Origin of the sequence: Sphingomonas sp. Ant H11 (genome assembly GCF_000797515.1) — a bacterium.
Taxonomy (GTDB): Bacteria; Pseudomonadota; Alphaproteobacteria; order Sphingomonadales; family Sphingomonadaceae; genus Sphingomonas.
In genome coordinates, this window is record NZ_JSBN01000003.1 from 1 (window position 1) to 57,671 (window position 57,671).

At 64.1% G+C, this 57,671-nt stretch carries 44 protein-coding genes, 2 tRNA genes and 17 pseudogenes (1 of these 63 running past the window's edge); 34 read left to right on the forward strand and 29 right to left on the reverse strand.

The window, feature by feature from the left end; translation table 11 throughout:
* Positions 1-55: 55 nt before the first annotated feature.
* On the reverse strand, positions 56-1,513 hold the full coding sequence (gene guaB / locus NW75_RS01145) for an IMP dehydrogenase (protein WP_033963199.1): 1,458 nt from the start codon (positions 1,511-1,513) through the stop codon (positions 56-58).
* A 350-nt stretch (positions 1,514-1,863) separates the two neighbouring features.
* On the opposite strand from guaB, the gene NW75_RS01150 reads away from it, so the two are divergent.
* Positions 1,864-2,847, forward strand: coding sequence for a zinc-dependent alcohol dehydrogenase family protein (locus NW75_RS01150; protein ID WP_033963201.1), 984 nt, complete (start codon positions 1,864-1,866; stop codon positions 2,845-2,847).
* A gap of 26 nt (positions 2,848-2,873) precedes the next feature.
* On the opposite strand, the gene NW75_RS01155 is transcribed toward NW75_RS01150, so the two are convergent.
* Both NW75_RS01155 and NW75_RS01160 read right to left on the reverse strand, forming a co-directional pair.
* Positions 2,874-2,949 (reverse strand) — tRNA-Ala (locus tag NW75_RS01155).
* Between the two features lie 126 nt (positions 2,950-3,075).
* Positions 3,076-3,392, reverse strand: a pseudogene (locus NW75_RS01160) (TIGR02300 family protein).
* A 108-nt stretch (positions 3,393-3,500) separates the two neighbouring features.
* Between NW75_RS01160 and aroA the strand changes: the two are divergent.
* From aroA to NW75_RS01175, 3 genes and pseudogenes are all read left to right on the forward strand, one after another.
* A pseudogene (aroA, locus tag NW75_RS01165) lies at positions 3,501-4,849 on the forward strand (3-phosphoshikimate 1-carboxyvinyltransferase).
* The gene (locus tag NW75_RS01170) at positions 4,846-5,094 is read left to right on the forward strand and encodes a CBU_0592 family membrane protein (RefSeq protein WP_171010435.1); all 249 of its coding nucleotides are present in this window, start codon (positions 4,846-4,848) and stop codon (positions 5,092-5,094) included. The pseudogene aroA and the gene NW75_RS01170 overlap by 4 nt, the downstream one beginning before the upstream one ends.
* The gene (locus tag NW75_RS01175; RefSeq protein ID WP_033963202.1) at positions 5,091-5,735 is read left to right on the forward strand and encodes a (d)CMP kinase; all 645 of its coding nucleotides are present in this window, start codon (positions 5,091-5,093) and stop codon (positions 5,733-5,735) included. The genes NW75_RS01170 and NW75_RS01175 overlap by 4 nt, the downstream gene beginning before the upstream one ends.
* A gap of 10 nt (positions 5,736-5,745) precedes the next feature.
* Here NW75_RS01175 and bla read toward each other — a convergent pair whose 3' ends face one another.
* On the reverse strand, positions 5,746-6,669 hold the full coding sequence (gene bla / locus NW75_RS01180) for a subclass B3 metallo-beta-lactamase (protein WP_033963203.1): 924 nt from the start codon (positions 6,667-6,669) through the stop codon (positions 5,746-5,748).
* Positions 6,670-6,965: 296 nt separating this feature from the next.
* On the opposite strand from bla, the gene rpsA reads away from it, so the two are divergent.
* The 3 genes from rpsA (at position 6,966) to NW75_RS01195 (ending at position 9,261) form a co-directional block, all read left to right on the forward strand.
* Positions 6,966-8,693, forward strand: a complete 1,728-nt coding sequence (gene rpsA / locus NW75_RS01185; protein ID WP_010402708.1) for a 30S ribosomal protein S1 — start codon at positions 6,966-6,968, stop codon at positions 8,691-8,693.
* A 158-nt stretch (positions 8,694-8,851) separates the two neighbouring features.
* Entirely contained in the window at positions 8,852-9,130 is a 279-nt protein-coding gene (locus NW75_RS01190) for an integration host factor subunit beta (RefSeq protein ID WP_033963205.1), read from the forward strand.
* A gap of 45 nt (positions 9,131-9,175) precedes the next feature.
* A tRNA-Leu gene (locus tag NW75_RS01195) sits at positions 9,176-9,261 on the forward strand.
* Between the two features lie 144 nt (positions 9,262-9,405).
* Here NW75_RS01195 and NW75_RS01200 read toward each other — a convergent pair.
* From NW75_RS01200 to araD1, 3 genes and pseudogenes are all read right to left on the reverse strand, one after another.
* Positions 9,406-10,706: pseudogene (locus NW75_RS01200) on the reverse strand (sugar MFS transporter).
* A gap of 118 nt (positions 10,707-10,824) precedes the next feature.
* Entirely contained in the window at positions 10,825-11,751 is a 927-nt protein-coding gene (locus NW75_RS01205) for a Gfo/Idh/MocA family protein (RefSeq protein ID WP_033963206.1), read from the reverse strand.
* Entirely contained in the window at positions 11,748-12,728 is a 981-nt protein-coding gene (gene araD1, locus NW75_RS01210; protein WP_033963207.1) for an AraD1 family protein, read from the reverse strand. The genes NW75_RS01205 and araD1 overlap by 4 nt, the downstream gene beginning before the upstream one ends.
* A 117-nt stretch (positions 12,729-12,845) precedes the next feature.
* Here araD1 and NW75_RS01215 point away from each other — a divergent pair.
* Positions 12,846-13,996: pseudogene (locus tag NW75_RS01215) on the forward strand (aldose epimerase family protein).
* Positions 13,997-14,036: 40 nt separating this feature from the next.
* Here the strand turns inward: NW75_RS01215 and NW75_RS01220 are convergent.
* Positions 14,037-14,669: a 2-dehydro-3-deoxy-6-phosphogalactonate aldolase gene (locus NW75_RS01220; protein ID WP_033963208.1), complete on the reverse strand. Its 633-nt coding sequence runs from the start codon at positions 14,667-14,669 to the stop codon at positions 14,037-14,039.
* Positions 14,666-15,550, reverse strand: a complete 885-nt coding sequence (locus NW75_RS01225; RefSeq protein ID WP_052191979.1) for a 2-dehydro-3-deoxygalactonokinase — start codon at positions 15,548-15,550, stop codon at positions 14,666-14,668. Before NW75_RS01225 ends, NW75_RS01220 begins: the two co-directional genes overlap by 4 nt.
* 236 nt (positions 15,551-15,786) lie before the next feature.
* Between NW75_RS01225 and NW75_RS01230 the strand changes: the two are divergent.
* The 3 genes and pseudogenes from NW75_RS01230 to fdhD all read left to right on the forward strand — a co-directional run bounded on the left by NW75_RS01230 (position 15,787) and on the right by fdhD (position 20,258).
* Positions 15,787-18,073 (forward strand): annotated as a pseudogene (locus NW75_RS01230) (FdhF/YdeP family oxidoreductase).
* A gap of 54 nt (positions 18,074-18,127) precedes the next feature.
* Positions 18,128-18,937, forward strand: a complete 810-nt coding sequence (locus NW75_RS01235; RefSeq protein ID WP_033963213.1) for a formate/nitrite transporter family protein — start codon at positions 18,128-18,130, stop codon at positions 18,935-18,937.
* A gap of 7 nt (positions 18,938-18,944) precedes the next feature.
* A complete protein-coding gene (gene fdhD / locus NW75_RS27615; protein WP_310066452.1) occupies positions 18,945-20,258 on the forward strand; it encodes a formate dehydrogenase accessory sulfurtransferase FdhD in 1,314 nt (437 codons plus the stop codon).
* Positions 20,259-20,334: 76 nt separating this feature from the next.
* Here fdhD and NW75_RS25605 read toward each other — a convergent pair whose 3' ends face one another.
* Positions 20,335-20,595, reverse strand: coding sequence for a hypothetical protein (locus tag NW75_RS25605; protein ID WP_231564863.1), 261 nt, complete (start codon positions 20,593-20,595; stop codon positions 20,335-20,337).
* On the opposite strand from NW75_RS25605, the pseudogene NW75_RS27620 reads away from it, so the two are divergent.
* The 4 genes and pseudogenes from NW75_RS27620 to NW75_RS01255 all read left to right on the forward strand — a co-directional run.
* A pseudogene (locus NW75_RS27620) lies at positions 20,584-20,655 on the forward strand (hypothetical protein); the annotation flags it as partial. The gene NW75_RS25605 and the pseudogene NW75_RS27620 sit on opposite strands and share 12 nt — an antisense overlap.
* Positions 20,656-20,752: 97 nt before the next feature.
* Positions 20,753-21,214: pseudogene (locus NW75_RS25610) on the forward strand (ABC transporter substrate-binding protein); the annotation flags it as partial.
* A gap of 130 nt (positions 21,215-21,344) precedes the next feature.
* Positions 21,345-21,806, forward strand: coding sequence for a hypothetical protein (locus NW75_RS25615; protein ID WP_231564869.1), 462 nt, complete (start codon positions 21,345-21,347; stop codon positions 21,804-21,806).
* A gap of 27 nt (positions 21,807-21,833) precedes the next feature.
* Complete coding sequence (locus NW75_RS01255; protein WP_033963280.1) at positions 21,834-22,244, forward strand: DUF4112 domain-containing protein; 411 nt, start codon at positions 21,834-21,836, stop codon at positions 22,242-22,244.
* Between the two features lie 22 nt (positions 22,245-22,266).
* On the opposite strand, the pseudogene NW75_RS01260 reads toward NW75_RS01255, so the two are convergent.
* The 8 genes and pseudogenes from NW75_RS01260 to NW75_RS01295 all read right to left on the reverse strand — a co-directional run bounded on the left by NW75_RS01260 (position 22,267) and on the right by NW75_RS01295 (position 29,248).
* A pseudogene (locus NW75_RS01260) lies at positions 22,267-22,979 on the reverse strand (ribonuclease T2 family protein).
* 11 nt (positions 22,980-22,990) lie between these two features.
* On the reverse strand, positions 22,991-23,836 hold the full coding sequence (gene nadC, locus NW75_RS01265) for a carboxylating nicotinate-nucleotide diphosphorylase (protein WP_033963221.1): 846 nt from the start codon (positions 23,834-23,836) through the stop codon (positions 22,991-22,993).
* Positions 23,833-24,833: pseudogene (gene nadA / locus NW75_RS01270) on the reverse strand (quinolinate synthase NadA). The gene nadC and the pseudogene nadA overlap by 4 nt, the downstream one beginning before the upstream one ends.
* 51 nt (positions 24,834-24,884) lie before the next feature.
* Positions 24,885-25,586: a hypothetical protein gene (locus NW75_RS01275; RefSeq protein WP_052191989.1), complete on the reverse strand. Its 702-nt coding sequence runs from the start codon at positions 25,584-25,586 to the stop codon at positions 24,885-24,887.
* A 146-nt stretch (positions 25,587-25,732) separates the two neighbouring features.
* A complete protein-coding gene (locus NW75_RS01280) occupies positions 25,733-26,416 on the reverse strand; it encodes a DUF4230 domain-containing protein (protein WP_052191980.1) in 684 nt (227 codons plus the stop codon).
* Positions 26,413-27,269, reverse strand: a pseudogene (locus NW75_RS01285) (MBL fold metallo-hydrolase). Before NW75_RS01285 ends, NW75_RS01280 begins: the two are co-directional and overlap by 4 nt.
* 849 nt (positions 27,270-28,118) lie before the next feature.
* Positions 28,119-28,883: pseudogene (locus NW75_RS25620) on the reverse strand (M56 family metallopeptidase); the annotation flags it as partial.
* Positions 28,880-29,248 (reverse strand): BlaI/MecI/CopY family transcriptional regulator, encoded by a 369-nt coding sequence (locus NW75_RS01295; protein WP_033963229.1) that lies wholly within the window; start codon positions 29,246-29,248, stop codon positions 28,880-28,882. The gene NW75_RS01295 and the pseudogene NW75_RS25620, both read right to left, overlap by 4 nt.
* Positions 29,249-29,363: 115 nt before the next feature.
* Between NW75_RS01295 and NW75_RS01300 the strand changes: the two are divergent.
* The 8 genes and pseudogenes from NW75_RS01300 to NW75_RS01335 all read left to right on the forward strand — a co-directional run bounded on the left by NW75_RS01300 (position 29,364) and on the right by NW75_RS01335 (position 36,766).
* Positions 29,364-30,277, forward strand: a pseudogene (locus NW75_RS01300) (SMP-30/gluconolactonase/LRE family protein).
* 24 nt (positions 30,278-30,301) lie between these two features.
* Positions 30,302-30,994 (forward strand): VIT1/CCC1 transporter family protein, encoded by a 693-nt coding sequence (locus NW75_RS01305; protein WP_033963230.1) that lies wholly within the window; start codon positions 30,302-30,304, stop codon positions 30,992-30,994.
* Between the two features lie 83 nt (positions 30,995-31,077).
* Positions 31,078-31,779, forward strand: coding sequence for a CoA transferase subunit A (locus NW75_RS01310; RefSeq protein WP_033963235.1), 702 nt, complete (start codon positions 31,078-31,080; stop codon positions 31,777-31,779).
* A 267-nt stretch (positions 31,780-32,046) separates the two neighbouring features.
* Positions 32,047-32,757, forward strand: coding sequence for an HAD family acid phosphatase (locus NW75_RS01315; RefSeq protein ID WP_052191983.1), 711 nt, complete (start codon positions 32,047-32,049; stop codon positions 32,755-32,757).
* Positions 32,757-33,392, forward strand: coding sequence for a CoA transferase subunit B (locus tag NW75_RS01320; RefSeq protein WP_033963239.1), 636 nt, complete (start codon positions 32,757-32,759; stop codon positions 33,390-33,392). Before NW75_RS01315 ends, NW75_RS01320 begins: the two co-directional genes overlap by 1 nt.
* 98 nt (positions 33,393-33,490) lie before the next feature.
* On the forward strand, positions 33,491-34,945 hold the full coding sequence (gene leuC / locus NW75_RS01325; RefSeq protein WP_033963240.1) for a 3-isopropylmalate dehydratase large subunit: 1,455 nt from the start codon (positions 33,491-33,493) through the stop codon (positions 34,943-34,945).
* Positions 34,946-35,171: 226 nt separating this feature from the next.
* Positions 35,172-35,802: pseudogene (gene leuD / locus NW75_RS01330) on the forward strand (3-isopropylmalate dehydratase small subunit).
* Positions 35,765-36,766: an NADPH:quinone oxidoreductase family protein gene (locus tag NW75_RS01335; RefSeq protein WP_171010436.1), complete on the forward strand. Its 1,002-nt coding sequence runs from the start codon at positions 35,765-35,767 to the stop codon at positions 36,764-36,766. Before leuD ends, NW75_RS01335 begins: the two are co-directional and overlap by 38 nt.
* A gap of 416 nt (positions 36,767-37,182) precedes the next feature.
* Here the strand turns inward: NW75_RS01335 and NW75_RS01340 are convergent, their stop codons facing one another.
* Entirely contained in the window at positions 37,183-38,628 is a 1,446-nt protein-coding gene (locus NW75_RS01340; RefSeq protein WP_052191985.1) for an Nramp family divalent metal transporter, read from the reverse strand.
* Between the two features lie 193 nt (positions 38,629-38,821).
* Between NW75_RS01340 and NW75_RS01345 the strand changes: the two genes are divergently transcribed.
* The 4 genes and pseudogenes from NW75_RS01345 (at position 38,822) to NW75_RS01360 (ending at position 41,643) form a co-directional block, all read left to right on the forward strand.
* Complete coding sequence (locus NW75_RS01345) at positions 38,822-39,145, forward strand: DUF1476 domain-containing protein (RefSeq protein ID WP_033963241.1); 324 nt, start codon at positions 38,822-38,824, stop codon at positions 39,143-39,145.
* Positions 39,145-39,384: a BolA/IbaG family iron-sulfur metabolism protein gene (locus NW75_RS01350; protein WP_033963242.1), complete on the forward strand. Its 240-nt coding sequence runs from the start codon at positions 39,145-39,147 to the stop codon at positions 39,382-39,384. Before NW75_RS01345 ends, NW75_RS01350 begins: the two co-directional genes overlap by 1 nt.
* A 4-nt stretch (positions 39,385-39,388) precedes the next feature.
* Positions 39,389-39,724 carry a Grx4 family monothiol glutaredoxin gene (gene grxD, locus NW75_RS01355; protein ID WP_010402645.1) on the forward strand — a complete coding sequence of 112 codons (336 nt, stop codon included), beginning with the start codon at positions 39,389-39,391 and terminating at the stop codon, positions 39,722-39,724.
* Positions 39,725-39,977: 253 nt separating this feature from the next.
* Positions 39,978-41,643: pseudogene (locus NW75_RS01360) on the forward strand (thiamine pyrophosphate-binding protein).
* Between the two features lie 33 nt (positions 41,644-41,676).
* Here the strand turns inward: NW75_RS01360 and NW75_RS01365 are convergent.
* The gene (locus NW75_RS01365) at positions 41,677-41,847 is read right to left on the reverse strand and encodes a CsbD family protein (protein ID WP_033963244.1); all 171 of its coding nucleotides are present in this window, start codon (positions 41,845-41,847) and stop codon (positions 41,677-41,679) included.
* Between the two features lie 106 nt (positions 41,848-41,953).
* Here NW75_RS01365 and NW75_RS01370 point away from each other — a divergent pair, with 106 nt between their 5' ends.
* The gene (locus NW75_RS01370; protein WP_231564864.1) at positions 41,954-42,505 is read left to right on the forward strand and encodes a class I SAM-dependent methyltransferase; all 552 of its coding nucleotides are present in this window, start codon (positions 41,954-41,956) and stop codon (positions 42,503-42,505) included.
* Here the strand turns inward: NW75_RS01370 and NW75_RS01375 are convergent.
* Positions 42,502-43,158, reverse strand: a complete 657-nt coding sequence (locus NW75_RS01375) for an alpha/beta hydrolase (protein ID WP_081988572.1) — start codon at positions 43,156-43,158, stop codon at positions 42,502-42,504. The two genes, NW75_RS01370 and NW75_RS01375, sit on opposite strands and share 4 nt — an antisense overlap.
* Before the next feature lie 146 nt (positions 43,159-43,304).
* Complete coding sequence (thiS, locus tag NW75_RS01380) at positions 43,305-44,312, reverse strand: sulfur carrier protein ThiS (protein WP_081988573.1); 1,008 nt, start codon at positions 44,310-44,312, stop codon at positions 43,305-43,307.
* Positions 44,313-44,481: 169 nt separating this feature from the next.
* Between thiS and aroQ the strand changes: the two genes are divergently transcribed.
* From aroQ to bfr, 6 genes and pseudogenes are all read left to right on the forward strand, one after another.
* Positions 44,482-44,916 carry a type II 3-dehydroquinate dehydratase gene (gene aroQ / locus NW75_RS01385; protein ID WP_033963245.1) on the forward strand — a complete coding sequence of 145 codons (435 nt, stop codon included), beginning with the start codon at positions 44,482-44,484 and terminating at the stop codon, positions 44,914-44,916.
* A 35-nt stretch (positions 44,917-44,951) separates the two neighbouring features.
* Positions 44,952-45,430, forward strand: a pseudogene (accB, locus tag NW75_RS01390) (acetyl-CoA carboxylase biotin carboxyl carrier protein).
* A gap of 132 nt (positions 45,431-45,562) precedes the next feature.
* Positions 45,563-46,915, forward strand: coding sequence for an acetyl-CoA carboxylase biotin carboxylase subunit (gene accC / locus NW75_RS01395; RefSeq protein ID WP_033963247.1), 1,353 nt, complete (start codon positions 45,563-45,565; stop codon positions 46,913-46,915).
* A gap of 135 nt (positions 46,916-47,050) precedes the next feature.
* Positions 47,051-49,290, forward strand: a pseudogene (gene purL, locus NW75_RS01400) (phosphoribosylformylglycinamidine synthase subunit PurL).
* Between the two features lie 82 nt (positions 49,291-49,372).
* Positions 49,373-49,543: a (2Fe-2S)-binding protein gene (locus NW75_RS23365; protein WP_081988574.1), complete on the forward strand. Its 171-nt coding sequence runs from the start codon at positions 49,373-49,375 to the stop codon at positions 49,541-49,543.
* A 32-nt stretch (positions 49,544-49,575) separates the two neighbouring features.
* Positions 49,576-50,061, forward strand: coding sequence for a bacterioferritin (gene bfr, locus NW75_RS01405; protein ID WP_010402625.1), 486 nt, complete (start codon positions 49,576-49,578; stop codon positions 50,059-50,061).
* A 39-nt stretch (positions 50,062-50,100) separates the two neighbouring features.
* Here bfr and NW75_RS01410 read toward each other — a convergent pair whose 3' ends face one another.
* The 7 genes and pseudogenes from NW75_RS01410 to nuoL all read right to left on the reverse strand — a co-directional run.
* A complete protein-coding gene (locus tag NW75_RS01410; protein WP_010402623.1) occupies positions 50,101-50,379 on the reverse strand; it encodes a DUF1467 family protein in 279 nt (92 codons plus the stop codon).
* Between the two features lie 5 nt (positions 50,380-50,384).
* Positions 50,385-51,961, reverse strand: a pseudogene (locus NW75_RS01415) (ribonuclease J).
* Between the two features lie 201 nt (positions 51,962-52,162).
* Entirely contained in the window at positions 52,163-52,945 is a 783-nt protein-coding gene (locus NW75_RS01420) for a type III pantothenate kinase (RefSeq protein ID WP_033963250.1), read from the reverse strand.
* A 14-nt stretch (positions 52,946-52,959) separates the two neighbouring features.
* Positions 52,960-53,670 (reverse strand): biotin--[acetyl-CoA-carboxylase] ligase, encoded by a 711-nt coding sequence (locus tag NW75_RS01425; RefSeq protein ID WP_033963289.1) that lies wholly within the window; start codon positions 53,668-53,670, stop codon positions 52,960-52,962.
* Between the two features lie 8 nt (positions 53,671-53,678).
* Complete coding sequence (gene nuoN / locus NW75_RS01430; protein ID WP_033963251.1) at positions 53,679-55,118, reverse strand: NADH-quinone oxidoreductase subunit NuoN; 1,440 nt, start codon at positions 55,116-55,118, stop codon at positions 53,679-53,681.
* Positions 55,115-56,644 carry an NADH-quinone oxidoreductase subunit M gene (locus NW75_RS01435; protein WP_033963253.1) on the reverse strand — a complete coding sequence of 510 codons (1,530 nt, stop codon included), beginning with the start codon at positions 56,642-56,644 and terminating at the stop codon, positions 55,115-55,117. Before NW75_RS01435 ends, nuoN begins: the two co-directional genes overlap by 4 nt.
* Positions 56,641-57,671, reverse strand: the end of a protein-coding gene (nuoL, locus tag NW75_RS01440) for an NADH-quinone oxidoreductase subunit L (RefSeq protein ID WP_033963254.1). It continues 1,054 nt past the right edge of the window; only the last 1,031 of its 2,085 coding nucleotides appear in the window; its start codon lies beyond the right edge, outside the window; it ends in the stop codon at positions 56,641-56,643. Before nuoL ends, NW75_RS01435 begins: the two co-directional genes overlap by 4 nt.

A 57,671-nucleotide genomic window follows, 5' to 3' on the forward strand; every position in this document is an offset into this window, starting at 1 on the left:
CAGCATTGCCCCTCTCCCCAGCCCTCTCCCCGCAAGCGGGGAGAGGGAGATGCAGTTAGCGCGTCGGGTAATTCGGTGCTTCGCGCGTAATATCGACGTCGTGGACGTGGCTTTCCTTCAACCCCGCACCCGTAATCTGCACGAAGCGCGCGCGCTCCTGCAGGTCCTTGAGCGTGGCCGAGCCGGTATAGCCCATCGCCGCGCGAATCCCGCCGACGAGCTGATGGATCACGTCCTTGGCCGGGCCCTTGAACGCCACCTGGCCCTCAATGCCCTCGGGCACCAGCTTCATCTGGTCCTTGATGTCGCCCTGGAAATAGCGATCAGCCGATCCGCGACCCATCGCGCCGACCGAACCCATGCCGCGATACGATTTGTACGCGCGCCCCTGATACAGGAAGGTCTCTCCCGGCGCTTCCTCGGTGCCCGCCAGCAGCGACCCGATCATGCACGCCGAAGCACCCGCCGCCAGCGCCTTGGCGAGGTCGCCCGAGGTCCGCAGGCCCCCGTCGGCGATCACCGGCACGCCCGCCTTCAGGCCGATTTCGGCGCAATCCATCACTGCCGTCAATTGCGGCACGCCGACGCCTGCGACCACGCGCGTGGTGCAGATCGAGCCCGGCCCGATGCCGACCTTGATGCCATCCGCGCCCGCATCGATCAGCGCGCGCGTTGCCTCGGCGGTGGCGACGTTGCCCGCAATCACCTGCACCGAATTGCTGAGCTTCTTCACCCGCTCGACCGCGCGCGCAACGTCGCGATTATGGCCATGCGCGGTGTCGATCACCACCAGATCGAGTTCGGCATCGACCAGCGCCTCGGTGCGGGCAAACCCCTTGTCGCCCACCGTCGTTGCGGCGGCGACGCGCAAGCGCCCGGCAGCATCCTTGGTAGCGTTGGGATAGGTGACAGCTTTCTCGATATCCTTGACGGTGATCAGGCCAACGCAGCGATATTGCTCGTCCACCACCAACAGCTTCTCGATCCGGCGCTGATGGAGCAGACGGCGCGCCTCTTCCTTGCCGACGCCGGTCGAGACGGTCGCGAGATTCTCGTGGGTCATCAGCTCCGACACCGGCTGATGCGGGTTTTCGGCAAAGCGCACGTCGCGATTGGTAAGGATGCCGACGAGTTTGCCATCGGCCTCGACCACCGGGATACCGCTGATGCGGTTGCGCACCATCAAAGCCTGCGCCTCGGCGAGCGTCGCACCGGGCGCGATCGTGATCGGGTTGACGACCATGCCGCTTTCGAAGCGCTTGACCGCTCGCACTGCGGCGACTTGTTCGTCAATCTCGAGATTGCGATGCAGCACACCGATGCCGCCCAATTGCGCCATCACAATCGCCATGTCCGCCTCGGTCACGGTGTCCATTGCAGACGACAGGATCGGGATATCGAGCGCGATACCCTTGGTCACGTGCGTCGCGGTGTTGGTCTGGCTCGGTACGATGTCGGATTCCGCCGGCACCAGCAGGACATCGTCGAAGGTTAAGCCGAGTCGAATGTCCATGGGATGCCGTGTCCTGCGCGTAGTGGGGAGCGAGTCGTGGCGGTCCATGTAAACGCCGACCCGCCGATACGCTAGGGGTGTGGAAGAACGTCTTGCGACTGACCTGGCCTGCGTACCCCATCCCGGTCGAGCGGCGGCCGCGTATCGCTGACCGGCACCGGCGCCGTCCCGCGCAGCCAACGGCACCGGGCTGAATGATCGCCGAACGGCCCTTACAGGTGGAAACCTGCGTAATATCCGAACCTCCCGACGGTCGCGTAGCCCGCTATCATCGGAGTTCCCTGCTCAACGATCGTGAACCTGCGTCTGTCAGGGCAGAACCAAGGCACCCGTGCGAGGAGTTTCGGACCATGAAGGCGATGGTATTGAACCGCGCGGGAACGCCGCTTGAGTGGACCGAGCTGCCCGATCGTGCACCCGGCCCCGGCGAAGTCGGGGTGAAGGTGCTTGCCTGCGGGGTTTGCCGCACCGACTTGCACGTTGTCGATGGCGAATTGCCCGACCCGAAATCGCCGATCATTCCCGGTCATGAGATCGTCGGTCGCGTCGACGCGATCGGTGCGGGCGTCGCAGACTTAGAAATAGGGGATCGGGTCGGCATCCCCTGGCTCGGCCACACTTGCGGCGTGTGCCTATATTGCCGGGAGCAGCGGGAAAATCTGTGCGATGCGCCACAATTCACGGGGTATACCCGGGATGGTGGGTTTGCGACCTCGGTGATCGCCGACGCACGCTTTGCTTTCCCGCTTGGAGAATCCGGTAGCGACGTGTCGCTGGCACCGCTTCTTTGCGCCGGGTTGATCGGCTGGCGGTCGCTTAAGATCGCGGGCGACGGCAAGCGGTTGGGAATTTACGGTTTTGGTGCGGCAGGCCATATCGTCGCGCAAGTCGCAAAATGGCAGGGACGTGCGGTCTTCGCCTTCACGCGACCGGGCGACACACGAACGCAGGACTTTGCGCGAAGCCTGGGCGTGATTTGGGCGGGCGGGTCCGACGAAAGTCCGCCCGAACAGCTGGACGCCGCGATCATCTACGCGACGGCAGGTGATCTCGTTCCGATGGCGCTAAAGGCGGTCCGCAAGGGCGGGCGCGTGGTGTGCGCCGGGATTCATATGAGCGATATCCCGAGCTTCCCCTACGAAGCTCTCTGGGAAGAACGCCAACTCGTGTCGGTCGCCAATCTCACGCGGCAGGATGGAATCGATTTCCTCGGCCTTGTCCCCAAAATCGGGATCGCCGTAAAGACCACGGTCTACTCGCTCCAAAACGCCAATACGGCGTTGGACGATTTGCGGCATGGCCGGTTCGATGGTGCCGCGGTTTTGGTCCCGTGACACATCATCCGGATTTACAGGAAAAATGGTGGAGCCGAGGGGGATCGAACCCCTGACCTCTGCAATGCCATTGCAGCGCTCTCCCAGCTGAGCTACGGCCCCATCGCGTTTTCGAAGGTCCGTAAAACCGGACCTTCAGCGGGAAGGCGTCGCCCCTACCGAGGCGGCGCGCCCTTGGCAAGCGGCCAATGTGCCGCTTGCCAAAAAATCATCGATTACGCCTGGAAATCAATGATCGTCGTCACTGGTCGGCGCTTCCACGCCGAGATCGTCATCACCGCCGAGATCGACCTCGTCGTCGGGCGAGGGCTCCTCGTCTTCACCGGTGTCCAGATCCTCGTCGTCACCGGCGAGATCGTCGTCCTTCTTGATCAGCTCCGGCTTGGCCTGCTCGAACGGCAGCGGCTGCTTCGACTTCAGGATCGGCTCGGGCTCCAATGTGCGCCGCAGTTGATGCACGTGACGGGATCGTCCTTGCCCAGGTCATAAAAACGGGTGGCGCATTTCGGGCACGTACGCTTCGTGCCCCATTCCGGCTGGATCATATGCCGAGTTGACCTTCTTCAAGATGATAATGAGATCTTGCGACCGCGACGCCGCAAAGTGGGGCGCGCCTTGCCATAGCGCAAGCGCACTGTCAAAGCGCGGGGCCGATGGCACATCCTACTCCCGCTCCGCTTGAAGTCCAACCCTCTGGTCCGCTCACCGGTCGCGTTCGCGTTCCGGGCGACAAGTCGATCAGTCACCGCTCGCTGATGTTTTCGGCGCTCGCGGTCGGCACCAGCCGGGTGACCGGCTTGCTGGAAGGCGAGGACGTCCTCGCCACCGCCGCCGCCTTGCGCGCAATGGGCGCGAGCATCGTCCGGGGTGATGACGGCGTGTGGACGATCGACGGCGTCGGCGTCGGCGGCTTGCTGCAACCGGCGAACGCGCTCGACATGGGCAATTCCGGAACCTCGACGCGGCTGCTGATGGGGCTGGTCGCCAGCCATCCAATCATCGCCACCTTTATTGGCGATGCCTCCTTGTCCAAGCGTCCGATGGGCCGCGTGATCACGCCGCTGTCGCAAATGGGCGCGGAGTTCACGTCGAGCCCCGGCGGACGGCTGCCGCTGATGCTGCGCGGGATCTGCCCCGCCATTCCAATCACCTACACCCTGCCCGTCGCCTCGGCGCAAGTGAAGTCGGCGGTGTTGCTGGCCGGGCTCAACACGCCGGGGATCACCCGCGTGATCGAACCGGTGGCGACCCGCGACCATAGCGAGCGGATGCTGCGCGGCTTCGGCGCGAAGGTGACGGTCGAGCCATCACCGCAAGGTCGGATTATCGCGATCACGGGGGAGGCTGAACTGCTTCCTCAGGAGATCGTCGTGCCCGGCGACCCCTCCTCCGCCGCCTTCCTGGTCGTCGCGGCGACGATCGTGCCAGGGTCGGACATCGTCGTCGAAAATGTCGGCCTCAACCCCACCCGCGCGGGCCTCTTCACGGCGCTCCGCATGATGGGTGCCAGCATCGAGGAACTCGACCGGCGCGAGGTTGGTGGCGAACCCGTCGCCGATTTGCGCGTGCGCCATGCCGCACTCACCGGCATCGAAATCCCGCCCGATCTCGCCCCGAGCATGATCGATGAATATCCTGTGCTGTTCGTCGCCGCCGCCTTCGCTTCCGGGCGGACGATCGCGCGCGGGGCCGACGAACTCCGCGTCAAGGAATCGGACCGCATCGCCGCAATGGCCGCAGCGCTCGGCGTGATCGCGCGCGCGTCGAAGAGGTCGAGGATGGCATGATCATCGACGGCAGCGGCGGCGATCCCCTCCCCGGCGGGGGCACGGTGGCGACCTTGCTTGATCACCGTATCGCGATGAGCATGGCGGTGGCAGCGCTCCATTGCCGCAAAACCAACGCCGGTGCCGCGCTGACGCTCGACGATGCCAGCCCGGTCGCGACCAGTTACCCCGCGTTCTTCTCGCAGATCCGGCAATTGCAGGGCGACGCCCGGTGATCGATTCGCATGCGGCCGATATCATCGGCTTTGTCGGTGCCCTGACCATTCTCGCCGGGTTCGCGTATCAAACGCTGCGAAATGCCGCGCCCAACCTTCTGTCGAATGGTCTGAACTTTCTCGGCGCATCGCTGCTGGCGATATCGTTGATGGTCAACTACAACCTCCCCGCGCTCGCCCTCGAATTGGCCTGGGCGGTGATCGCGCTCCTTGGATTGGTTCGCATTTTGAGTTTTCGCCGATGATTATTGCTGTCGATGGACCCGCCGCGTCCGGCAAGGGCACGATCGCGCGCGCGCTCGCCCAGCATTATGGCCTGCCGCATCTCGACACCGGGCTGCTCTATCGTGCGGTCGCGGCGAATGTAGAGCGGTTGGAACTGGACGGTTCGATCGAGGCCGACGCTGTCGCCGCGTGCGATTTTGACGATGCCCTGCTCGACGATCCGATCCTGCGCACCGACGCGATCGGTTCGCTCGCCTCGATCGTGTCGGCGCATCCGCTGGTGCGCGCGGCATTGTTTCACCGGCAAAAGCGTTCCGCCTATCAACCCGGCGGCGCAGTGCTCGACGGGCGCGACATCGGCACGGTGATCGCCCCCGATGCCGACGCCAAGCTCTTCATCCGCGCGACGCCCAATATCCGCGCCAAGCGCCGCCATGCCGAGCTGCGCGCGCACGGTTCGACGATCAGCCTCGACAAGGTGCTGGCCGACATTCGCGCGCGCGACCTGCGCGATTCGACACGGTCCAACGCCCCGCTGGTTCCCGCCAACGACGCGGCCTTGCTCGACACCAGCTTCCTCTCGATCGAAGCCAGCGTGCAGCGCGCGATCGCGATCGTTGACGCCAGGCTTCAGGCGAAATCTGCTCAGGCTGAAGGATAGTCCCTCGCGCTCACTGCGGGTCGGCGGGCTTCGCTTCCCTGGCCAGCCGGGCGTCGAGGATGCTCGTGTAGCTGGCACTCAGTTTTCGGCAGGCGGCGGGATCTATGAACGGATTGGGCGTCGGGTGTCGCTCGAACTGCGCAAACGTCACATCCCCGCCGGAATTGTCCGGATGCGCGGTGAACAGAATATCGCACGGCAATGCGCCGACCCGGGCAATCGTCTGCCGGAACGTGGCGACGATGGCGCGGTGCGCCGGATCCGAGAAACGGTAGCCGTCCACCGATACCGGGTTGATGCTGGAGGCGAACACTATGTTCAGGCAGCGCCCAGCCTCGCAGGACCGCCACCGCCAACTCGTGCTTCCGGCGGCATGGCCGGGCGTGGCCACTGCGGTGACGTCGACTTTCCCCAGCCGGACTGCCTCGCCATCCTTCACCACTCGCAACGGGCCGGTAACGGCAGGAAGATTGGGTAATTGCCCGAATTGCGGGTCATCGGCATCGCTATGCCCCTGCCGAAGCGTTTTGGCGGCCGGCGCGCTGGCTATTATTGTCGCGCCGCTATCACGCGCAAGCGCGGCCAGCCCGCCGGCATGGTCATAATGCGGCTCGGTGCTGAGGATGAATTTCACGTCGCGCAGCTTGAAACCGAGCGTGCGAATATTGGCTTCGACCGCCGCGACCGATTGCGGGAGCGCCGCATCGATCAGGATCAGCCCCGCCCCGGTATCGATCAGCGCGACGTTCATCTTGCGGAAGCCGACCAGATAGGTGTTGCCGTAGATGCGCGTGGGTGGTTGTAGTGCCAGCCAGCGCGCGGCGTAGTCGGCGGCGATCGGCCGGGTCAGCGGATCGTCGACGGCCTGCGCCACGGCGCTGCCGCCGATCATCAATAACGTGCCTATTGCAATCGCCGATCGATAATGCCGCATATCGCTCCCCTGTCTCTCCCGCATTGGTATAGCCAACGGCACCGTGCCTCAACGCCCCCCTACGGCTTGCCCGCAGTGGCATCTCACGCTATAGAGCGGTCGTCCGGTGAGCGGTGTTCACGGAGGCTGGCGCGACAGGCATGTCCTCTCGCGCCTTTTCGCATTCGCGCGACTTGGCCCTCCCTGCCCCCAATCCAACGGATGTCGGGCTGCGCATACGGCCACCCCGACACCATTGGCCAAGACCGCCGGAGACAACCGGCTGGCCGGAACATGATTTAGGAATACAAGACTTTATGGCCACTCAGGCAAACCCAACCCGCGACGATTTCGCCGCCCTTCTCGAAATGACGCTCGGCGGTGCCGACAGCTTCGAAGGCCGCGTCGTCAAGGGCACCGTCACCGCGATTGAAAACGACCTCGCCGTCATCGACGTCGGCCTGAAGTCGGAAGGCCGCGTTCCGCTGCGCGAATTCGCGATGCCGGGCCAGAAAGCCGATCTCAAGGTCGGTGACGAAGTCGAAGTGTTCGTCGACCGCGTCGAGAACGTGCACGGCGAAGCGATGCTGTCGCGCGACCGCGCCCGTCGCGAAGCCGCCTGGGACACGCTCGAAACCGAATTCGCCAAGACCGCCCGCGTCGAGGGCGTCATCTTCGGCCGCGTCAAGGGCGGCTTCACGGTCGACCTCAACGGTGCCGTGGCCTTCCTGCCGGGTTCGCAGGTCGACATCCGCCCCGTGCGCGACGTCACCCCGCTGATGGACATCCCGCAGCCGTTCCAGATCCTCAAGATGGACCGCAAACGCGGCAACATCGTCGTGTCGCGTCGCGCGATCCTCGAAGAAACCCGCGCCGAGCAGCGTTCGGGCCTGATCCTCAGCCTCGCTGAAGGCCAGATCATCGACGGCGTCGTCAAGAACATCACCGATTACGGTGCGTTCGTTGACTTGGGCGGCATTGACGGCCTGCTGCACGTCACCGACCTCAGCTACAAGCGCGTCGGCCATCCGTCGGAAGTCCTGAACATCGGCGATACCGTCCGCGTTCAGATCATCCGCATCAACAAGGACACGCAGCGCATCTCGCTCGGCATGAAGCAGCTCGAGAGCGATCCGTGGGAAGGCGCTGCCGCCAAGTATCCGGTCGGCGCGAAGCTGTCGGGCCGCGTCACGAACATCACCGAATATGGTGCGTTCGTCGAACTCGAGCCGGGCATCGAAGGCCTGGTCCACGTGTCCGAAATGTCCTGGACCAAGAAGAACGTCCATCCGGGCAAGATCGTTTCGACCTCGCAGGAAGTCGATGTCGTGGTCATCGAGGTCGACCCCGACAAGCGCCGCATCTCGCTCGGCCTCAAGCAGGCGATCAGCAACCCGTGGGAGGCCTTCGCCGAAGCGCATCCGATCGGTTCGACCGTTGAAGGCGAAGTCAAGAACGCGACCGAATTCGGTCTGTTCATCGGCCTCGACAACGACGTCGACGGCATGGTCCACATGTCGGACATCGCCTGGGGCGTGTCGGGCGAAGACGCCCTCAACCTGCATCGCAAGGGCGAGGTCGTTCAGGCGATCGTGCTCGACATCGACGCCGAGAAGGAGCGTATCTCGCTTGGCATGAAGCAGCTTGAGCGTGGTGCTCCGGCAGCCGGTGCGGCAGCGGCAGGCGGCAACGCTTCGTCGGGCCTCAACAAGAATGCCATCGTCACGGTCACCGTGCTCGAAGTCCGCGATGCGGGTCTCGAAGTGCAGGTCGGCGACGACGGCGCGACCGGCTTCATCAAGCGCACCGATCTCGGCCGCGATCGCGACGAGCAGCGTCCGGAGCGGTTCCAGACCGGCCAGAAGTTCGATGCGATGGTGACCGGTTTCGACCGTTCGAAGAAGCCGACCTTCTCGATCAAGGCGATGCAGATCTCCGAAGAGAAGCAGGCCGTGGCGCAATACGGCTCGTCCGACTCGGGTGCGTCGCTGGGCGACATCCTCGGTGCCGCGCTCAAGGCGCAAGGGGCCGACAGCAAGAAGTAAGGCCAAAGGACGGGGTTATTCATCCAAATGGAGTAGCCCCGTCCTGTCCTTTCACGTCGTTTCGTGGCTATCGTTCATGATGGACTTACGATAAATAAAGTCCGAAGCGGCCACTTCATTCCATTGGAGCAAGGCCGCGGCGGCAAGGAAACGACGCGATGATCCGATCTGAACTGGTGCAAACATTGGCAGCTGAAAACCCCGATCTGTCGCTGCGCGACATCGAGGCGCTGGTCACCACCTTTTTCGACGAGATCACAAAGCGACTGGCACTGGGCGGGCGTGTTGAACTCCGCGGCTTCGGTGCCTTTTCGACCCGCGCCCGCGATGCGCGCACCGGACGCAACCCCCGCACCGGCGAATTGGTCGATGTCGGCGCGAAGCGCGTCCCCTATTTCAAGCCTGGCAAGGAAATGCGCGCGCGCCTCAACGTCTAAGCGACTTGACGCAACCCGCGCGGTACGCTTGGAATTTCCGCACATGCGGACGTGGCGAAATTGGTAGACGCACGGGACTTAAAATCCCTCGCCCTCAGGGTGTGCGGGTTCGAGTCCCGCCGTCCGCACCATATACATCTCTGAAACGATGCACCCTGCCTTCGCAGGGTCAGCCGGTGCATGTCGGTCGGCTTGAGCGCGGACCGGGACAAACCCCATAACGGGCGCACGGTCCAACCCGACATAGCAGGTTCGCCGTGCACCCATCGGTGCGGCTATGCCGTCTTGCTGCCCCATAGCGCGTAGAACAGCACATAGACCTCGCACGCGGCGGTCAGCAGGAACGAGGTTTGCAGGCCATAGCTATCGGCCAGCCAGCCCTGCACCACGACCAGAGCACCGCCTGCGATCGCCATGATCAGCAGGCCCGATCCCTCCTCGGTCAGCGGCCCGAGGCCCTTGATGCCGAGCGTGAAGATCGTCGGGAACATGATCGAGTGGAACAGCCCGACCGAAATCAGCGCCCACATCGCGACATGGCCGGTGGTGAAGGCGGCGATCAACATAACGACCGTCGCACCGATACTGGCGACCGCCAGCGCGTGTCCGGCCTCGATGCGCTGCATCGCGAACGCCCCGACCAAACGGCCCACCATCATCCCGCCCCACAACAGGAACAGATAATTGGAGGCCTGCTGGTGCGTCAGGTTGCCGATCTCGGGCTGCGACACGAAGTTGATGAACAGGTTGCCGACGCCGATCTCGGCGATCAGGTAAATGAAGATCGCCGGAATGCCGAGCACGAGATTGCGGTGCTGCCACAGGGGATGATGCGCGATGCGATAGCCGAGCGACTTGCCCGAGGGGGGTGCTTTGGCGGCGCGCTGCGTCGCGACGCCCATCGGCGGCAGCGGATAGCGCGCGATGATGACGGCCAGCACCGCAAGAACAACGGCGACGATGACATAAGGCAGCACGACCGATTGCGCGTCGGCCAGCCGCTCGGCCGGGGTCAAGGCGGCAGCTCCTGCCGCAGCCGTTCCCGACGTCGTGCGGCCAAGGATCAGATAGCCGCCGAACAACGGCGCGAGCGTCGCCCCTGCCGAATTGAATGCCTGCACCAGGTTCAACCGCGATGACGCGGTCTCGGGCTTGCCCAGCACCGAAACATAGGGGTTGGCAGCGACCTGTAGCAGCGTGATCCCACTGGCGATTACGAACAGGGCGAACAGCGTCACTTCATAGGAAGGAAGCTTCGCCGCGGGCACCATGATCAGCGCGCCCACCGCCATCATCCCCAAACCAATCACCATCGAGCGCTGATAGCCGACCCGTTCGATCACCATCGCGACGGGATCGAGGCGAAGAAATAGGCGATGAACCAGACCGATTCGATCAAGGTGGTCTGGGTGTAGCTCAGCGCGAACACGCTGCGCAGGTGCGGCAACAGCGTACCGTTGATGACGGTGATGAAGCCCCACATGAAGAACAGGCTGGCAAGCAGTGCCAGCGCCCGCCCTGCTTTTGGTCCGCTCGCGCTTTCCGATATCCGCGCCGTTGGGGCCACCATCGCCATTACCTGTCTCTCCTGAATCAATCCTCTATTGTCTGAGTATATGTGGCCAGCGAGCGCGTCAAACGCCGATCGCGCGACGGATGGCGCACCATCTCAGCGCGCGCCCGCTATGGTCGATTCAATCGTCGAAGGGGTCCGTATCGCGGCGGCGGCAGCGCAGGAATGCGTCGGCGACCAGTCGCAGCGGAGTGCGATCGACATCGCTCTCGCCTTTTGCGATCAGCGCGGCAAAATGATGATAGAGCGCGGCATATTCGGCTTCGGGGGCACTTTCCCGCGCCATGCCGTTGATCGTCAAGCGACTGCCGCCATGCGTCAGCATCAGTGTGCCGTCATCGGTATCGACGACGATATCCCATGTCTGTGGGCCGGTCTGCCGCCAATCGAACACGGCGTGGACCGGTGCACCGCTCATCCCGATCATGTTGAGCTCGGCGGCGATCGGCGCGGCACGGTTTGCGGGGAAGTCGAGCGTGCCGTCGTGCAAATAGAAATGGCGCGGCAGGATCCGCGTCGCGATCGACAGCGCGTTGATGCCCGGATCGAACACACCGAGCCCGCCCGGCTCCCAGATCCATTGCTGCCCGGGATGCCAGCGCCGGACATCTTCTTTCCAGGTGATCTCGACATGGTTGATGCGCCGCTCGGTGAGCCACGCGCGGGCGTCGTGCACCGCAGGCGCAAAGCGCGAATGCCATGCCGCGAACAGCGTCGTGCCGGCAGCGTCAGACAAGCGCGTCAGCGCTTCGACTTCGGACAGGGTCGCGCCAGGGGGCTTTTCCAGCAGCACATGCTTGCCCGCGCGGATCGCCTGCACGGCGGCATCGAACCGCACCTGCGGCGGCTGGCACATCGCGATCGCGTCGATCGCGATGTCGGCATTGAGCATGGCCTCTACCGACGCGAACACCGGCACATCGGCGAGCGTCCCGGCCAGCGTTGCCGCCGCGACCAATTCGAACTCGGGCGACCCGGCGATCGCGGGCAAATGCTGGTCATGGGCAATCTTGCCGAGCCCAACGATGGCGACGCGGATCGGGCTCACAGCGTTTTTACCGACACGGGCGTGGCGGGTTCCGCGCCGATCGGGTTGCGCACGGGATAGTGGAATGGGGCCGCAGCGATCTCGAAGATGTCGCCCGGTTGGGTGTGAACCGCGTCGCTGAACGACAGCGTCGCCGTGCCGAAGAAATGGACGTGTACGTCGCCCGGACGCCGAAACAGTGCATATTTGAAATGGTGATGCTCAAGGTTGGCGATGCTGTGCGACATGTTCGCTTCGCCCGATACGAACGGCTTTTCCCATAGGACAGTGCCATCGCGAAGTATCTTGCTGGTGCCCTCGACATGTGACGGCAACGGCGTGATCAGCAATTCCGGGCCGAGCGCCGCGGGCCGCAATTTGGAATGGGCGAGCCACAGATAATTGCCGCGCTCCGTGACATGATCGGAAAATTCATTGGCGAGCGCAAACCCGAGCCGCACCGGGGTGCCATCCTCATCGATCAGGTAGATGCCGGCAATTTCCGGCTCCTCCCCCGCATCGAGCGCGAACGCCGGGGACGGTAGCGGCGCGTCGGGCGCGATCAACGCGCTGCCATCGCCCTTGAAGAACCACTCGGGCTGGGCACCGACCGCGTCTCCCTCGGGCTTGCCGCCCGCCACCCCCATCAGGAACATCTTCATCGAATCGGTTTGCTGCGCGGCATCATCGATCGCACGGTGCATCTTGTCGCGCCCTTCGGCCGAGCCGAGGTGTGTCAGGCCCGTGCCGGTCATCAGCAAATGCGCGGTATCGGGGTGGTCGATCGGTGCGAGCACGGTGACGCGCGACAGATCGACCGGTTCGCCCTCGCCCAACGCGCCGATCATCTCGATCAGGCTGTGTCGCTCGGCAAGCGCGCGGCGCGCCAATTCCACCACAGTAGTCACCCCCGGAACCGTTCGCAGCATGTCGCCCTGCGCGACGACCACCGCACGGGCACCATCTGGCTGGCGGATCTGAATCAGCGAAACCGTCACTCTATCTCTCCGTCGTTCGGGCCGGTCGGGCAGTCGGCATAATCGCGCAAGGTGCCCTTTGCATCTATTTTGTCTGAGTATATAGCAAGTTCAAACTGGTCAACGATGGGAGAGTTTATGCGGCGCCACGGTCTGGGTTGGACGAAGACAACGCTACTCGCAGCGCTCGTAACGTGCGTCGCGACACCGGCCTTCGCCGCGACGGCGGAACGACGCCCCTTCGGCACACTGGCCGACGGGACCGCAGTCGAAGCCGTGACGCTGAAGGGCGCAAACGGCGTCAGCGCGACGATCATTTCTTTCGGCGCGACCCTGCAAGCGTTGAAAGCGCCCGACCGAGACGGCAAGATCGCCGATGTCGAACTCGGCTATGACGATCTGCAAAGCTATGTCGATCGTCCCAATTTCTGGGGTGCGAGCGTGGGCCGCTATGCCAACCGCATCGCGGGCGGACGCTTCATCCTGGACGGGAAGACCATTCAGCTTGCGCAGAACGATAAGGGCAACTCGCTGCACGGCGGCACCAAGGGCTTCGACAAACAGCCGTGGCGCGTGGTCTCGGTAACCTCCGGTCCTACCGCGCGCGTGACGTTTGCGCTGACAAGCGCGGCGGGTGACCAGGGGTATCCCGGCACGCTCGCGGTCACCGCCAGCTATGCACTCGACGATGCGGGCAACCTGACGATCGACTATGATGCGACCAGCGACGCGCCGACGATCGTCAACCTCACCAACCACGCGATCTTCAATCTCGCCGGGGAAGGCGCGCCGCAGGGTGCCCTGCAACACCGGCTGACCATCCCCGCCGCCCGTTACACCCCGGTGAATGCGCAACTGATCCCGACCGGCGTGCTGAAGCCCGTCGCGGGCAGCGTGTTTGATTTCACGCACGGCGCGTGCTTCAGGATGGCATACGCGACGGCACCGACCCGCAAATCGTGTTCGGCCGCGGCTATGATCACAATTTCGTGCTCGATGCCGGGCGGACCAAGGAGCCCAAGCTTGCCGCGCGGCTGGAAGATCCGGCCTCGGGTCGCGTGCTTGAGGTGTTGACGACCGAACCCGGCGTTCAACTCTACACCGGCAATTTCCTGGATGGCACGCTGATCGGCAAAAGCGGGCACCTGTACCGCATGGGCGACGGCATCGCGCTTGAGCCGCAACTCTTCCCCGACACGCCCAACCAACCGGCGTTCGGATCGGCGCGCGTCGATCCCGCCAATCCCTATCACCACCGGATGGTCTTCCGGCTGTCGACCACGCGCTGAGGCGTAGCGACGGGGCCTGTTCGATCGGGCGATGTGCGATCTACGCCGTCGCTCGCGCCGCCCGGAAGGCGCTAACCAACGCACGCCCGCGCGCGCCGGTGTCTTCCGCCGAACGACCCGGCGCATAAAGCGAGGAGCCGATGCCGAAGCCGGCCGCCCCGGCCGCACAATACGCGGCCATCGTCTCGGCATCGACGCCGCCGACCGGAAACACCGGCATCGCCTTCGGCAACACCGCCCGCATCGCCTTCAAGCCTTGCGGACCGGCGACTTCGGCAGGAAACAGCTTCAAGCCATCGGCCCCCGCGTCGATCGCGGCAAAGGCTTCGGTCGGCGTGAAGAAGGCGGGCAGCGACACCAGCCCCAGCGCCTTGGTCGCGCGGATCACCTCGATATTGCAATTGGGCGAGATCACGATCTGCCCCCCGGCATCCTGGACGCGTTGCACATCGTCCGGGTGCAGCACCGTCCCCGCCCCGACCAGCGCGGTATCCCCCAGCGTATCGACGATGGCGCGGATGCTCACAAACGGCTCGGGCGAATTGAGCGGCACTTCCAGGCACCGGAAGCCGCACGCGAACAAGGCGCGCGCCACCGGTCCCGCCTCGGCGGGCGTGAGCCCCCGCAGGATCGCGATGAGCGGAAGCTCGCCCAGCAAGTCGTCGAAGGTCATCGGATTTCCTTTCCAATCGTCCACAGTCCGGCGGCGGTGGCCGCATCGCCATCGACGAGGTCGATGTCTGTTCGCCCGGCAAGGGCGAAGGCGGTGCGATAGCGCGCACTGAGCGCTGGATCGCCGATCATCGTGATCGTGCCAGGCGCTGCCCCCATCATCGCGCCGATCTCGGCCCCGATCAGCAGGCCCGACAGATACGCCGCAACCTCCCGCGTAGAAAGCTTCCCCAGCAGCACCTCCGCACGCGCCGAGAATAGCAGCATCGACACCGCCGGATCTGCCAGCGCGCGGTTCACGCCACGGGCAAAGGCACCCGCGGTGTCATGCTCGCCCGGATCCTCTGCCAAACGACCCAGCAACGAATGTCGCAGCAATACGGCGTAAAGCTCGCCGGTCATCGCCGTACGAAAGCCCGTTACGCGCCCGGCGTCCAGCATCGCCCATTTGCTGTGCGTTCCGGGCAGCACGACCACCCCGTCACGCACGCCCGCACCCAGAATCTGCGTTTCCTCTCCGCGCATCACGTCGCCCAGTCGAACCGGCTGATCGACCGAGAGCCCGGGCACGATGTGGCACTGGCCAAGCGCGGTATCGAAGCCCTGCGTCGCCGCTGCGAGCGCGACCGGATCGGCCGGGCATGGCAGATAGGCGGCCTCGTGCCAGCCATTGCGGCTTCCGATCATGCCGGCCAATACGATCACCGGCCGATCGCCGATCCACCCGTCGATCAACGTGCCCAAGACCGCCTCGAACGCGCCATCCTCGATCGTCGCGATGCCACGCGATGAGACGCGCCGTTCGATCACCTTCCCCGTTGCGTCGAAGCGAAAACCTCGCAGGTTGGACGTGCCCCAGTCGATGCCGATCAATCCCGTCATCGCGGCAGCACTTCCCGCGCCACACGATCCATGATTGCAACGTCCGCCATGACACCTCCGGGTTTTCGGGGAACACGCCCACTTGAGCAAAAACCGCTGTGCGGCGTCATGTTCGACTCCCCACCGGCTGACAAGTCCGCCGCGCAACCTCGTGCAGCATTCGGCGTTGAGCCGGGGGACAGTTGCAGCGTACGTATTCATCCCCTCCCCTAATTCTATCGACAAGGCGCGCAGACATGGCCGAGCACAAGGACCTTCCCCACGCTTCCGGTCCCGCTGGCGGCTGGGGTTCGCTGCGGGGAATCGCGCACGCCTATGGCGACGCCTTGCCCAGCCCCGCCGCCTTGCGCAGCCTCGGGCGAATCAACAAGCCCAAGGGCGTGATGTGCGTGTCCTGCGCCTGGCCCAAGCCCGCCAATTATTCGGCGTTCGAATTTTGCGAAAACGGCGCGAAGGCGACGCTGTGGGAGCTCACCAGCGCACGCTGCACCCCCGCCTTTTTGGGAAGAAGACAGCCATACCGTCACCGCACTGCGCGACTGGAAGGATCATGATCTCGAAAAGACCGGCCGCCTGACACACCCGCTGCGCTACAATGCCGCGACCGACCGCTATGAGGAAGTGTCGTGGAACGAAGCCTTCGCCGCGATTGGCGCGACGCTGAACGCGCTCCCCAAAAATAGCGCGGTGTTCTACGCTTCGGGCCATGCCGGGCTCGAAGCCTCCTATCTCTACGCGCTGCTCGCGCGCGTTCACGGCACCAACAACCTGCCGCAAAGCTCCAACATGTGTCACGAGACCACCTCGGTCGGGCTGACCAAGGTGATCGGCTCGCCCGTTGGCACGATCGTGTGGGAGGATCTCGCCGAAACCGACGCCTTCTTCGTGTTCGGCCAGAACCCCGGCACCAATAGCCCGCGCTTCCTCCACCCGATGAAGGAATTGAAGGATCGCGGCGGCAAGATCGTCACCTTCAACCCCGTCATCGAACAAGGCCTCGTCTCCTTCGTCGATCCGCAAAGCCCGGCCGCGATGCTCACCGGCAAGGAGACCAAGATCTCCGACCAATATCATCAGGTGAAGGCCGGCGGCGACATCGCCGCGATCCTTGGCCTGTGCAAATGCGTGGTCGAGGCCGACGATGCCGCCAGGGCGGCGGGCACGGCGGAAGTGATCGACCACGCCTTCGTTGAACAGCACACCACCGGCTTCGACAGCTTCATCCAGTCCTGCCGCGACGCCGACTGGGCCGAGATCGAGCGCGAATCCGGCCTGAGCGAAGCCGCGCTGCGCGAGGCCGCCGAAGTCTATATCGCCGCCGAAAAGGTGATCGGCGTGTATGGCATGGGCCTGACGCAGCACGCGCACGGCGCGCTGAACATCGCGATGCTGGTCAATTTGCTGCTGCTGCGCGGCAATATCGGTCGCCCCGGCGCCGGCTGCTGCCCGGTGCGCGGACACAGCAATGTGCAGGGCCAGCGTACCGTCGGCATTGCCGAAAAGGCACATCTCGTCCCGCTCGACAAATTGAAGGAGCTGTTCGGCTTCGATCCGCCGACCGAGGACGGCATGAATATCGTCCACGCCGCCGAGGCGTTGTTCGAGGGCGAGGTGAAGGCGTTCATCTCGCTCGGCGGCAATCTGGTGCGCGCCGTGCCCGATCAGCAACGGATGGAGGCCGCCTGGGCGGCGCAGGACCTCACCGTGATGGTTTCGACCAAGCTCAACCGCAGCCACCTGTTCCCCGCCAAACAGGCCTATATCCTGCCCTGTCTCGGCCGCTTCGAAACCGACGCGCAAGCGACCGGGCCGCAGACCATCACCAGCGAGGACAGCTTTTCGATGATCAGCGCCTCGATCGGCTATCGCCCGCCCGTGTCGGAGAGCGTGAGGAGCGAGTTGGCGATCGTCGCGGGTATCGCCAAGGCGACGCTACCGCCGCTGCCCGCGCTGCAATGGGACGCCTGGACCGGCGATTACGCGCTGGTACGCGATTTGATCGAGCGTACCTATCCCGACGATTTCCGCGATTATAACAAGCGCATGTATCAGGCCGGCGGCTTCTATCGCGGCAATGGCGCGCATGAGCGGGTGTGGAAGACGCCCGAGGGCAAAGCGGTGTTCACCACGCCCGGCGCGCTCAATTCGGTCGGCTTCCAGGATGCACCCGGCCGCTACCGCCTCATCACGATGCGCTCCAACGATCAGTTCAACACCACGATTTACGGCTATTCGGATCGGCTGCGCGGGCTCGAAGGCTCGCGCGATATCGTGCTGATGTGCCCGGAGGACATGGCCGAAGCCGGGCTCACCGACGGCCAGACGATTACGCTGGTGACCGACGTCGCCGACGGCCACGACCGCCGCCTGACAGGCCTTACACTGACCGCCTACCAGCTCCCGCGCGGCACGATCGCGGGTTATTACCCCGAGTGTAACGTGCTGGTACCGATGCAGCACCATGACGAACTGTCGGGCACGCCCGCTTCGAAATCGGTGCCGGTGCGAGTGGAGGCGAGGTGATGGCCGCTTCGCGTTCGCTGGCCAAGCCGCGCTTTTGCGCATAGCAACAGACCGATGGTTTCCAGCAAAGATACTTCAAAAAGCGACGACGATCTCGGTGCGGCCGACGCGACCGACCTTCATCGCACGGTGCGCGAAGAGGGCGAGACGGCGGTCAACCGTCCGGCCGCCGCCTTGTTGTGGTCGGGCCTTGCAGCGGGCATCGCGATCAACGCTTCGCTGTTGTTCGAGGGTGCGCTGTACGCGCATTTGCCCGATGCGCCGTGGCGGCCGACGGTGGTGTCGCTCGGCTACCCGATCGGATTTTTGATCGTCGTGCTCGGACGGATGCAGTTGTTCACCGAAAGCACAATCACCGCAATGCTGCCGCTCGCGACCAAGCCGTCGCTCGCGGCACTGGGGCGGACGCTTCGGCTGTGGGCGCTAGTCATCCTCGCCAACCTTGCAGGCACCGCATTGGTCGCGTCGGCAATGGCGAGCGGGCTGATAGGGGACGATGCATTACGCGCCGCGATGATCGCGGTTTCGGCCAAGGTGATGACGCTTGGCGCGGGCGCGACCTTCCTCAACGCCATCCCGGCTGGCTTCTTCATCGCGATCCTCGCCTGGACCCTGCCCGGGGCCCGCGCCCAGTCCTTTCTGATCATCAGCGCGATCACCTATCTCGTCGCGCTCGCGGGATTCAGCCATTCGATCGTCGGCTCGTCCGAGGTGTTCCTGCTGATCTTCAGCGGCAAGGCATCGGCGCTCGCGCTGATCGCGGCGTCGTTGATCCCGGCCATCCTCGGCAATCTGCTCGGCGGAGCCGGCATCTTCGCCCTGCTTGCGCACGCGCAGGTGCGCAGCGATGCGGAGGCGAAATGAGGCTGCCATGCGTTTGCTAGGCGCGATCCTTGCCGGGGGGCGGTCACGCCGCTTCGGCACCGACAAAGCGGTGGCGCAGTGGAACGGCGCGCCGTTGCTCGCGCACTGCGTCGCCGCGCTGTCGCCACAGGTCGATCATGTGGTGCTGTGCGGACGGGAGTGGGAGGGCCTGGAGCGCGTGGCCGACCGGCCGGAACCCGGCCTCGGGCCATTAGGGGCGCTCAACGCTGCGCTGCATTATGGTGCCCGTCACGGATATGACGCGGTGCTGACCGTGCCCGTCGATGTCCATCCCTTGCCGACCACGCTACGGCGCTTGCTGGAGGGGGAGGACGCAGCCGTGCTGAACCGGCAGACGGCGATCGGCTGGTGGCCAACCGCGCTAGCCGCCCAGCTCGACGCGCACATCGCCGCAGGCGGGCGCTCGCTCGAATCCTGGATCGCACTTGCGGGAAGCCGCCGGGTGGATGATTCGAACCTGGATCTGGTCAATATCAACCGCCCCGACGATCTCAGCCAATTGACTATGGCGGTTCGCGATGTCCCGGTGCTGCGCGTCGCCTACGATGACACACCGGGTGACTGGATCGATCGCGCGGTCCCGGTCGAAGCGCCGATCGCGCTCGAATATAACGGGATCGGCTATGCCGTGATGATGGGCACGCCCACCGATCTGGCCGACTTTGTCGCGGGCTTCACGATCAGCGAAGGCCTGGCGACGCTCGACGAACTCACCGAACCAAGCATCGTTGCGGTCGATGGCGGCTGGATCGTGCGCGCCGAACTTCCGCAACGCTCCACCCCTCGCGTCCTCGCGCGCGCGCGCACCCGCGTGTCGGAAAGCGGCTGCGGCATTTGCGGTATCGACAGCATCGCCGCCGCGCTCGCCCCGCTTTCCCCCGTCACGGCCAGAATATCGCTGGAGCGTACAGCCATAGCGCGGGCGCTCGGCCAGTTGCGCAACCATCAACGGCTCGGCCGTGCGACCGGCGCGACTCATGCTGCGGCCTTTTGCAGCCCGTTCGGCGATATCGTGCTCGCGCGCGAAGACGTGGGCCGCCACAATGCGCTCGACAAATTGATCGGAGCGCTTGCGCGCCATGGCATTTCGAGCGCCACGGGCTTCGTGTTGCTATCGGCGCGGTGCAGCCAGGAGCTGGTGGAAAAGACGGTCCGCGCGGGTTTCCCGATGCTGATCACCATCAGCGCCCCCACCAGCCTTGCGATCGATCGCGCGCGCGAGGCAGGGCTGGCGCTCGCCGTCATCGCACGGGACGACACGATGTTGATCGCGCACGATCCGCACGGGTCGTTCGGTTAAACCAGGCACACAACCGATCTAAACGACCGGGTGGCGCGGGCCGCGACCGGGTGGCACAAGGATGGCCATGACCCGCCTACGCCTGCCCCTTTTGATGGTTCGCCCTATCGCCCTGGTCTCGCTCGCCGCGCTCGCCGGGTGCGGCCCGCGTGGTGACGACGGCCCGGTGACGGTCAGCGCTATCGGCAGCAATCCCGTACTGGCCGACCCGGCGCGCGGTGCGCTGGACACCCCTGCCAGGCTCCTGCTCGACGCGACCGCACAGGGCCTCGTCCGCTTCGACGCAAGCGGCCAGATCGAACCGGGTATTGCCGAGCGCTGGAGCGTGATCGACCAAGGCAGAAGCTACATCTTCCGCTTGCGCGACAGCGAGTGGAATGACGGGGAAAGGGTCACCGCTGCCGAAGTGGTCAAGGTGCTGCGCCGTCAGCTCGCGCCCGGGTCGCATAACGTTTTGTCGCCCTTATCTGACCGCAATCGACGAAATCGTCGAGATGACGCCCGAGGTGATCGAGATCCGCCTGAAGCGGCCGCGTCCGGACCTTCTGAAACTGTTCGCGCAGCCCGAACTTGCGATTTTTCGCATTCGGCCACCCGGCGGAAGTGGCCCGTTTCGGGCGACCGCGCAGCGCGGTCGCAGTGTCTTGCTGCGCCCCGCCTTCGACCCCGCGCGCAGCCCGGACGACGACGTGGTCGAACCCTCTGCCGCCGCCAGTATCCATTTGATTGGCGAACGCGCGGCACGCGCCATCGTTCGCTTCGAGCGGCGCGAGGCGCAACTTGTCACCGGCGGTACTTTCACCGATTGGCCGCTTGTCGAGCTTACCCAGATCGCGCCCATCAACCGACGGCTCGATCCAGCGGCTGGCGTGTTCGGCCTGGCGATTGTCAGCCGGGAAGGCGTGCTCGCCGATCCCGCCAATCGCGCGGCCATCGCTCAGGCATTTGACCGCGCGGCCTTCGCCGCCGCCATTGCCCCCGATTGGGCACCGGTATCGCAATTGCTGCCCGAGCAACTCGATTCGGCGGCCCCCCCCGGCAAGCCCCGCATGGGCGCAAGCCGAAAGCGGCCCGCCCCAAGAGGCCGTGACTCGCATCGCCCAATGGAAGGCCGCGCATCCGGGCGAAATCGCGCTGCGCGTCGCGCTCCCCGACGGCCCGGGCGCAACCTTGCTCTACGGCTATATCGGCGCGGCGTTGGTATCGCTGGGAATCGCGCCCGAGCGGGTTGCCGCCGATGCACCGGCCGACCTCCGCCTGATCGACGCGGTCGCGCCCTATGACAGCGCCCGCTGGTACGTGGCAACCGCGTGCCAATTGTGCAGCGAGGCGACCCAAACTGCGATCGACGCCGCCCGCGATGCGGATTCGCCGCGGATGCGCGCGCAGCAAATTGCCATTGCCGATGCAGCGCTCGCCAATGAGGTGGCCTTCATTCCGATCGCGCGTCCGCTACGTTGGTCGCTGGTGAGTATCCGATTGAAAGCCTGGACCGGGAACTCCCGCGCGTGGCACCCGTTGAATCATCTCCGCAGCGACACCAATTGAGATGACATGGCCGACACCACAACTCGCATGAGCCCCCCGCCCCTCGGTGCGTTCGCTTCCAGCTATGCCGGGCGCGATCCGGCGGCGGTGCGCAAGCGGATCGAGGCGATGGAGCATTTGCTCGAAGGGCTGTTCACGGTGCCGTTGCTCAATCGCAAAATTGGCCTCGACGTGATCCTGGACCTGATCCCGATCGGTGGCGACGCGATCGGGGCAGCGATGGGCGCGTGGATGGTGTGGGAAGCGCGTAACCTCGGCATGTCGAAGCTCCAGATGGCGCGGATGTTCGGCAATGTCGGGATCGATTTTCTGCTGGGCATCATTCCGGTGGTGGGTGCCGTTCCCGATTTCCTGTTCCGCTCGAATACGCGCAACCTGAAGATCATCAAACGCCATCTCGACAAGCATCACCCATCGACCGCCACCATCGTCGGCTGACCGCGCGGTGGCGGGAAGGCAATTAGCGCTTCCCGCGCCAGACCTTCACCGTCGCGGTGTCGGCAACACCGCCCGAACCCGCCTCGCAGCGCGTATAGGCAAAGCGCTTGTCGAGGCACAGCCATAGCTCGTCGAGCCACCCGCGTTCGTTGACGGTGACACGCACGGCGTTGGCCGGTAGCCCCGGATTGGCCGCCGCGATCGCTTCCGCCAAGTGTCCGGCGTTCAGCGGCTTGCGCGACAGGCGTCCATGTCGGGATAGTGGAGCTTGGCGTAAAGGTCGGTCGATTTGCTGAAATAGGCGTCAGCTGTGGTGCCCATGCACGTGCCGTGCTTGGCCCATTCGTGTTGGAGCAATTGTGGCGAGGGCGTCGAGCAGACGTGCTGCTTGATCAGCGCCGCGGGCAACAACGCCGTGGACGTGCAATATTGCGGCCACTCCTTCCCCACGCCGTCGGGCCACAAACCATGCAACGTGAAGCCGAACCGGTTGCCGCTCTGGCATTGGAATTTGGCAGAGGGATCGCGGAAATTGTTGTGGCAATATTCCGGTGCCCAGGTCAGCGCGAGCGTATAGCCGGTGATCGGGCGCAGTCGCTGCGGCTGGCTCGCCGAGGCGACGTCGGGGTGCGGGCGCGGCAGCGTGGTGGGGACAGTGCATTGATAGCTTTGCGCCTGCACTGCCACCGGCAGCATCGCCAGCACGCCACATCCGATCGCCAGAGAAATCCGCATCGTCCGCACCCTCATGCTGCCGTGAAATCGAGCCCGATATCAGCCGCCGGAGCCGACTGCGTCAAGCGCCCGACGCTGACATAGGTAACCCCGGTCGCGGCGATCGCGCCGATCGTATCGAGCCGCACCCCGCCCGACGCTTCGGTCGGCACGCGCCCGGCAACCTGCGCCACCGCCGTGCGCAGTGTGGCCACGTCCATATTATCGAGCAGCAGATGCGTTGCCCCCGCCGCAAGCGCCGGTTCGATCTGGTCCAGCGCATCCACCTCGACGATGATCCGCGCGATCCCTGCGGCCTTCGCCCGCGCAATCGCCGGACCTACGCCGCCTGCGACCGCGACATGATTGTCCTTGATCATAGCGGCGTCCCACAGGCCCATGCGGTGGTTGGTCGCCCCGCCCATCCGCGTCGCATATTTCTCCAGCGCGCGCAGGCCAGGTATGGTCTTGCGTGTATCGAGCAAAGTCGCGCCGGTGCCCGCAATCGCCTCGACATAGGTGCGTGTCATCGTCGCGATGCCCGACAGATGCTGCACCGTGTTGAGCGCCGAGCGCTCCGCCGTCAGCATCGCCCGCGCGCGTCCCTGGAGGCGCAACAGATCGGTGCCCGCCGCCACCGCTTGCCCGTCCTCGACCAGCCGCTCGATCTCCACATCCGGGTCCAACGCGCGGAAAAACGCCTCGGCGATCGGCAACCCCGCGACGACGATCGCATCGCGGCTGTCCATCACCCCGGTAAACCGCGCATCCGCCGGGATCACCGCAGCAGAGGTAATGTCCCCGCCCGGCCCCAAATCCTCGGCCAGCGTCGCCTGCACGAAGCTTGCGAGGTCGAAACGGTCGAGCTGAAAGGTCATGCCTTTACAGGACCCAGGTCGCCTGCCCCACCGTGCCGCTGGCCATGGCGAGCATCGCGTCGAGGCTCTTCTTGGCTTGTAGCCGCAGCCCTTCCTCAATTTCCACGCGCGGGGTCAGGTCGCGCAGGGCGAGGTAGAGTTTCTCCAGCGTGTTCAGCGCCATGTACGGGCAGACATTGCAGTTGCAATTGCCGTCCGCGCCGGGCGCGCCAATGAAGTTCTTGAGCGGCGCGGCCTTTTCCATCTGGTGGATGATGTGCGGCTCGGTCGCGACGATCAGCGTGTCGCCCGCCATGGCATCGGCATAGGCCAAAATGCCGCTGGTCGAGCCGACATAATCGGCATGGTCGAGGATATAAGGCGGCATTCGGGGGTGCGCCGCGACCGGCGCGCCGGGGTGCTGCAATTGCAGCTTGAGCAATTCGGTTTCGCTGAACGCCTCGTGCACGATGCACACGCCCGGCCACAGCAGCATCTCGCGCCCGGTCTTGCGCGCCAGATAACCGCCCAGATTCTTGTCCGGCCCGAAGATGATTTTCTGGTCGAGCGGGATCTGGCTGAGGATCTTTTCCGCCGAAGACGATGTGACGATCACGTCGGAGAGCGCCTTCACCTCGGTCGAGCAGTTGATATAGGTCAGCGCGATATGATCCGGGTGCGCGGCGCGGAACGCGGCGAACTGGTCGGGCGGGCAACTGTCCTCCAGGCTGCACCCGGCATCCATGTCGGGCAGCACCACGATCTTGTCGGGGCTCAGGATCTTGGCGGTCTCGGCCATGAAGCGCACGCCGCAAAAGGCGATGACATCGGCATCGGTCGCCGCTGCCTTGCGCGACAGATCGAGGCTGTCGCCGACGAAATCGGCCAGATCCTGGATTTCGGGCTTCTGGTAATAATGCGCCAGGATCACGGCGTTGCGTTCCTTGCGCAGCCGGTCGATCTCAGCCCTCAAATCGAGCCCGGTCAGGCTTCCGCCGATACCACCACGTGCGTCCATCACCATGCTCCCGCGTTTGTGGGCTGCACATGGACGCGCGGGGCCGCGCGATCAAGAGAGTGGCGGGAATGGCGGATAGGCCAGCGGCGCAACCGATGCGCCCGGCGATCCTGCCGTCGCCGCGCGATAGAGCGCGGTTCCGAGCGGACTGTAGGTGATCGCTTCGGACAGCACGGTCGATCCGATGATCGCTGCAAGGCCCCACCACCAGGCCGGATGCACTTTACCGGTACGACGCAGATCGAACACCATGCCAACGATGGGGAGGATCAGGACTGCCAGAACATCAACCTCATAAGCGTAAGGGATCAGAAACGGCATCGGCAGCAATCGCCCGTATGCCGGGCCCAGCAGCAACGCCATTCCGGAAAAATGCAGCCGTCGATGCCATTCCGTCTGCCGCCGCCGCACGATCGCTGCGGTCGTCAACGCCGCGAACGTCAGGATCGTCACCGGATTCAGCACCAGAAACAAAGCAGGCGGGAAGAAGAAAGGCGCATGGCCGAGCCGTACGAGGCGCACCGTCACGATCGTGCCAAGCACAACCATCGCGACGATCCAGCCCGCCCCGATCCAGCCAAGCCGACGATGCAGCGCGATCGAGCCCCGCGCGACCAGCGCATTCTGCGTCACATACAACACCACCCAGCCCATGAAGACCACGGCATGGGCATGGACAATCGGCGGCGAGGCGAAGCTGGAGCGCCCCGTGACGATCATCAACGAGAAGCCCGCGACGACGATCGCCGCCATAATCAGCGAAGTGATGAAAAAGAAACGATCGTCTTTCGCGACCGCGGAATGTGGTTCTGCTAAAGATGCCATATTCGCCCCCCGACGAAACCGAATCGCTGGGGCTCTATACCATTGGATTGGCGCTGGAGGAACCGCGTCACGCCTTATTGGCGGTTTGCCAGAACTTCGGCGATCGACTTGGTCGTATCCCACACTTCGCTGCCGTCGCGCCCCTCATCCGCGAAGCGCACCTTGACGGTCGCGTCGAAACCGGCCGCTTTGAGTGGCAGCGCAAAGCTCCGCTCGACCGCACGGCGCGTGGCGTCGCGGGCGAGGCGAATGGGCACCGCTTCGTGCGCCTGGCGTACGAGTTCCTTTTGACCGGCAGCGCGGTTTGCCGCCTCGAGTTTCGCATCGGCGTCGGTAATTTTGGACAGGATTCCGCCTTCGCCATATTCACGGATCTGCGTCATGTCGATCTGCGGTGCCGATGCTTCGACCGGCGGCAGTACTACGCCGAGCGTGCGGGTCTTGGCGTCCCACGTTACGTCGCGCGCGTTCAGTTTCGCCATATCGACGTGATATTCCACGGTCCCCGGCATGATGAGCGTCTTCTTCGCCTGCAAGCCGAATTGCGTCTGTGTCGAGGTCGACACCGCGACGAACCGTGCCGCGAAGGCCGACAGGCGGTTCTGCTCGCGCAGTCCCTGCAGCGACCCACTGGCGATGGTCACAGGATCGGGCCCGGCGAGCTTGTGCTCGACCATCGCGCCGATGCCCCACACCAGCGCGAGGATGAACACGGTGATCAGGGCCAGCGCCGCCGCAAACTTTCCGACGAAAGTCATTCCTTTACGCTCCACACATCACCGTCTGCACAGACTTCGCCACGCTGCGCCAGATCGATCAAATGCGCCAAAACCGATCGCTCGGCCGCTGGAAACAAGCGCGGGTCGATGCCGACGTACATCCGCTCGACCATCACGCGATGGTCGCCGACTGGGTGCGGAGCAGCCGCAGGATCTGCCCCTCGCGCTGCTTGCGATGGCCGAGCATCCCGCGCACCAGCCGCTGCGGATTGGTAACCGGATCGCCATGCGCGGGATAATAGATACGGTCGTCGCGCGGCAGCAGCTTTTCCAGGCTTGCCATATACGCCGCCATATCTCCGTCGGGCGGCGAGACGATGCTGGTCGACCAGCCCATTACATGATCGCCGGTGAACAACGCCCGGCTCTCGGGCAGCGAAAAGGCGAGATGGTTGGAGGTGTGGCCCGGCGTCGCGAGCGCGGTCAGTGTCCAGCCGTCGCCCGCAACCGAGTCGCCTTCCGTCAGAATCCGATCGGGCGCGTACTCCCGATCGAAAGATGCATCGCTCCGGACACGATCGTCATCGAGCGCGAGCGGCGCGCATCCAACGATCGGCGCGCCGTTGCCGCCGCCAGCGGGCGCGAGCCCGGGCTGTGATCGCGGTGAGTGTGGGTGATCACGATCGCCCGGACCGGACGCCCGGCGATGGCGTGGACGATCGCCGCGATATGGTCTGGCGTGTCCGGGCCGGGATCGATCACCGCGAGGTCGCTGGTGCCGACCAAATGTACTTGCGTGCCTGTCGAGGTGAACGGCGACGGATTGGGGGGCAAGCAATCGCACGACGAGGGGCTCGAGTTGCTCGGGCACACCGGGAAATTGCTCGCTCATATCGGCCGAGATGGCGGGTCGTGCGGGCAGACGCAAGCCCGTACGACCCTGCCCGGTCATTCCACCTTGGCAATGTCTGCCTGGATTTCGGCGATAGCGGTGTCGATCCCTGCCAAGGCCTGCGCGCGGGCCTCCGCCCCCATCTCGGGGGACCGCAACATTTTCTCGCGCGCCGCACGCAAGCCCGCCAAAGCACCGGCGTAAGCCTTGCGTTCGATATCCTTGCTGTTCGCGGCTATCGCAGCGCCCTCCGCCGCCACTTTTTTCGATACGGTTCGAACAGATGACGATGAGCTTCTTGCCGTCCTTTTCACGATGAAGAACCATCTGGCGCGGGTCGCCCTCGGAGCTGCAGCGCGCCGACCTGACCTCGGGAATGGTCTCTATCCCCGACATATTCTCCATCCCGGAGAGATTTTCCAAGGTCACCTTGCCGTCCTTGTCGCGGCGGATGACGCGCACGACTTTGCGATGGTCTTTTCCATCCTCCGCGATGGTGGTGGTCGTGTCGGTAATGGTGGTGGTTGTCGTGGCGCGCGGCGGGGCCGGAGGCACGGGCGGCTCCGAAACATCAGCGGGTGCGGGTGCCGCCGCTTCAGCAACGGGCGGCGGCGGCACGGACGCTTGGTCGAGGCGCGCGATATCAACCCCGGTCGCCGTCTCCACCGACTTCCGCACTTTGGCGACGGCGGCCGTTCCCGAGGCGGTCAGGCCCAGCCCGGCGACGATGAGCAGCGACAGCGCCCCTGCCCCGGTTACCAGACGTACCGGCGATATCTTGGTGGTCGTCAGCATCCTCAATCTCCCTTTCAAGTCATTGATGGTGTGAAGGTGGCAGGTCGCCGACACCGCGCCGCCCAGGAAGGTCGGGTGCGCCGCCTTCAGGATCGCGCAGGCATAGGTGTGCCGTCGCATCGGGTTCATGCCCGCGAGCACCCGGGCGTCGTTGGCGATTTCCTGGTCGGCCCGAAAGGCACGGAACGCACGCCAGGCAATCGGATTGAACCAGTGCAGGGCGAGCACGACCAGCGCGACCCAGTTCGCGATAAGGTCGCCGCGCGCATGATGACCAAGCTCGTGCGCCAGCGCGAGATCGCGCTCTTCGGGTTCGTAGCGCTCGGCGAAATCGCGCGGAAAGGCAACGTAACGCCGCAACACGCCAAAGGCGAGCGGGCCGGTGGCCGCGTCGGTTTCGATCACCTGAACACCGTCCAGATCGTCGGTAGCCGCCCCCTGGTCCAGCATGCGGCGACAAAACCGCACATGCCGTCGCCAATGCCACCCGAAAAACGCCACCGCCCCAGCGATCCACAATATCGCAAGTACCGGGGCAAGCATCGCCCCAAAGGGCTGCACCGCCGGACCGACGGACCCTTCGCCAATCGGATCGACGAAGAGAACGGTAACTTGTTGGCTCGCGCGCAAAACCGGGGCGACCGCCGCCGCGTGCCAAGCGCTCGGCAATGGCGGCAGCAGCAAGCGCAGCACCGGCAGCAGCCACAGGGCGTAAGCGATATCGGCCCCGAATGCCTTGCGCACCGGAGCACGCAGTGCCAGCACCGCCACCATCAGCACGGTCGACGCGATCAAACCCTCGATGAGCCAGCCGATCATGCCTTGAGCTCCTTCAGCAATGCCTCGATTTCGGCGATATCCTGTGCCGTCAGCGCATCCCGCTCGGCGAGGTGCGCGACCAGCGGGCTCAATTTGCCGCCGAACAGGCGATCCATCAGCTTGCGCGATTCGCCCGCAACGTAATCTTCCCGCTGCACCAATGGACGATAGCGATAGCGTCTGCCGTCCTCCTCATGGGCGATGATGTTCTTCGCGAGCAACCGCCCCAATAGCGTCTTGACGGTGTTGGAGGTCCATTCGCGCGTCGCCGGGATCCGTTCCGCCACGTCCTGTGCGGTCAGCGGGCTTTCATCCCACAGCACCTCCATCACCGCATGTTCGGCATCACTGATTCGCTCGGCCATTCGACTCTCCTCCGTACTGACTACGGATGTAATCATATTGTTTACATGCGTAGTCAAGAGGCCCCTTGCAGTCCCCCGACCCAGCGATAGAACAAAAAAAAAAAGGAGAGTTCGGGTGACCCTAGCCACGATCGCGGACGGCCTGCGTTTCCCGGAAGGCCCCGTCGCCCTTCCCGATGGCAGCGTCGTGCTGGTCGAGATTGCAGCGGGCAGGATCAGCCGCGTTCGCGCCGACGGAACGATTGAGACGGTGGCAGAGCCGGGCGGCGGCCCCAACGGCCTGGCGCTCGGTCCGACGGGATGCTCTATTGCTGCAACAATGGAGGATTCGAATATTTTGAGCACCCCGCCGGGCTGCTGATCCCGCACGGGCAAGCGCACGATTATTCCGGCGGCCGCATCGAACGGATCGATCCCGCGACCGGGGCCGTCGAAATCCTATACCGCGACGGAGACTTTGGCTGCGTACTGCGCGGCCCGAACGACATCGTGTTCGATTCCCACGGCGGCTTCTGGTTTACCGACCACGGCAAGACCCGGCACCGGGAGCGTGACGTCACCGGCATCTTCTATGCGAAGGCAGATGGAACTCATCTCGAAGAGGTCATTTTCCCCAGCGAAAACCCCAACGGCATCGGCCTCTCCCCGGACGGCAGGCGGTTGTACGTCGCGGAAACCTACACATGTCGGCTGATGGCCTTCGATATCACCGCACCCGGCAAGGTGGACCCGACCGTCGGGATCGGCGGAGCCGGCATCCCGTTGTACCGCCCGGCTGGCTATACGTTCTTCGATTCGCTGGGGATCGAGGAATGCGGTAACATTTGTGTCGCGACGATCGGCGAAAGCGGCATTTCGGTGATTTCCCCGGCGGGGGCGCTGGTCGAATTCGTCCCGACTCCGGACCCTTTCACAACCAACATCTGCTGGGGTGGGGTCGATCGGCAGACCGCCTATATCACCCTGTCCGGTACGGGACGGCTGGTGCGCATGCCATGGCCGAGACCCGGCCTTGCGCTGGCGCATTGAGACCAACATGGCTAGGGCGGTAGCGTGATTCGGCACGGTGAAAGACATGTGGTCCAGCGTATCGGCTGGTTGCGGGCCGCCGTGCTCGGCGCAAATGACGGCTTGCTGTCGACAGCCAGTCTGATCGTGGGCGTGGCTGCCGCCGCGCAGAGCCAGAGCGCTATTCTTACGACCGGGATCGCCGGCCTGGTCGCCGGCGCGATGTCGATGGCGGCCGGCGAGTATGTTTCAGTCAGTTCACAAGCCGACACAGAAGGTGCGGAGCGCGCGCGCGAAGCAGCCGAACTCGCCGAAGACCCCATGGCCGAGGCCAAGGAACTTGCCGCGATCTATCGCCAACGTGGGCTCGACGCGGCGCTGGCTGCGCAAGTCGCCGAGCAGTTGATGACGCATGACGCGCTGGGTGCCCACATGCGCGATGAGCTGGGCATCCACGAAGCGATGGAGGCAAAACCGGTGCAAGCCGCCATCGCATCGGCCGCCAGCTTTGCCGTTGGCGCGATCTTCCCGGTGCTGATGGCGTTTCTTTTCCGGGGCACCGCGCTGGTCGAAGCGGTCGCGGTGGCGACACTGGTGCTACTGGCCGTCTTGGGCGCAACGGGGGCCTATGTCGGCGGCGCGAACCTGTGGAAAGGGGCATTGCGCGTGCTGTTCTGGGGCGCGCTGGCAATGGCGGTGACGGCCGGGATCGGGCATGTGTTCGGCACCAGGGTTTAAGCTGTACCACCCGCCAGAATCAGCGGCTTGACCGTCTGCCCTTCCCCGCCGTACTCGACGCCCAAAATCGAAAGGCACCGCCGATGCGCAAGCTTTATCCCAATGCCGCCGCCGCTCTTGAAGGAGTGCTTCATGACGGCATGACGATTTGCGCGGGCGGCTTCGGTCTGTGCGGCATCCCCGAGCGGTTGATCGACGCGATCCGCGACGCGGGCACCAAGGATCTGACGATCGCCAGCAACAATGCCGGTATCGACGGTGAGGGCCTTGGAAAACTGCTGCGCACGCGCCAGGTCAAGAAGATGATCTCGTCCTATGTCGGCGAGAACAAGGAATTCGAGCGGCAGTATCTGTCGGGCGAGCTTGAGGTCGAATTTTGCCCGCAAGGCACGCTGGCCGAGCGCTGTCGTGCTGGCGGGGCCGGTATTCCGGGCTTCTACACCAAGACCGGCGTCGGAACGCTGGTTGCAGAAGGCAAGGAAGTGAAGACCTTCGACGGCGAGGAGTATATCCTCGAGCGCGGCATTCGCGCCGACCTTGCGATTATCAAGGGCTGGAAGGCGGATGAAAGCGGCAATTTGATCTTCCGCAAGACCGCGCGCAACTTCAACCAGCCGATGGCGACCGCGGGCAAGATCTGCGTGGCCGAGGTCGAGGAGATCGTTCCCGTCGGCGCGCTCGATCCCGACTGCATTCATTTGCCTGGCGTCTATGTCCAGCGGCTGATCGTCGGCGCGCCCTATGACAAGAAGATCGAGTTCCGCACTGTTCGCGAGGCGGCGTGATGCGACGGTCGCACTTGCGCTCCTGCGCAGGCAGGAGCCCAGGCGTGCGAGCGCTGCGCCTGTGGCTCTGGGCTCCTGCCTGCGCGGGAGCGCTGGCGCTGCAGGGATGCACCTCCACGGGTAACGTCGTGTCCCTCGTCGCGCACCGTTCCTACACCGGCTATCCTATGGTCACGGACGCGAGGTGGCGCCCGGCATGCAATTCCTCTACGGCTCGGGCGAAGCGCCGCGCTCGATCATCAGGCGTATAACACGCTGGTCGATGCCGTGCGCCGCCGCCTGGCGAGCGAAAAGGCCGACCCCAAGGCGCTGAGCGACCGCACCTCGGCAGTGCTCACCCCCGATGCGACGCTCGACCAGCCGGCCACCTTGCCGTGCGGAGACCGCCCTCGCGCGGTCGTGTTCGACGTGGACGAAACGCTGCTGCTCAATCTCGGCTTCGAATATGACGATGCGACGCATCCGGGTGCGCCCTATGACGAGGCGCACTGGCTGCAATGGGAGCAGGCCGGGGTCGACCGGGTCGCAGCCGTGCCCGGCGCTGTCGCTGCGGTCAACGAACTGCGCAACATGGGCGTAACCGTGGTGTTCAACACCAACCGCAGTGCCGCCAACGCCGCCTTCACCGAGGCCGCCATCGCCCATGCCGGTCTGGGCTCTGCCAAACACGGCGAAACGCTGTGGCTGAAGGGCGACCTCGGCAGCGGCTCGGGCAAGGATTCGCGGCGTCGGGCGATTGCCGCGCGCTATTGCGTGGTGGCGATGGGCGGAGATCAACTCGGCGATTTCTCCGACCTGTTCACCGGCACCCCGCAACAGCGCCGAGCGGCGGTCTCCTCGCCCGCCATCCACGGCATGTGGGGCCGCTTCTGGTTTGTGCTCCCCAACCCGGTTTACGGGACCGCGCTCAAGGGCGGGCTCGACGATGTTTTTCCCGCCGACAAGCGCTGGTCGCCCCCCGCATCTGGAGAGAAGTAATGGCCTGGACTCGTGACGAAATGGCCGCGCGCGCCGCACGCGAGCTGCAGGACGGCTTCTACGTCAATCTCGGCATCGGCATCCCCACTCTGGTGGCCAACCATATTCCCGAAGGCGTCGAAGTGACGCTCCAGTCCGAAAACGGCATGCTCGGCATCGGCCCCTTCCCGCTCGCCGGCGAAGAAGATGCCGATCTGATCAATGCCGGCAAGCAGACGATCAGCGAACTGCCCCAATCGGCCTATTTCAGCTCGTCCGACAGTTTCGCGATGATCCGTGGCGGCCATATCGATTTGACCGTGCTCGGCGCGATGGAAGTCGCTGAAAATGGCGACATCGCCAACTGGATGATCCCGGGCAAGATGATCAAGGGCATGGGCGGGGCGATGGATCTCGTCGCGGGCGTCAAGAAGATCATCGTGGTGATGGAACATACGTCCAAGAACGGGGACCCGAAGTTCATTCCCGCCTGCACGCTGCCGTTAACCGGCAAGAACGTCGTCGACATGATCGTTACCGACCTGGCGGTGTTCCAGCGCCCCGATCATCAATCGCCGTTCAAACTGATCGAAACGGCTCCCGGAGTTACCCCCGAAGAGATCGCTGCCAAAACCACAGCCCATTATATCCGCTAGCGGTGTCGCGGAGGGACTGTCCGCGCACGCGCTGACGGTGACGTAACATTCTGTTACCTAATCCTTGAAACGGCGCATCTTTCGGTTAAAGACCTCCAATGGCTAGCCGTCCCCTCACATTGTACGAAAAGATCTGGGCCGATCACGTCGTGGAACGCCGCGACGATGGCACCTGCCTGATCTACATCGATCGTCACCTCGTCCATGAGGTTACCAGCCCGCAGGCCTTTTCGGGCCTTCGCGCCAACGGGCGCACGGTGCGACGCCCCGATCTGACGCTGGCGGTGCCCGATCACAATTTGCCCACGACGGCACGACGCGACGCGGCGGGTGCCCCGTTGCCGATCGCCGATCCGGAAAGTGCGGCGCAGCTTGACGCGCTCGAACGCAATACCCGCGATTTCGGCATCGATTATATCGATGCACTCGCCCCGGAACAGGGCATCGTCCACGTTGTCGGCCCCGAGCAGGGCTTCACGCTACCTGGAACGACCCTGGTCTGTGGCGATAGCCATACCTCGGCGCACGGCGCGCTCGGCGCGCTCGCTTTTGGCATTGGCACGAGCGAGGTCGAGCATGTGCTCGCCACACAGACCCTGCTGCTCGGCCAGTCGAAGACGATGGAAGTGCGCGTCGATGGCACGCTCGGCTTCGGAATCAGCCCCAAGGACGTAACGCTTGCCATCATCGGCAAGATCGGCGCGGCAGGCGGCACGGGCTATGTGCTCGAATATACCGGGTCGATCATTCGCGAGATGTCGATCGAGGGGCGACTGACCGTTTCGAACATGTCGATCGAGGGCGGTGCCCGATCGGGCTTGATCGCGCCCGACGCGACGACCTTTGCCTATCTCAAGGGCCGTCCGATGGCACCGCGCGGAGCCGCCTGGGATACGGCGGTCGCTTATTGGCAGACGCTGCCGAGTGACCCCGGTGCGATCTATGATCGCGTCGTGACGCTCGACGCGACCGACATCGCGCCCCAATTGACCTGGGGCACCTCGCCCGAGGACGTTATCGCCATTACCGGCACCGTGCCCGATCCGGAGAGCTTCGCCGATCCGGCCAAGCGCGATGCCGCGCGCAAGTCGCTTGCATATATGGGGCTCACCCCCGGCACCGCGATGCAGGATATCGGCGTCGACTATGTCTTCATCGGCAGTTGCACCAACAGCCGGATCGAGGATCTGCGGGCCGCCGCCGCGGTCGCCAACGGACGCCGCGTGTCCGATGGCGTGCACGCGCTGATCGTGCCGGGATCCGGCCTGGTCAAGCGCCAGGCCGAAGCCGAGGGGCTCGACCGCATTTTCCTCGCCGCCGGGTTCGAATGGCGCGAGCCGGGCTGTTCGATGTGTCTTGCCATGAACCCCGACAAAGTACCACCGGGGTTGCGCTGCGCTTCCACTTCGAACCGTAATTTCGTAGGACGGCAGGGCCCAGGCGCGCGGACGCATCTGGTGTCGCCGGCGATGGCCGCAGCCGCTGCGGTGACGGGTAAATTGTGTGACGTGCGAGATCTGGTAACACATCCCGCGGAAGGGGATCGAGTATGAAGCGTGTTCTGGTTGTGCTTATCATGGGCACCGTGTTGAGCGGTCTCGCCGCTTATGCCGCCACCGCCAAGACCAGCGCGATCGGCATTTCGACCGGCAAATAACCGGCTGCTGGTGCTGCAGACCCGCCCGTCGTGCCGGTCGGGTCGGAAACCTGAGGAAAATATTCCGTGATGAAGATATTTCGCATGGGCTCCGGCGGCTATCCGCCGGCGGGAGCGCGGTGATGCAGGCGGTAACGCGCGTTTCCGGTATTGCCTATCCGTGGGGGCAGAAGAACGTCGATACCGACGTCATCATCCCGGCGCATTGGCTGAAGACCGTTACGCGGGAGGGGCTTGGCAAGGGCGCGTTTGAAACCGTGCGCGCGCAACCGGGCAACGTCTTCGACGATCCCCGCTATGCCGGAGCCCAGATCCTGATCGCGGGCGACAATTTCGGTTGTGGATCGAGCCGGGAACATGCCGCGTGGGCGCTTGCCGACATGGGCATCACCGCCGTGATCGCGCCCAGTTTCTCCGACATTTTTTTCCGGAAACGCCTTCAAGAACGGGATCGTCGCGGTCGTGCTGCCACAAGATGCGATCGACCGGCTGCTCGCGGTCGCGCAGGACCAGCCAATTACCGTCGACCTCGAAACGATGACCGTCACCACTCCCTATCAGGACCGTTTTCCGTTCGAACTGGATGCCTTCCGCCGCCAATGCCTGATGGAGGGGCTGGACGAAGTCGGCCTCACGCTGGCAAGAGATACCCAGATTTCGAAATACGAAGCCGGGGTAGCTGAACACCGGCCGTGGATGAGCGGAGAACGGGCACATGCGGGCATTGTTGTCGAAGGCACCGGGCGGACCTGAAACACTAGTCATCGATACCTTGCCGGACCCGGTGGCGGGGCCCGGCCAGGTGGTGGTCGCGGTCAAGGCCTGCTCGATCAACTATCCCGACGTCCTGATCATCGAGGACAAATATCAGTTCAAGCCGCCGCGCCCCTTCGCGCCGGGCAGCGAAATTGCGGGTGTGATCGACAGCGTCGGCGCAGGCGTGACCGACTGGAAGCCCGGCGATCGCGTGATCGCAACAACGGGGTCGGGTGGATTGGTCGAAAAGATCGCCCTGCCCGTCACCAGCCTGTATCGCTTGCCGGAAGGCCGCAGCTTCGCCGAAGGCGCGTCGCTGTTGCTGACCTATGGCACCACGATCCACGCCCTGCTCGACCGTGGCCATCTTGCCGAGGGGCAAACCCTGCTGGTCCTCGGTGCCGCAGGCGGAGTGGGCCTCGCCGCAGTGGAGCTTGGTAAAGCCTTCGGCGCGCGCGTCGTCGCGGCGGTTTCGTCCGAGGAAAAGGCCGAGGCCGCCCGCCAGGCCGGGGCGGACGACACCATCGTCTATGCCCGCGCGCCGTTCGACAAGGATCAGTCCAAGGCGCTCGCCGAGCAGTTCAAGGCGGCCGGTGGCAAGAGCGGGTATGACGTGATCTATGATCCGGTCGGTGGCGATTATGCCGAGCCCGCGCTGCGCTCGATCGGCTGGGAGGGGCGCTATCTGGTGGTCGGCTTTCCCGCAGGCATTCCGAAATTGCCGCTCAACCTCACCTTGCTCAAAAGCTGCGACGTGTGCGGTGTATTCTGGGGCGCGTTTGCGGCGCGCGACCCCGAAGCGAACCGCGCGCATATCGAGCGGCTGTTTTTGCTATGGAAAGACGGTCAGATCGCACCGCGCGTGACGGAGACCTTCGCGTTCGAAGATGGCGGCAAGGCCATCGCCAAGATGGCGGCACGCGGCGCGATCGGAAAATTGGTGGTCAACGTCGCCGACTGACGGAAGCTCTTACTGCAACGTCGATGGGTCCATCGACAAAGACACTTTACTTAGCCAAGGCGACAATTCCTGATCGGAATTGGCTAGACACGATTTTGTTACGCATCCTTGAACTAAAATTGTATATAGGTATGCTCTGCAGGTCCGACGAGACGGACATGGAGAAAGGCAATGCGTAAGGTTAAATTCTTTGCGATGTCGGTGATTTTTTTACTAGGGACTAGTCCCGCCGCGCAAGCCCAGTCTTTAGGTGTATGCTGGGCAAATTATAATAGCCAAGTGCAGGCCTGTCGCGGCAACACCGTATGTGAGGGCTTTGCGTCGATGACGCTTAGCACGTGCCTACAAGCGCTGGTGCAAGTCGATCAGTAAACGGACATCGGACAGACGGGGCGTCTGTCCGATGCTCTGAATATCTATCGATTGGAATGGCTCGGGACTACTCGCCATCGCAAATGCACCCAAAGCGCAAACGCCACCCCCGCCGCCGCCAGCGCCCCTAACCACACCGCCCCGATCGTCGCCCACAGCAAATACACGTTCAGCACCGCGATCACCGTGCAAATCGCATAGCCCAGCGCTTTCACCCACACGCCATTGGCATGTGCCCCCATCCGCTCGTGCGAACTCGTCACCATCATCAGCGGGAAGATCGCGAAGGGCAGTTGCATCGACAGCACCACCTGGCTGACCACCAGCAGCTCCACCGTGTCGCGCCCGCCCGTCGCCGAGATCACCACCACCGCTGGCACGATCGCCAGCCCACGCGTCACCAGCCGTCGAATCCACGGCCGCACGCGAATGTGCAGGAACCCCTCCATCACGATCTGCCCGGCGAGCGTCCCCGTAATCGTGCTCGATTGCCCTGATGCCAACAGCGCCACCGCAAAGGCGGTCGCCGCAGCACCACCCAGCGCGGGGCGCAGCAATTGGTGCGCATCCTGCAATTCGGTCACCACCACGCCGCTGCGCCAGAACACCGCCGCCGCCAGCACCAGGATCGCGGCATTGACGAAGAACGCAGCCCCCAGCGCCAGCACCGTGTCGAGCGTGTTGAACGCCAGCGCCGCCCTGATGTCACGCGCACTCTTGCCGAAAGCGCGCGTCTGCACGATCGCCGAATGCAGATACAGATTATGCGGCATCACCGTCGCACCCAATATGCCGAGCGCGATCACCAAAGCCGCCTGATTGGGAATGGAGGGCGTCACCGCCCCCAGCGCGACCGCCGTCCAATCGGGCTTGGCGAGGAAGATGGTATAGGCAAAGCACAAAGCGATCGTCGTCACCAGAGCCAGCACCACCGCCTCGATCTTGCGGAACCCCAAATTGATCAGCAGCAGCAGCAGCAACACATCGAGCCCAGTGACCAGCACGCCCCATATCAGCGGCAAACCGAGCAACAGGTTCAGCGCCACGGCCGACCCAACCACCTCTGCCAGATCACACGCGATGATGGCGATTTCGCACAGCAGCCACAGGCCGATCACCACGGGCCTGGGGTAATAATCGCGGCACGATTGCGCGAGGTCGCGCCCGGTTACGATGCCGAGCCGCGCGCACAGCACTTGCAGGAAGATCGCCATCAGGTTCGAGGCGAGGATCACCCACAACAGCGCATAGCCAAACTGGCTGCCGCCGGCGAGATCGGTCCCCCAATTGCCAGGGTCCATATAGCCCACCGACACCATGAAGCCAGGACCGGCGAAACCAAGCCATTGCCGCCAGCGCGGCCGACGGACATCTCCCGTTTCCCATACCTTCAGCGTGCGATGCGCCTCGGGCAGCGACGGGAGGAAATGATGCGTGCCGGGCGGCCGAAGCGTGCCGTTCGAAGAAGGTCGGTCGGGAAGAGGCGGCATTGGCGGTTTGCGGTTCCCGATTGAACATAGGCGATCGGCTGCGCTTATACCGCCCTGCGGCAATTGGGCTACCGCCAACCGCTACAACTATACGCAAGGATACATTTGTACTGCTTTCACCACGGGCGTTGCGCACGCCCCCCGTCACGCTTATCTCCCTTGCGTTATTCGTCAGGCCCAAGGGACCATCCACATGACCACTTTCGACGATCGCGAGCGCGCCTTCGAGACCAAATATGCCCGCGATGAAGAAGTCGCCTTCCGCATCGTGGCGCGACGCAACCGTTTGCTCGGCCAATGGGCCGCTACACTGATGGGCCTGACGAAAGAGGAATCCGACGCTTACGCAACGGCCGTGGTCCAGGCCGATTTTGAAGAGGCCGGCGACGAAGACGTCATCCGCAAGCTCGTCAGCGATCTGACCGCAGCCAATGTCGCGATCGACGAAGCGGCGATCCGGCGCGCGATCGAGGAAAAGACGGTCGAAGCACGCCGTCAGTTGATGGGGTCCGAATAATGCCGATGGCGGCGGACGAAATCGAGGCGCTGATCGTCGCGGGCATCCCCGACGCGCGCGTCGAAATGACCGATCTCGCCGGTGATGGCGATCATTGGGCGGCGTGCGTCACCGCCGAGAGTTTTCGCGGGCTGCCGCGACTGAAACAACAACGCGCGGTCTATGCCGCGCTCGGCGACCGCATGGGCGGGGTGTTGCACGCCCTGCAACTCACCACCGCCGTGCCTGTACAGGAGTAAAACGATGAGCACCGACCCAGACCAGATCCGTATCGCCGAACTCGTCGGCAAAAGTGACGTCCTGCTGTTCATGAAGGGTAGTCCGCTGTTCCCACAGTGCGGTTTTTCCAGCCGCGCCGTCGCGATCCTCAATCATCTCGGTGCCGAATTCGACAGCGTCGATGTGCTGCAGGATCAAGGCGTGCGGCAGGGCATCAAGCAATTCTCGGATTGGCCGACGATTCCCCAGCTTTACGTGAAGGGCGAGTTCATTGGCGGGTCCGACATCATGATGGAAATGTATGAAAGCGGTGAGCTTGCGACGCTGCTTGAAGAGCAAGGTGTCGTGAAAGCGGGCTGATTGCCGGGTCGGGCGGGCCGCGCTGGTGCGCTGGCCCGCCCTGCTGAAGCGATTACCGCTCGGCATGTCCTAGGTATAGCACCCTACGTGCCAGATTTCGCAAAGCTCTGATTTTCTAAGGCTTTGGTGGTTAACGTAGGTGCTGCACCACGCGACACTGTCAAAATTCCCGACACTCGCGGCCACGCGCCTCGCGCGCGCTCGGCTCGAGAGCGCCCTACCCAAGCCGCAGCTTCGTCGCTAAAAACCGACGATGAACTTAGCCCCTCCCCCCCGCACTGGCGGCCGTATCCTGGTCGACCAACTCGTCGCGCAAGGCTGCGACCGCATTTTCACCGTCCCCGGCGAAAGCTTCCTCGCGGTGCTCGATGCGCTGCACGACACGCCCGAAATCGATCTGGTGGTGTGCCGACAGGAAGGTGGCGTCGCCTTCATGGCCTGTGCCGATGGCGCGCTCACCGGGCGGCCGGGCGTCGCCTTCGTCACGCGCGGCCCGGGTGCGACCAATGCCTCCATCGGGGTGCATGTCGCGATGCAGGACTCGCAGCCGATGGTGTTGTTCATCGGCGATGTCGATCGCGGAACCAAGGACCGCGAGGCGTTTCAGGAAATCGACTTTCCCGCGATGTTTGGCCCCATCGCCAAATGGGCCGCCAAGATCGACGACGCCCGCCGCATTCCCGAATATGTCGCGCGGGCCTGGAACGTCGCGATCTCGGGACGGCCCGGCCCGGTCGTGCTGGCGTTGCCCGAGGATATGCTGCTCGATCAGGTGGTGGCGGTGGATCGCCCGAGGGTGGAACGGGTGGATTCGATGCCCAATCCCGATCTGGTCGCGCGTGCGCTCGATGCTATCGGCCAGGCCAAGGCCCCGATGGCGATTGTCGCGGTGCCGGTTGGGATTTGGCCACTGGTGCCGCGTTCAGCCACTTTGCCCAGCTATGGGGCATTCCCGTCGCCGCAGCTTTCCGGCGGCAGGATGCCATCCACAATACCCATAAGGTGTGGGCCGGCAACCTCGGTTATGGCCCGAACCCCAAACTGGTCGCGCGGATCAAGCAAGCCGACGTCCTTTTGGTGGTCGGTCCCCGCCTGGGAGAAGCGACTACGACGGCTATACGCTCCTCACGCCCGATCATCCCAGCCAGACGCTCATTCACGTCCACCCCGATCCCAACGAATTGAACCGCACCTATCGCGCCGACATCGCGATCTGTGCGGGCATGTGGCCGATCGCCGACGCTCTGGTCAGCGCAAAGGAGCCGCCCGAGCCGCGCGCCGATGCACGAGAAGCCCATGCCGACTATCTCGCCTGGTCCACCCCCGCCCCGCGCGCGGGCGTGAAACTTGATCTCGGTCCGTGCGTCGCGGCGATGCGCGATCAACTTCCGGCGGACAGCATTATCTGCAACGGCGCGGGCAATTATTCCGGCTGGTGGCACCGCTACTGGCGGTACGAGCGCAACAGCCAACTCGCCCCCACCGCTGGTGCAATGGGCTACGGCGTCCCCGCCGCCACCGCCGCCGCTTTGCGCCACCCGGATCGCACCGTCGTCGCGCTTGCGGGCGATGGCTGCTTCCTGATGAACGGCCAGGAACTCGCCACCGCAGTGGCGCACGGCGCGAATATGCTCGTCCTCGTCATCGACAATGGCGCTTACGGTACGATCCGAATGCACCAGGAGCGCGAATTTCCCGGTCGCGTGAGCGGCACCGTGCTCGCCAACCCCGACTTTGCCGCGCTTGGCCGCGCTTATGGGTGTTGGGCGGAAACGGTCGAAACGACCGCAGAGTTCGCCCCGGCACTTGCCCGCGCGATGGCCCAGGACGGAGTGCGCTTGCTCCACCTCAAAACCGACGTCGAAACCATCACGGCAGGCACGACGCTGACCGCAATGAAAAAGGCCGCCTCGCGCTAGCGAAGCGGCCTCCTTTCACCAAGTCAGGCTTGCTCAGATATCGTCGCCGAGCGCGCCCTTGACCTTGCCTGCGGTCTGCTGGGCCTTGCCCTTCAGCTCCTGCGCGACACCTTCGGCCTGCGTATCAGGATTGTCGCTGTGCTGCTTGGCCTTGCCAATGGCTTCATTGACGTTGCCTTTGATCTTGTCGATGAGTTCGCCCATGAGAGCATCCTTTCCGTCTTGCGCCAAGAAGTGGCGATGTCGGTGGCACGACATCAGCGGCTTCTGATTGTAAAACAGCTTAAAATCGAACAGGTTCCCAAATACCTTGGCTAAACCCATCCGCCCTGGTGCCTTCGAGGCGCACGACTGGATCGAACGCATGATCGAGCCGCTGCCGCGCGGGGGCAGGATCCTCGATCTTGGCTGTGGTGCCGGTGAGCCAATCGGCCGGTTTCTGATCGCACGCGGCCACTCTGTGGTTGGGGTCGATCACGCACAATCGATGATCAACCTGGCGCAAACGCGGTTCCCGCGGGAACGCTGGATCAAGGCGGATATGCGCACCGTCCAGTTCGATGAGCAGTTCGATGGTGTGATCGCCTGGAATTCGCTGACCTGGTTTACCCACGCCGATCAAGCGCTGATGGCGCGCCGTGCGGCCGACTGGCTGAAATGCGGTGGCCGGCTCTTGTTCAACGCGCCGCCCGACCGCGACCCGACGCGCGACGACTATCGGAGTGGAACGCCGTACCGGGCCGACCTGGAGGCGGCCAATTACAGCGCGGCGATCCAGGCTGGCGGCCTGGTCGAAATGGCATATGTCGCCGAAGACGCCAGTTGCGGGGGCGCGGGCGTATGGCTCGCGCGCAAGCCTTAAGGTGCCACTTTCCGAAGGAAAGCCAGAACCGGCAGCCAATTGTCTTCCGCGCCTTGGGGGTCCTTCACCGCAATCAACGTCGAGGCACCATGCACTCCGTGCTTGGGGACGTAGCGCGTAACAAGGCGCGATGACATTGCATCGGCGATGCTTTTTGCGGCGGTCGTTTCATCGCTATTGGCGGCACCGGTAATATATGCCGGGACAGACAGCTGCGCGGCGGCGCGCTTTACCAACTGTTTGTCGTCGAAATATTCACCTGGAGAGAAGGACAAAATCGCGGCTATTTTCCCCGCATTTCGTACGCCAAGGGGAAACACCAAGGCGGCGGAATAGCTGCTCCCCCACAAGATCACGGGGACATGCTGCTGCGTCGCCCAGTCAATTGCCGCTTGCAGATCGGGAACCGCCTCCAGATAGCCTGCCGGGCGCGGATATTGCGCGCTTGACTCATTCGGGCCGAAGAGCGTGCCACCGGCGCGCTGATCGATTGCCAAAGCGCTATATCCGGCTGCGACCAGCCGCGGCGCGATCGTCCTATATTCGTCCTTGCTCGATCCCGCCTGATGAAACAGCAGGATCGTCGCCTTGGGATGCTCTGCGCGATACAACCGCCCAAAGACGGTCTTTCCATCCGCCGCCGTCAGCGTCATCGCTTGGCTGGTGCCTCGAACGTCGAGGCGGCGGTGTTTGCATCATGCGGCGCGCTGCACCCGGTAAGGAGCAGTGCGACAGGAAGAAGGCGGTGCATCATAGGCGCGAAGCTAGGTCGTTCCGCACCGAAATGACAGCGTTCCGGTTAAATGAGCCCCGCTAAAGGACTGGAGGGATCGGCATAGCGCCGCTTGCCCATCCGCCCCGCCAGATACGCCATCCGTCCGGCCTCGACCCCAGCCTTCATCGCCGCCGCCATCAGAATGGGGTCCTTCGCCTCGGCGATCGCGGTGTTCATCAGCACGCCGTCGCAGCCCAGTTCCATGGCCAGCGCGGCGTCCGACGCGGTGCCGACCCCGGCGTCGACGATCACCGGTACAGTCGCCCCCTCGACGATCAGGCGAATCGTCACCTGATTTTGGATGCCTAGACCCGATCCGATTGGCGCGCCGAGCGGCATCACCGCCACTGCTCCCGCATTTTCCAGCCGCTTCGCCGCAATCGGATCATCGACGCAGTAAACCATCGGCAGGAAGCCTTCCTTGGCCAGCACTTCGGTGGCGCGGAGTGTCTCGACCATGTCGGGATAGAGCGTCTTGGCCTCGCCCAGCACTTCCAGCTTCACCAGATCCCAACCGCCCGCCTCGCGCGCCAGGCGGAGCGTGCGAATCGCCGATTCGGCATCGAAGCAGCCCGCCGTGTTCGGCAGATAGGTCACCTTCTTGGGGTCGATGAAATCGGTGAGCATCGGCGCGTTGCGGTCGGATACATTAACACGTCGTACCGCAACCGTAACGATCTCGGCACCGGAGGCCTCGAGCGCCGCTGCATTTTGCGCGAAGTCCTTATATTTGCCGGTACCGACGATCAGCCGCGACCGAAACGTACGCCCTGCGACGGTCCAGGTATCGGCCTTCACTGCAGGTGGGTGGTCGCCGCCACCGACGAAATGGACGATCTCGAGTTCATCGCCATCCTCAACCATCACCTGCGCCAGCGTCGAGCGCGGCACCACCGCCAGATTGCGTTCGACCGCGACCTTTTCCGGCAGCAGGCCAAGATCGGCGGCAAGATCGGCAAGGCTGAGCCCCGCGCCCACGCGGCGATGCTCGCCATTGAGCTGGATGGTCAGGGTTCCGTCGGTATGGGGCATGTTTGACCGGGGATAATCCCCGCCTCCGTTCGGGCTTAGCGTGTCGAAACCCTGTCCTTCCTCACCCGTGGGAGGACGAACAGCCCTTCGACAAGCTCAGGGCGAACGGGCTATGGATGCCCATCACCTAGGCGTCTGCCCAGCGTCATTCAACCGGAAGACTCACCCGATGCGCGAAACCATCTTCGTTCTCAACGGCCCGAACTTGAACCTGCTCGGCACGCGCGAGCCCGAAATCTACGGCCACGACACGCTCGACGACATCGCCGGCCAGTTGGAGGATCGCGCGCGAGAACTCGGGTTCGACATCGATCTACGCCAGTCCAACCATGAAGGGCATTTGATCGATTGGTTGCACGAGGCGCAGGCGCTGCCTGCCAAGGCGGTGCTGCTCAACGCCGCGGCTTTCACCCACACCTCGATCGCGCTGTACGATGCGATCAAAGCGATCCGCACGCCGGTGATCGAAGTCCATCTTTCCAACCCGCACGCGCGCGAAGCTTTTCGCCATATCAGCCGTATCTCCCCCGTGGCGAAGGGCACGATCTGCGGCTTTGGGACGCTTTCGTATCTGCTGGCGCTTGAAGCGGCGGCGCGTCTCTGACAGGACGCGTCCCCAATAAGGGAGATTAGGGTCGCATGGCCGAAGACAAACACAATGACGCAATGCGGATCGATGTCGATCTGGTGCGTCAGCTCGCGCAGCTGCTGGATGACACGCAGCTGACGGAAATCGAAGTCGAGGATGGCGGTCGCAAGATTCGCATCGCGCGCAAGGCGGCTGCCGTAGCGGCAGCGGTGCAATATGCCCCCCGCCCCCGCAGCCGCCCCCGGCGGCCTCGACCACCGCACCGGCGGAAATCGTCACCGCGCCGCAAGCCGCGTTCAATGCGGTCAAATCGCCGATGGTCGGCACCGCCTATCTGGCCCCCAATCCCGAGGCGAAGCCCTTTGTCAGCGTTGGTGACAAGGTTGCCGCAGGCGATACGCTGCTGATCGTCGAGGCGATGAAGGTGATGAATCCCATTCTCGCGCCAAGCGCGGGCACCGTGAAGGCCGTGCTGGTCGAGAGCGGCCAGCCGGTCGAGTTCGACCAACCCCTCGTCGTGGTGGAATGATCGCCACCGCCCCGTTCGGGCTGCGCTTGTCGAAGCCCTGCCCTCCTCTCGCGCCCGCTCGCCTGAGCCGGGCAGCTTTTCGACAGGCTCAGGGCGAACGGTGCCTCGGGTCTGCGGATTGGACAGTTACGAATGCCTGAAATCAAGAAGCTGCTGATCGCGAATCGCGGCGAGATCGCGCTGCGCATCCACCGCGCGTGCCATGAGATGGGTATCCAGACCGTCGCGGTGCATTCGACCGCCGACAGCGATGCGATGCACGTGCGACTCGCCGATCAGGCGATCTGCATCGGACCGCCGAGTGCTGCCGAAAGCTATCTCAACATCCCCAACATCATTTCCGCCGCCGAGATTTCGGGCGCGGACGCGATCCATCCGGGCTACGGTTTCTTAAGCGAAAACGCCAAGTTCGCCGAGATCGTCGAGGCGCACGACATCATCTTCGTCGGCCCCAAGCCCGAACATATCCGCACCATGGGCGACAAGATCGAGGCCAAGCGCACCGCAGGCGCGCTCGGCCTGCCGCTGGTGCCGGGCTCGGCCGGGCCGATCAGCGATCTGGCCGAGGCCAAGGAAATCGCAGCGGCCGCTGGCTATCCCGTCATCATCAAGGCGGCGTCGGGCGGCGGCGGGCGCGGCATGAAGGTCTGCACCTCCGAGGATCAGCTCGAAACGCTGATGCAGCAGGCCGGCAGCGAGGCGAAGGCCGCGTTCGGCGATGCGACCGTCTATCTCGAAAAATATCTCGGCAACCCGCGCCACATCGAATTCCAGGTGTTCGGCGACGGCAATGGCAACGCCATCCATCTGGGTGAGCGCGACTGCTCGCTCCAGCGCCGCCACCAGAAGGTGCTCGAAGAAGCCCCATCGCCCGTGCTGGGCGAAGAAGACCGCGCGCGCATGGGCGGCATTTGCGCCAAGGCGATGGCCGATATGGGCTATCGCGGTGCTGGCACGATCGAGTTCCTGTGGGAAAATGGCGAGTTCTATTTCATCGAAATGAACACGCGCCTACAGGTCGAACATCCCGTGACCGAGGCGATCACCGGGCTCGATCTGGTGCGCGAGCAGATCCGCATTGCCGAAGGCCATGGCCTGACGCTGCGCCAGGAAGACGTGCAATTCCGTGGCCATGCCATCGAATGCCGCATCAATGCCGAGGATCCGCGCACCTTCGCGCCGTCGCCCGGCCTGGTGAAGGCGTATCACGCGCCCGGCGGCATGAACGTCCGCGTCGATAGCGGGCTGTATGCCGGTTACCGCGTGCCGCCTTATTACGATTCGATGATCGCCAAACTGATCGTCTACGGCACCACCCGCGCCGGCGCGATCCGCCGCCTGCGCCGCGCGCTCGAGGAGTTCGTGATCGAAGGCCCGACGACGACCATCCCGCTACACCAGGCCTTGATCGAGGATCCCGACTTCCAGGACGGAAACTATACGATCAAGTGGCTCGAAGAATGGCTGGCGCGTAACGAGAGCTAAAAACGGGCCTGCACGAGCGCGGGGGCGGCGAATCGAGGCCGCCCCCGCCACTGCGCAACCGGTGCAGCGGCGCAAAAATGTCGGTTTGATGCTGGATGGGGTGACGCCGCCGCCCACGCTCGCTAAAGCCGCGCCATGACCGACATCACCCCAGAGATCGTCGCCCAGCACGGGCTGTCCCCTGAAGAATATGAGCGTGTCCTGCACGCGATGGGCCGCGAGCCCAATCTGACCGAGCTTGGCATTTTCTCGGTCATGTGGTCCGAGCATTGCTCGTATAAATCCAGCCGCATCCATTTGAAAAAGCTGCCGACCACCGGCCCGCAAGTGATTTGCGGCCCCGGCGAGAATGCCGGCGTGGTCGACATTGGCGATGGCCAGGCGGCGATCTTCAAGATGGAGAGCCACAACCACCCGTCCTATATCGAGCCTTATCAGGGCGCAGCGACCGGCGTTGGTGGCATTTTGCGCGACGTCTTTACGATGGGCGCGCGGCCCGTCGCCAACCTCAACGCGCTGCGCTTCGGTCGGCCCGATCATCCCAAGATGCGCCACCTCATTTCGGGCGTTGTGCATGGCATTGGCGGCTACGGCAATTGCGTTGGCGTGCCGACGGTTGGCGGCGAAGTGAACTTTCACTCCTCCTATGACGGCAACATCCTCGTCAACGCGATGACGGTCGGCGTCGCGGAGACCGACAAGATCTTCTATTCGGCGGCGTCGGGCATCGGAAATTCGATCGTCTATGTCGGCTCCAAGACCGGTCGCGACGGCATCCACGGTGCAACGATGGCGTCGGCCGATTTCTCCGAGGAGACCGGCGACAAGCGTCCGACCGTGCAGGTCGGTGATCCCTTTACCGAGAAGCTGTTGATCGAAGCCTGTCTTGAACTGATGGCCTCGGACGCGATCGTCGCGATCCAGGACATGGGTGCCGCCGGTCTCACTTCTTCCTCGGTCGAAATGGCGTCCAAGGGCGGCGTCGGCATCGAACTCAACATGAATGCGGTGCCGCAGCGCGAAACCGGCATGACGCCCTATGAGATGATGCTGAGCGAGAGCCAGGAGCGGATGCTCATGGTGCTGAAGCCCGGCCGTGAGGATTTCGCCGAAGCCATCTTCCGCAAATGGGAGCTGGATTTCGCGGTCATCGGCCACGTCACCGATACCGGCCACATGGTGCTGACCTTCAATGGCGAGACGGTTGCCGACATCCCGCTCGCCCCGCTCGCGACGAGGCACCGCTCTACGATCGCCCCGCGGCTTCGAAGGAAGAGTATCAGGCCTGGGCCAAGGTCAGGCCGCTGGGCGAGATCCCCGACTCGACCGACGTCGCTGCGGATCTGCTGACGCTGATGGGCTCGCCCGACATCGCGTCGCGCCGGTGGATTTACGAGCAATATGATACGCAAGTTGGCGCGGACACGGTCCAGCGCCCGGGCGGCGACGCCGCCGTCGTGCGCGTCCACGGCACGCAAAAGGGGCTGGCGATGAGCACCGATTGCACGCCGCGCTATTGCTATGCCGATCCTTATGAAGGCGGCAAGCAGGCGATCGCCGAATGCTATCGCAATCTGTCGGCGGTCGGCGCGACGCCGCTTGCCGTCACCAATTGCCTCAACTTCGCCAACCCGCAGCGCCCCGAAATCATGGCGCAGTTCGTCGGTTGTCTCGATGGCATGGGCGACGCCTGCCGTGCGCTCGACTTTCCGATCGTGTCGGGCAACGTCTCGCTGTACAATGAGAGCAAGGCGACCGGCGGCGGCTCGGCGATCCTGCCGACCCCCGCGATCGGCGCGATCGGGCTGCTGGCCGACTGGTCGAAATCCGCGACCATCGCATTCAAGGGCACCGGCGACGTCATCGTGCTGATCGGCGAACGCTCGGGCCATCTCGGGCAGTCGCTATGGCTGCGCGAAGTCCATGGTCGCGAGGAAGGTGCGCCACCCACGGTCGACCTCGAAGCCGAGCGCCGCAACAGCGAGTTCGTCCGTGCGCATATCGCCACGGGCGCGCTCACCGCAGTGCACGACGTGTCCGACGGCGGCATTGCCGTGACGGTCGCCGAGATGGCACTGGCGGGCAATATCGGTGCGATGCTGCACGCTCCGCTGCCATGCGGGGTCGCTTGTGCGCTGTTCGGCGAGGACCAGGGCCTGTATGTCGCCACCGTCGCCGACCATCTGCTGCTCGAGACGCTGACCGCAGCGGATGCGGCGGGCGTCGAGATCGAACGAATCGGGCGCACCATCGCCAATCGCCTGATCTTCGAACTGCCCGACGATGACTATGTCGTCACGCTCGCCGATCTGCGCGCAGCGCACGAGGGCTTCTTCCCGAAATTGATGGGCGACGTCGCTCCGGTCGAGAGCTGAAACTTCTTGTGAGAATGGATCGCAACAGTGCTTGCGATCCATTCTCATTAGCGATACAACATGGGTTCCGAAGGGAGAATCCATGGTCGTCTGCATCTGCAATGCCATCCGTGAACGCGATGTCCGCGCTGCCGCACGCAGCGGGTCACGGACTGCGTGCCAAGCGTATCGGGCGATGGGCTGTCAGGCGAAATGTGGCCAATGCGTGCCCGTTGCCCGCGCCATTATCGACGAAGAGCGCGCCGTCGCCTAAGATCGTCCGCGAACCGCAAAAAGGACGTATAAATGCAGGGCGATATCAAGGTCATCGAGTATCTTAACGAGGCACTCAAAAACGAACTGACCGCGATCAACCAATATTGGCTGCATTATCGGCTGTTCGATCATTGGGGCGTACGCAAGCTCGCGGCATTCGAGCGCCACGAATCGATCGACGAGATGAAGCATGCCGACTGGCTGTCGGAGCGCATCCTTTTCCTCGATGGCCTGCCCAATTTCCAGATGCTCGGTCGCCTGCGCATCGGCGAGACCGTTGAGGAAGTCCTCAAGGCCGATCTCGCGCTCGAGATGGACGCGCTTCCGCTTCTGCGCGACGCGATCGAGCATTGCGAGAAGGTCCGTGACTATGTCAGCCGCGACCTGTTCCGCCGCATCCTCGACAGCGAGGAAGAGCATGTCGACACGCTCGAACGCCAGTTCGAGATGATCGCGCGCATGGGCATCGAAAATTACGTCCAGCTGCAGAGCAAGCCTGCCGACGACGAGGGGTAAACCCTCGTCCGCATTACCCCCTCCCGCTCGGGAGGGGGCTTACTCCACCCCGTTCCACGCGCCGAACACGTCGATCATTTGCGGCGTCAACCAGCCGAAATGGTAGTTCAGCATATAGAGCGACCACAGGATCGTCGCGACGATGGTTACGCGGATCGCGACCTTGCGCGGATGGAACTCGTGCGGGGCGCTCTCGGCCTGGCCGGGGACGCGTTCGACCCCGGCCTCGTCGCTGGTCTTGACCCCGAAGGGCAAGACGAAGAACACCGAGAACGCCCAGAACAGGAAATAAATCGCCAGCGCCGAGGTCCACCGCATGTCGGTTAGGCCTCGATCAGCAGCACGTCGACATTGGGCTTCTTGCCGGTCCAGCGCGTCGCGACCTTGCGCGCGGCCAGCCGGATGTTCTCCCGCAGTTTCTCGCGGTCGCGCCCATTCTGCTTGGCGGCGGCGATGACGGCATCGACCGTCTCCTCCAGGAACGGATCGCGGTCTTCCTCGACCGGGATACCCTGAATGCGCACTTGCGGCGTCCCGATCAGCCCGCGCGACCCAATCGCCACCGCGACCGAAATCTGCCCGTTGATCGCCAGCTTGCGACGTTCGTTGATCGTCTGGCCGTCACCCGGCAGGATTACGTCGCCATCGAGCACGAGCCGTCCGACCGGTGCATTGCCGATCTTGGTCGCGCGCCAGGAGCCAGCCGTACGATGTCGCCATTGGTCTGCACCAACGCACGCGGCACGCCTTCGGACAGGCCGAAGCGCGCTTGCTCCATCAGGTGCCGCATTTCGCCGTGCACCGGCATCAGCAATTCCGGCTTCATCCAGCGGTACATTTGCAGCAGCTCGGGCCGACCCGGATGGCCCGACACGTGCACATGCGCCTGGCGGTCGGTGATCATGATCACGCCCTTGGCGGCGAGCTGATTCTGGATGCGGCCGATCGCGACTTCATTGCCCGGGATCTGCTTGGACGAGAACACGACTGTGTCCCCGCTATCGAGCGAAATCGGGTGCTGGCCATTGGCGACGCGCGCCAAGGCGGCGCGGTCTTCGCCCTGCCCGCCGGTCGCTACCACCAGCACCTTGTCACGCGGCAACCGCATCGCCGCCTCGGCATCGATCGTGTCGGGGAAATCCTTGAGATACCCCGTAGCGCGCGCAACCTTCAGGATGCGATCGAGCGAGCGCCCCTGTACGCTGAGCTGGCGTCCCGTCTCGCGTGCGACCACGCCAAGCGTGTGCAACCGTGCCGCGTTCGACGCGAACGAGGTTACCATTACGCGGCCCTTGGCCTGGCTGATAACGCCCATCAGGCCCGACAGCACATCGCTCTCCGACCCCGAAGCCTCGGCATTGAACACGTTCGTGGAATCGCAGACGAGCGCCAGAATGCCGCCACTACCGATCGCCTCGAGCGCCTCCGGCGAGGTGGGATGGCCGATCACCGGAGCCGCATCGAGCTTCCAGTCGCCGGTGTGGAACACCCGGCCATATGGGGTATCGATCAGCAGCGCGCTCGCCTCGGGAATCGAGTGAGACAACGGCACGAAGGTCACGCCGAACGGCCCGAGGTCGACCTTGGTATCGGGCTTGATGACCTTCAGCTTGACCCGGTTGGCATTACCTTCTTCCTCGAGCTTGCCGCGGATCAGCCCGGCGGTGAACGCCGTTGCATAAAGCGGCACGCCCAGATCTTCGGCCAGATACGGCAACGCGCCGATATGGTCTTCATGGCCGTGCGTCAGCACGATGCCGACCAGATCGTCGAGACGCTCCTCGATGAATTGCAGGTCGGGCAGGATCACGTCGATGCCGGGATATTGCGGATCGGCAAAGGTGATGCCGCAATCGACCATCAACCACTTGCCGTTGCAGCCATAGAGATTGACGTTCATGCCGATTTCGCCCGACCCGCCCAGGGCCAGGAACAGGAGTTCTTTCTTGGGTGTTGTCACGGAGGTGTCTGTTCTTTCAAAGATGGTCGCGCGAACGCGAACCGGGGGATGTGCGCGGTCAGGCGCGGAATTTCGTAGAGATCGGGGAAGCGGGGCACCGCACAACCACAGGGTTCTGGCGGAGGCGCACGCACGCTGACTCTAGGACGCTATATGGGCGCGATCCCACAAAATCGCCAGCCCCTGAATTGTAAGGTCGGGTTCGACCATGTCGAACATAGTGGTATGCTGCTCGAACAGGATCGCGAGGCCTCCCGTCGCGATGACGCGCACGGGACGCCCAACCTCCGCCTTCATCCGCGCAACCAGCCCCTCGATCATGGCGACATAGCCCCAGAAGATGCCGATCTGCATCTGGCTGACGGTGTCCCGACCGATCACGCTTGTCGACGCAGGCGCTTCGATCCCGATGCGCGGAAGCTTGGCTGCAGCGGTAACCAGCGCATCGAGCGACAGGTTGATGCCCGGCGCGATGATGCCGCCTTTATAGGCACCGCTATAGTCGACTAGGTCGAGCGTCGTCGCGGTGCCGAAATCGATCACGATCAAATCGCCACTGTGCAACGCGTGCGCCGCGATCATGGTGACGGCGCGGTCGGCCCCGACGCTGCGCGGCTCGTCGACATCGAGCGCCATGCCCCATTCGACCGGCGGCTCGCCGGCAATCAGTGGCTCGCCGCCGAAATATTTGCGCGCCAGCGTTTGCAAATTGTGCAGCGCACGCGGGACTACGGTAGCGATGATGACACCGGTCACCTCGCTCCGATCATAACCTTCCAGCGTCAGCAACTGGCTCAGCCACACCGCATATTCGTCGGCGGTGCGGCGCGGGTCGGTCGCGATACGCCAGCGCGCCTTGATCGTGCGGCCCTGGACCAGGGCGAAGACGACATTGGTGTTACCGGCATCGATCGCGAGCAACATGGGCGTAGAGCCTCTCACAGCAGAAAAACGTCGCCAGCGTGAATGACACGGGCCGCGCAATCCGCCAAGCGCAGGATAAGGGCACCGTCCTCGCCCAGCCCGTCGAACAAGCCGTCCACCGCCGTGCCATCGGCGAGACGCGCGGTCAGCGCGGTACCTGGGCGGTGCGCCCGTTCGATCCAGCGCGCCCGGACGGGCGCAAGCCCCTGCCCTCGCCACAGGCCGAGCCAGCGAGCATACGACTCGGCCAGGGTTTGGGCGAAGTCGGCCGGGTCAACGCCCGCGCCCCGCGCCGCGAGGCTGGTGGCGGCGCGATCGGTATCATCCGGGTAATGGGCAAGATTGACGCCGATCCCCACCACTACCGCGTCATCGGCCCGTTCGAGCAAAATGCCCGAGAGCTTCGCACCCGCAATCAGCAAATCATTGGGCCATTTGATCAGCAGCGCCTCATCCGCCCCCGAAAGGCCAAGATAGGCCCGCACGACCTCGTCCAACGCGACCGCCGCCACCAGCGCCAGCGTTGCGGGCGGCGGATCGCTCGCGCGCACCCGCACCAGCGTCGAACCGTAGAAATTGCCAACCGGCGACACCCACGCCCGCCCTTGCCGCCCGCGCCCGCCAAGCTGTCGCTCGGCACGCAACCACAGCCCCTCGCCTACCCCGGAACGGGCAAGCTGCAGCATGTCGGCGTTGGTCGACCCCGTCTCGGCGACGGTGCGGATCGTAACCGTCAGAACAGCGCCTTGGCGGCGGTGGTGGTCCACACGCCGAGCGTACCCAAGGTCAGCCACCCGACCGGCGAGACGAACAGCGCCGCTAGCGTAACCAGCAGGCTCTCCACCGGCGTGGCGCGACCGCTATAGGCCTCGCCCGGTGCGTCAAAGTACATCACCTTGACCACGCGCAGGTAATAATAGGCACCGATCACCGACGCGACAAAACCTGCGACCGCCAGCGGATACAAACCACCGTGCACTGCGGCGTTGAACACCGCCAGCTTGGCATTGAAGCCCAGCAGCGGCGGGATGCCCGCCAGCGAGAACATGAAGGTCGCCATCGCCAAAGCCAGCGCCGGACGCGAGCGCGACAGGCCCGCCAGGCTGACGATCGTCTCGACCGGTTGCCCCTCGCTATCCTTCATCTGCAGCACCACGATGAAGCTGCCCAGCGTCATCACGACATAGACCGTAAGGTAGAACAGCACTGCCGCCACGCCGTCCTGCGTACCGGCGGCAAGACCGATCAGCACGAAGCCGACATTGTTGATCGACGAATAGGCCAGCAGGCGCTTGACGTTGGTCTGCCCGATCGCCGCAACCGCACCGAAGATGATCGAGGCAAGCGCCGCGAAGATCACGATCTGCCGCCATTGGTCCGTGGCCGGGCCCATCGCTTCCACGGCAACGCGCACTGCAAGGCCGATCGCCGCCACCTTAGGGGCCGAGGCGAAGAACGCCGTCACCGGCGTGGGCGCGCCTTCGTAGACGTCGGGGGTCCACATATGGAACGGCACCGCGCTCATCTTGAACGCCAGCCCGGCAAACACGAACACCAGCCCGAAGGTCAGCCCCAGCGAACGCCCCGCGCCATAAGCGGTCGCGATCGACGAGAACAACGTGGTCCCGCTGAACCCATAGACCAGGCTGATGCCGTAGAGCAGGATACCGCTCGCCAGCGCGCCCAGCACGAAATACTTAAGCCCCGCTTCGGCCGAGCGTACATCGCGCCGCATGAAGCTCGCCAGCACATAGGCAGCAAGGCTCTGCAGTTCGAGGCCGACATACAGCGTCAGCAAATCGCCCGCAGACACCATCATGCCCATACCCGCCGCCGACAGCAGGATCAGCACCGGATATTCCGGACGCAGGTCATCACCGCGACCGATCGCGAAGAAGCGCGGCGCGAGGATGATGGCAACCGCCGACGCACCATAGATCAGCACCTTCGCAAAGGCGGCAAAGGCATCCGCGCGGTACAAACCACCAAAGGCCGCCCCGCCCGACGAGGCCGGGCCCATCAGCGCAATGCCAGCGCCGATCAGCACCGCAACCGACGCCCACGACACCAGTCGTGTGGACGCTTGTCCACCCCACGCCGACACCAGCATCAACGCGATCGCGCCAACCGCCAGCACCAGTTCCGGCAAGGTCATCAACAGCGAAGCGTTCATGGCCGTGCCTCCGCATGTTCGGCGGGTGTCGCCAGCGCCTTGCCAGCGGTCGGCAGCGAATCGCCAGCCGGTGCTGCCCGCGCGATCCGCGCCTGCAAGGTCGCCACATCGCCGCGCATCGGGGCGAGGAAGCTCTCAGGGTATACCCCCATCCACAACACAACGGCGGCAATCGGGGCCAGCAACGCAATCTCCCGCAGGCTCAAATCCGGCATGGTGCGGACATCGTCATGGACGATCTCGCCAAACACCACGCGGCGATACAGATACAGCATATAGGCAGCCCCCAGGATGATCCCGGTGGTGCACAGCAAGGTCGCCAGTGTCGACACGCGATAGGTCCCGGCCAGCGACAGGAATTCGCCGACGAACCCGCTCGTGCCCGGCAAGCCGACCGACGCCATGGTGAACAGCATGAACAGCAAGGCGTAGCGCGGCATGTTGATCGCAAGGCCGCCGTAACGGCTGATCTCGCGCGTGTGCAGCCGGTCATAGATCACACCGACGCACAGGAACAACGCCGCCGATACCAGGCCGTGGCTGAGCATGACGATCATCGCGCCTTCCAGACCCTGGCGGTTGAAGGCGAACAGGCCGATCGTCACGATCGCCATGTGCGCGACCGAGGAATAGGCGATCAGCTTCTTCATGTCGGACTGCACGAGTGCGACCAGCGAGGTGTAGATCACCGCAATCGCCGACAGCGACAGGATCAGCCAGCCGAACTGCGCCGAGGCTTCCGGGAACATCGGCAGCGAGAAGCGCAGGAAGCCGTATCCGCCGAGCTTCAGCAACACGCCGGCCAGGATCACAGAACCTGCCGTCGGTGCCTGCACGTGCGCATCGGGCAACCAGGTGTGGAATGGCCACATCGGCATCTTCACCGCGAACGAGGCGAAGAAAGCAAGCCACAGCCACGGCTGCACGCGCACCGGGAAATCGGTGCCCAGCAGCGTCGGAATGTCGCTGGTGCCGGAATAGCTGACCATCCACAGCATCGCGACGAGCATCAGCAGCGAGCCCAGCAGCGTGTAGAGGAAGAATTTGTACGAAGCGTAGATGCGGTTCGCGCCGCCCCAGATGCCGATGATCAGGTACATCGGGATCAGACCAGCCTCGAAGAAGATGTAGAACAGGAACATGTCCTGCGCCGTGAACGTGCCGATCATCAGCATTTCGGTGATGAGGAACGCCGCCATATATTCCTGCACGCGCTCGGTGACCGCCACCCAGCTCGCGCCGATGCAGATCGGCATCAGGAACACGCTGAGCATCACCAGCATCAGCGCGAAGCCGTCGATACCGAGCTTCCAGCTGAACACGCCCAGGCTGCCGGCATTCTCGACGAACTGCCACTGCGGCCCGCCAATGTCGAAATTGGCCCACAGCCAGATCCCGAGCACGAGATCGACCAGCGTCGCGATCAACGCGATCCAGCGCGCGCCCTGCGCACTGGCAAAGAGACAGGCAATGGCTGCGATCGCCGGGATGGCGAGCATGATCGATAGCATGGGAAGGCCGCTCACTTGCTCGTCGCCCAAATGTTGATCGCCCAGGTCACGGCCCCGGTTAACCCCAGCAGCATGACGAACGCATAAGTGTATACATATCCCGATTGGACCCTGCCCGCGACGCGCGCACTCCGCTCGACCACCCACGCGGCACCATCCGGCCCCAGGCGGTTGATCGTCTTCTCGTCACCACGGTGCCAGAAGAAGCGGCCGAGCGCGAAGGCAGGCCTCACGAACAGCAGGTTGTAGAGTTCGTCGAAATACCATTTGTTCAACAGGAACAGGTAGATCGGACGGTAGGTCGCGGCCAGCCTGGCCGGTGCTTCCGGCGCGCGGATGTAGAAGATGTACGCGCCCAGCAGGCCGAGCAGCATCGCCACCGACGCCGACAGTTTCACACCCAGCGGAACCTCGTGCATCGCATGCATCAGATGCTCGTTGAACGCGATCGCGCCGTGCCAATAGGCCTCGCCTGCGCTCGGCTCGATGAAATAGCCGTGGAACACGAAGCCAGCGAACACCGCACCAATCGACAGCAGGATCAGCGGGATCAGCATCGGGAACGGGCTCTCATGCGGATGATAGCCACCCGTCCCGTCGCTATGCGCCGCATGGCCATGGCCGTGATCGGCATGGGCGTGCGCATGGTCGTGACCATGATCGTCATGGCCGTGGCCATGCGCATCGTGCAGCGCGTGCTGGATATGCTCGGACTGCTCCCAGCGCGGCTTGCCCCAGAAGGTGAGGAACATCAGGCGCCACGAATAGAAGCTGGTCAGCAACGCAACGATGATGCCGACGATCGACGCGCCATGCTGGCCAGCGGCCCAGGCGCCCTCGATGATCGCGTCCTTCGAATGGAAGCCCGCAAAGCCAAAGGCGATCGGATTGCCGAACACCGCCGGAATGCCAACGCCGGTAATCGCCAGCGTGCCCATCATCATCCCCCAGAAGGTCAGCGGGATGTGTTTCCGCAGGCCGCCATAATAGCGCATGTCCTGCTCGTGATGCATTGCATGGATCACCGAACCGGCACCCAGGA

Coding starts and splice junctions, on each gene's coding strand:
- guaB (WP_033963199.1), bottom strand. CDS start 1,513: ATGGACATTCGACTCGGCTTAACCTTCGACGATGTCCTGCTGGTGCCG.
- NW75_RS01150 (WP_033963201.1), top strand. CDS start 1,864: ATGAAGGCGATGGTATTGAACCGCGCGGGAACGCCGCTTGAGTGGACC.
- NW75_RS01175 (WP_033963202.1), top strand. CDS start 5,091: ATGATTATTGCTGTCGATGGACCCGCCGCGTCCGGCAAGGGCACGATC.
- bla (WP_033963203.1), bottom strand. CDS start 6,669: ATGCGGCATTATCGATCGGCGATTGCAATAGGCACGTTATTGATGATC.
- rpsA (WP_010402708.1), top strand. CDS start 6,966: ATGGCCACTCAGGCAAACCCAACCCGCGACGATTTCGCCGCCCTTCTC.
- NW75_RS01190 (WP_033963205.1), top strand. CDS start 8,852: ATGATCCGATCTGAACTGGTGCAAACATTGGCAGCTGAAAACCCCGAT.
- NW75_RS01220 (WP_033963208.1), bottom strand. CDS start 14,669: ATGACCTTCGACGACTTGCTGGGCGAGCTTCCGCTCATCGCGATCCTG.
- NW75_RS01225 (WP_052191979.1), bottom strand. CDS start 15,550: ATGACGGGATTGATCGGCATCGACTGGGGCACGTCCAACCTGCGAGGT.
- NW75_RS01235 (WP_033963213.1), top strand. CDS start 18,128: ATGGTTTCCAGCAAAGATACTTCAAAAAGCGACGACGATCTCGGTGCG.
- fdhD (WP_310066452.1), top strand. CDS start 18,945: ATGCGTTTGCTAGGCGCGATCCTTGCCGGGGGGCGGTCACGCCGCTTC.
- NW75_RS01255 (WP_033963280.1), top strand. CDS start 21,834: ATGAGCCCCCCGCCCCTCGGTGCGTTCGCTTCCAGCTATGCCGGGCGC.
- nadC (WP_033963221.1), bottom strand. CDS start 23,836: ATGACCTTTCAGCTCGACCGTTTCGACCTCGCAAGCTTCGTGCAGGCG.
- NW75_RS01275 (WP_052191989.1), bottom strand. CDS start 25,586: ATGGCGGCGATCGTCGTCGCGGGCTTCTCGTTGATGATCGTCACGGGG.
- NW75_RS01280 (WP_052191980.1), bottom strand. CDS start 26,416: ATGACTTTCGTCGGAAAGTTTGCGGCGGCGCTGGCCCTGATCACCGTG.
- NW75_RS01295 (WP_033963229.1), bottom strand. CDS start 29,248: ATGGCCGAGCGAATCAGTGATGCCGAACATGCGGTGATGGAGGTGCTG.
- NW75_RS01310 (WP_033963235.1), top strand. CDS start 31,078: ATGCGCAAGCTTTATCCCAATGCCGCCGCCGCTCTTGAAGGAGTGCTT.
- NW75_RS01320 (WP_033963239.1), top strand. CDS start 32,757: ATGGCCTGGACTCGTGACGAAATGGCCGCGCGCGCCGCACGCGAGCTG.
- leuC (WP_033963240.1), top strand. CDS start 33,491: ATGGCTAGCCGTCCCCTCACATTGTACGAAAAGATCTGGGCCGATCAC.
- NW75_RS01335 (WP_171010436.1), top strand. CDS start 35,765: ATGCGGGCATTGTTGTCGAAGGCACCGGGCGGACCTGAAACACTAGTC.
- NW75_RS01340 (WP_052191985.1), bottom strand. CDS start 38,628: ATGCCGCCTCTTCCCGACCGACCTTCTTCGAACGGCACGCTTCGGCCG.
- NW75_RS01345 (WP_033963241.1), top strand. CDS start 38,822: ATGACCACTTTCGACGATCGCGAGCGCGCCTTCGAGACCAAATATGCC.
- NW75_RS01350 (WP_033963242.1), top strand. CDS start 39,145: ATGCCGATGGCGGCGGACGAAATCGAGGCGCTGATCGTCGCGGGCATC.
- grxD (WP_010402645.1), top strand. CDS start 39,389: ATGAGCACCGACCCAGACCAGATCCGTATCGCCGAACTCGTCGGCAAA.
- NW75_RS01365 (WP_033963244.1), bottom strand. CDS start 41,847: ATGGGCGAACTCATCGACAAGATCAAAGGCAACGTCAATGAAGCCATT.
- NW75_RS01375 (WP_081988572.1), bottom strand. CDS start 43,158: ATGACGCTGACGGCGGCGGATGGAAAGACCGTCTTTGGGCGGTTGTAT.
- thiS (WP_081988573.1), bottom strand. CDS start 44,312: ATGCCCCATACCGACGGAACCCTGACCATCCAGCTCAATGGCGAGCAT.
- aroQ (WP_033963245.1), top strand. CDS start 44,482: ATGCGCGAAACCATCTTCGTTCTCAACGGCCCGAACTTGAACCTGCTC.
- accC (WP_033963247.1), top strand. CDS start 45,563: ATGCCTGAAATCAAGAAGCTGCTGATCGCGAATCGCGGCGAGATCGCG.
- NW75_RS23365 (WP_081988574.1), top strand. CDS start 49,373: ATGGTCGTCTGCATCTGCAATGCCATCCGTGAACGCGATGTCCGCGCT.
- bfr (WP_010402625.1), top strand. CDS start 49,576: ATGCAGGGCGATATCAAGGTCATCGAGTATCTTAACGAGGCACTCAAA.
- NW75_RS01410 (WP_010402623.1), bottom strand. CDS start 50,379: ATGCGGTGGACCTCGGCGCTGGCGATTTATTTCCTGTTCTGGGCGTTC.
- NW75_RS01420 (WP_033963250.1), bottom strand. CDS start 52,945: ATGTTGCTCGCGATCGATGCCGGTAACACCAATGTCGTCTTCGCCCTG.
- nuoN (WP_033963251.1), bottom strand. CDS start 55,118: ATGAACGCTTCGCTGTTGATGACCTTGCCGGAACTGGTGCTGGCGGTT.